The organism is Flavobacterium aestivum (assembly GCF_026870175.2).
GTDB classification, from domain to species: Bacteria; Bacteroidota; Bacteroidia; order Flavobacteriales; family Flavobacteriaceae; genus Flavobacterium; species Flavobacterium aestivum.
This window is the reverse complement of the sequence record NZ_CP113977.2, coordinates 3,113,770-3,171,440: the sequence shown is the minus strand read 5'-3', so window position 1 is coordinate 3,171,440 and position 57,671 is coordinate 3,113,770. Positions and strand designations below refer to the sequence as shown.

The 57,671-nt window shown below is 33.8% G+C and carries 58 protein-coding genes and 1 tRNA gene (1 of these 59 running past the window's edge); 39 read left to right on the top strand and 20 right to left on the bottom strand.

Annotation, left to right across the window (positions count from 1 at the left end; all coding sequences use genetic code 11):
• Positions 1-32 precede the first annotated feature (32 nt).
• From OZP08_RS13540 to OZP08_RS13525, 4 genes are all read right to left on the bottom strand, one after another.
• Entirely contained in the window at positions 33-443 is a 411-nt protein-coding gene (locus OZP08_RS13540; RefSeq protein ID WP_281322088.1) for a hypothetical protein, read from the bottom strand.
• Positions 444-458: 15 nt separating this feature from the next.
• The gene (locus tag OZP08_RS13535) at positions 459-4,652 is read right to left on the bottom strand and encodes a DUF6531 domain-containing protein (RefSeq protein ID WP_281322087.1); all 4,194 of its coding nucleotides are present in this window, start codon (positions 4,650-4,652) and stop codon (positions 459-461) included.
• 688 nt (positions 4,653-5,340) lie between these two features.
• Positions 5,341-5,697: a hypothetical protein gene (locus OZP08_RS13530; protein WP_268846616.1), complete on the bottom strand. Its 357-nt coding sequence runs from the start codon at positions 5,695-5,697 to the stop codon at positions 5,341-5,343.
• Positions 5,698-5,866: 169 nt separating this feature from the next.
• Complete coding sequence (locus OZP08_RS13525; RefSeq protein WP_281322086.1) at positions 5,867-6,223, bottom strand: hypothetical protein; 357 nt, start codon at positions 6,221-6,223, stop codon at positions 5,867-5,869.
• 154 nt (positions 6,224-6,377) lie between these two features.
• On the opposite strand from OZP08_RS13525, the gene OZP08_RS13520 reads away from it, so the two are divergent.
• Positions 6,378-6,980, top strand: a complete 603-nt coding sequence (locus OZP08_RS13520; RefSeq protein ID WP_268846614.1) for a DUF4291 domain-containing protein — start codon at positions 6,378-6,380, stop codon at positions 6,978-6,980.
• Here the strand turns inward: OZP08_RS13520 and OZP08_RS13515 are convergent.
• Both OZP08_RS13515 and OZP08_RS13510 read right to left on the bottom strand, forming a co-directional pair.
• Positions 6,973-7,503: a hypothetical protein gene (locus tag OZP08_RS13515; RefSeq protein ID WP_281322085.1), complete on the bottom strand. Its 531-nt coding sequence runs from the start codon at positions 7,501-7,503 to the stop codon at positions 6,973-6,975. The two genes, OZP08_RS13520 and OZP08_RS13515, sit on opposite strands and share 8 nt — an antisense overlap.
• 14 nt (positions 7,504-7,517) lie before the next feature.
• Entirely contained in the window at positions 7,518-11,720 is a 4,203-nt protein-coding gene (locus OZP08_RS13510; protein ID WP_281322084.1) for a DUF6531 domain-containing protein, read from the bottom strand.
• Between the two features lie 533 nt (positions 11,721-12,253).
• On the opposite strand from OZP08_RS13510, the gene OZP08_RS13505 reads away from it, so the two are divergent.
• A complete protein-coding gene (locus tag OZP08_RS13505; protein WP_268846608.1) occupies positions 12,254-12,658 on the top strand; it encodes a hypothetical protein in 405 nt (134 codons plus the stop codon).
• A 195-nt stretch (positions 12,659-12,853) separates the two neighbouring features.
• Here OZP08_RS13505 and OZP08_RS13500 read toward each other — a convergent pair whose 3' ends face one another.
• Positions 12,854-15,514 (bottom strand): Ig-like domain-containing protein, encoded by a 2,661-nt coding sequence (locus OZP08_RS13500; RefSeq protein ID WP_281322083.1) that lies wholly within the window; start codon positions 15,512-15,514, stop codon positions 12,854-12,856.
• 571 nt (positions 15,515-16,085) lie between these two features.
• On the opposite strand from OZP08_RS13500, the gene OZP08_RS13495 reads away from it, so the two are divergent.
• From OZP08_RS13495 to OZP08_RS13480, 4 genes are all read left to right on the top strand, one after another.
• Positions 16,086-16,478, top strand: coding sequence for an ester cyclase (locus tag OZP08_RS13495; RefSeq protein WP_268846606.1), 393 nt, complete (start codon positions 16,086-16,088; stop codon positions 16,476-16,478).
• A 183-nt stretch (positions 16,479-16,661) separates the two neighbouring features.
• Entirely contained in the window at positions 16,662-17,150 is a 489-nt protein-coding gene (locus OZP08_RS13490; RefSeq protein WP_268846605.1) for a hypothetical protein, read from the top strand.
• A gap of 61 nt (positions 17,151-17,211) precedes the next feature.
• Positions 17,212-18,024 carry a helix-turn-helix transcriptional regulator gene (locus OZP08_RS13485; protein WP_268846604.1) on the top strand — a complete coding sequence of 271 codons (813 nt, stop codon included), beginning with the start codon at positions 17,212-17,214 and terminating at the stop codon, positions 18,022-18,024.
• An 84-nt stretch (positions 18,025-18,108) separates the two neighbouring features.
• Positions 18,109-18,585, top strand: a complete 477-nt coding sequence (locus tag OZP08_RS13480; RefSeq protein WP_268846603.1) for a YybH family protein — start codon at positions 18,109-18,111, stop codon at positions 18,583-18,585.
• Between the two features lie 429 nt (positions 18,586-19,014).
• Here OZP08_RS13480 and OZP08_RS13475 read toward each other — a convergent pair whose 3' ends face one another.
• Complete coding sequence (locus OZP08_RS13475; protein WP_281322082.1) at positions 19,015-19,449, bottom strand: helix-turn-helix transcriptional regulator; 435 nt, start codon at positions 19,447-19,449, stop codon at positions 19,015-19,017.
• A gap of 232 nt (positions 19,450-19,681) precedes the next feature.
• Here OZP08_RS13475 and OZP08_RS13470 point away from each other — a divergent pair, with 232 nt between their 5' ends.
• From OZP08_RS13470 to OZP08_RS13455, 4 genes are all read left to right on the top strand, one after another.
• Positions 19,682-19,924: a hypothetical protein gene (locus tag OZP08_RS13470; RefSeq protein ID WP_268846601.1), complete on the top strand. Its 243-nt coding sequence runs from the start codon at positions 19,682-19,684 to the stop codon at positions 19,922-19,924.
• Between the two features lie 117 nt (positions 19,925-20,041).
• Entirely contained in the window at positions 20,042-21,790 is a 1,749-nt protein-coding gene (locus OZP08_RS13465; protein ID WP_268846600.1) for a hypothetical protein, read from the top strand.
• Positions 21,791-21,833: 43 nt separating this feature from the next.
• Positions 21,834-22,061, top strand: coding sequence for a hypothetical protein (locus tag OZP08_RS13460; RefSeq protein ID WP_268846599.1), 228 nt, complete (start codon positions 21,834-21,836; stop codon positions 22,059-22,061).
• Between the two features lie 56 nt (positions 22,062-22,117).
• Positions 22,118-22,438: a hypothetical protein gene (locus OZP08_RS13455; protein ID WP_268846598.1), complete on the top strand. Its 321-nt coding sequence runs from the start codon at positions 22,118-22,120 to the stop codon at positions 22,436-22,438.
• A 337-nt stretch (positions 22,439-22,775) separates the two neighbouring features.
• Here the strand turns inward: OZP08_RS13455 and OZP08_RS13450 are convergent, their stop codons facing one another.
• Both OZP08_RS13450 and OZP08_RS13445 read right to left on the bottom strand, forming a co-directional pair.
• Positions 22,776-23,159, bottom strand: coding sequence for a hypothetical protein (locus OZP08_RS13450; protein ID WP_268846597.1), 384 nt, complete (start codon positions 23,157-23,159; stop codon positions 22,776-22,778).
• 138 nt (positions 23,160-23,297) lie between these two features.
• Positions 23,298-23,654: a hypothetical protein gene (locus OZP08_RS13445; RefSeq protein ID WP_268846596.1), complete on the bottom strand. Its 357-nt coding sequence runs from the start codon at positions 23,652-23,654 to the stop codon at positions 23,298-23,300.
• 250 nt (positions 23,655-23,904) lie between these two features.
• Here OZP08_RS13445 and OZP08_RS13440 point away from each other — a divergent pair, with 250 nt between their 5' ends.
• Both OZP08_RS13440 and OZP08_RS13435 read left to right on the top strand, forming a co-directional pair.
• Positions 23,905-24,318 (top strand): hypothetical protein, encoded by a 414-nt coding sequence (locus OZP08_RS13440; protein ID WP_268846595.1) that lies wholly within the window; start codon positions 23,905-23,907, stop codon positions 24,316-24,318.
• A gap of 175 nt (positions 24,319-24,493) precedes the next feature.
• On the top strand, positions 24,494-25,798 hold the full coding sequence (locus tag OZP08_RS13435; RefSeq protein WP_281322081.1) for an MBL fold metallo-hydrolase: 1,305 nt from the start codon (positions 24,494-24,496) through the stop codon (positions 25,796-25,798).
• Positions 25,799-26,105: 307 nt separating this feature from the next.
• Here the strand turns inward: OZP08_RS13435 and OZP08_RS13430 are convergent, their stop codons facing one another.
• The 6 genes from OZP08_RS13430 to OZP08_RS13405 form a co-directional block, all read right to left on the bottom strand.
• The gene (locus tag OZP08_RS13430) at positions 26,106-26,729 is read right to left on the bottom strand and encodes a hypothetical protein (RefSeq protein ID WP_281322080.1); all 624 of its coding nucleotides are present in this window, start codon (positions 26,727-26,729) and stop codon (positions 26,106-26,108) included.
• A 216-nt stretch (positions 26,730-26,945) separates the two neighbouring features.
• Positions 26,946-27,620, bottom strand: a complete 675-nt coding sequence (locus OZP08_RS13425; RefSeq protein WP_268846591.1) for a hypothetical protein — start codon at positions 27,618-27,620, stop codon at positions 26,946-26,948.
• Positions 27,621-27,638: 18 nt separating this feature from the next.
• Positions 27,639-28,367: a hypothetical protein gene (locus OZP08_RS13420; RefSeq protein ID WP_281322079.1), complete on the bottom strand. Its 729-nt coding sequence runs from the start codon at positions 28,365-28,367 to the stop codon at positions 27,639-27,641.
• A gap of 19 nt (positions 28,368-28,386) precedes the next feature.
• Positions 28,387-29,484 (bottom strand): hypothetical protein, encoded by a 1,098-nt coding sequence (locus OZP08_RS13415; protein WP_281322078.1) that lies wholly within the window; start codon positions 29,482-29,484, stop codon positions 28,387-28,389.
• 6 nt (positions 29,485-29,490) lie between these two features.
• Positions 29,491-30,534 carry a hypothetical protein gene (locus tag OZP08_RS13410; protein WP_268846587.1) on the bottom strand — a complete coding sequence of 348 codons (1,044 nt, stop codon included), beginning with the start codon at positions 30,532-30,534 and terminating at the stop codon, positions 29,491-29,493.
• A 3-nt stretch (positions 30,535-30,537) separates the two neighbouring features.
• Positions 30,538-31,902, bottom strand: coding sequence for a hypothetical protein (locus OZP08_RS13405; RefSeq protein ID WP_281322077.1), 1,365 nt, complete (start codon positions 31,900-31,902; stop codon positions 30,538-30,540).
• A gap of 337 nt (positions 31,903-32,239) precedes the next feature.
• On the opposite strand from OZP08_RS13405, the gene OZP08_RS13400 reads away from it, so the two are divergent.
• The 20 genes from OZP08_RS13400 to OZP08_RS13305 all read left to right on the top strand — a co-directional run bounded on the left by OZP08_RS13400 (position 32,240) and on the right by OZP08_RS13305 (position 46,203).
• Complete coding sequence (locus OZP08_RS13400; protein WP_281322076.1) at positions 32,240-32,947, top strand: hypothetical protein; 708 nt, start codon at positions 32,240-32,242, stop codon at positions 32,945-32,947.
• 11 nt (positions 32,948-32,958) lie between these two features.
• A complete protein-coding gene (locus OZP08_RS13395) occupies positions 32,959-33,708 on the top strand; it encodes a hypothetical protein (RefSeq protein ID WP_281322075.1) in 750 nt (249 codons plus the stop codon).
• Positions 33,709-33,724: 16 nt separating this feature from the next.
• A complete protein-coding gene (locus OZP08_RS13390; RefSeq protein WP_268846583.1) occupies positions 33,725-34,333 on the top strand; it encodes a hypothetical protein in 609 nt (202 codons plus the stop codon).
• A gap of 50 nt (positions 34,334-34,383) precedes the next feature.
• Positions 34,384-34,932, top strand: a complete 549-nt coding sequence (locus OZP08_RS13385) for a hypothetical protein (protein WP_268846582.1) — start codon at positions 34,384-34,386, stop codon at positions 34,930-34,932.
• 74 nt (positions 34,933-35,006) lie between these two features.
• Positions 35,007-35,372, top strand: coding sequence for a hypothetical protein (locus tag OZP08_RS13380; protein ID WP_268846581.1), 366 nt, complete (start codon positions 35,007-35,009; stop codon positions 35,370-35,372).
• 22 nt (positions 35,373-35,394) lie between these two features.
• Positions 35,395-35,709 (top strand): hypothetical protein, encoded by a 315-nt coding sequence (locus OZP08_RS13375; RefSeq protein WP_281322074.1) that lies wholly within the window; start codon positions 35,395-35,397, stop codon positions 35,707-35,709.
• Positions 35,697-36,461, top strand: coding sequence for a hypothetical protein (locus OZP08_RS13370; RefSeq protein ID WP_268846579.1), 765 nt, complete (start codon positions 35,697-35,699; stop codon positions 36,459-36,461). Before OZP08_RS13375 ends, OZP08_RS13370 begins: the two co-directional genes overlap by 13 nt.
• Positions 36,449-36,652 (top strand): hypothetical protein, encoded by a 204-nt coding sequence (locus OZP08_RS13365; protein WP_268846578.1) that lies wholly within the window; start codon positions 36,449-36,451, stop codon positions 36,650-36,652. Before OZP08_RS13370 ends, OZP08_RS13365 begins: the two co-directional genes overlap by 13 nt.
• A gap of 22 nt (positions 36,653-36,674) precedes the next feature.
• Positions 36,675-37,109 (top strand): hypothetical protein, encoded by a 435-nt coding sequence (locus OZP08_RS13360; protein ID WP_268846577.1) that lies wholly within the window; start codon positions 36,675-36,677, stop codon positions 37,107-37,109.
• The gene (locus OZP08_RS13355; RefSeq protein WP_268846576.1) at positions 37,109-37,534 is read left to right on the top strand and encodes a hypothetical protein; all 426 of its coding nucleotides are present in this window, start codon (positions 37,109-37,111) and stop codon (positions 37,532-37,534) included. Before OZP08_RS13360 ends, OZP08_RS13355 begins: the two co-directional genes overlap by 1 nt.
• Positions 37,465-38,193: a peptidoglycan-binding domain-containing protein gene (locus OZP08_RS13350; protein WP_281322073.1), complete on the top strand. Its 729-nt coding sequence runs from the start codon at positions 37,465-37,467 to the stop codon at positions 38,191-38,193. Before OZP08_RS13355 ends, OZP08_RS13350 begins: the two co-directional genes overlap by 70 nt.
• 103 nt (positions 38,194-38,296) lie before the next feature.
• The gene (locus tag OZP08_RS13345; protein ID WP_281322072.1) at positions 38,297-38,896 is read left to right on the top strand and encodes a glycoside hydrolase family 19 protein; all 600 of its coding nucleotides are present in this window, start codon (positions 38,297-38,299) and stop codon (positions 38,894-38,896) included.
• 2 nt (positions 38,897-38,898) lie between these two features.
• Positions 38,899-39,237: a hypothetical protein gene (locus OZP08_RS13340; RefSeq protein WP_268846572.1), complete on the top strand. Its 339-nt coding sequence runs from the start codon at positions 38,899-38,901 to the stop codon at positions 39,235-39,237.
• Between the two features lie 2 nt (positions 39,238-39,239).
• Complete coding sequence (locus OZP08_RS13335; protein WP_268846571.1) at positions 39,240-39,794, top strand: hypothetical protein; 555 nt, start codon at positions 39,240-39,242, stop codon at positions 39,792-39,794.
• A 21-nt stretch (positions 39,795-39,815) separates the two neighbouring features.
• The gene (locus OZP08_RS13330) at positions 39,816-40,298 is read left to right on the top strand and encodes a hypothetical protein (RefSeq protein WP_268846570.1); all 483 of its coding nucleotides are present in this window, start codon (positions 39,816-39,818) and stop codon (positions 40,296-40,298) included.
• Between the two features lies 1 nt (position 40,299).
• Positions 40,300-43,437 carry a zincin-like metallopeptidase domain-containing protein gene (locus tag OZP08_RS13325; RefSeq protein ID WP_281322071.1) on the top strand — a complete coding sequence of 1,046 codons (3,138 nt, stop codon included), beginning with the start codon at positions 40,300-40,302 and terminating at the stop codon, positions 43,435-43,437.
• A 28-nt stretch (positions 43,438-43,465) separates the two neighbouring features.
• Complete coding sequence (locus OZP08_RS13320; protein WP_281322070.1) at positions 43,466-43,732, top strand: hypothetical protein; 267 nt, start codon at positions 43,466-43,468, stop codon at positions 43,730-43,732.
• A 4-nt stretch (positions 43,733-43,736) separates the two neighbouring features.
• Entirely contained in the window at positions 43,737-44,543 is an 807-nt protein-coding gene (locus tag OZP08_RS13315; protein ID WP_268846563.1) for a hypothetical protein, read from the top strand.
• Between the two features lie 251 nt (positions 44,544-44,794).
• Positions 44,795-45,601 carry a hypothetical protein gene (locus tag OZP08_RS13310; RefSeq protein WP_268846562.1) on the top strand — a complete coding sequence of 269 codons (807 nt, stop codon included), beginning with the start codon at positions 44,795-44,797 and terminating at the stop codon, positions 45,599-45,601.
• 11 nt (positions 45,602-45,612) lie between these two features.
• Positions 45,613-46,203, top strand: a complete 591-nt coding sequence (locus OZP08_RS13305) for a hypothetical protein (RefSeq protein WP_281322069.1) — start codon at positions 45,613-45,615, stop codon at positions 46,201-46,203.
• 673 nt (positions 46,204-46,876) lie between these two features.
• Here OZP08_RS13305 and OZP08_RS13300 read toward each other — a convergent pair.
• Positions 46,877-47,302: a helix-turn-helix domain-containing protein gene (locus tag OZP08_RS13300; RefSeq protein WP_268846559.1), complete on the bottom strand. Its 426-nt coding sequence runs from the start codon at positions 47,300-47,302 to the stop codon at positions 46,877-46,879.
• 291 nt (positions 47,303-47,593) lie between these two features.
• Here OZP08_RS13300 and OZP08_RS13295 point away from each other — a divergent pair, with 291 nt between their 5' ends.
• Complete coding sequence (locus tag OZP08_RS13295; RefSeq protein ID WP_268846558.1) at positions 47,594-47,950, top strand: hypothetical protein; 357 nt, start codon at positions 47,594-47,596, stop codon at positions 47,948-47,950.
• A 177-nt stretch (positions 47,951-48,127) separates the two neighbouring features.
• On the opposite strand, the gene OZP08_RS13290 is transcribed toward OZP08_RS13295, so the two are convergent.
• Together OZP08_RS13290 and OZP08_RS13285 are read right to left on the bottom strand one after the other, a co-directional pair.
• Complete coding sequence (locus OZP08_RS13290; protein ID WP_268846557.1) at positions 48,128-49,408, bottom strand: tyrosine-type recombinase/integrase; 1,281 nt, start codon at positions 49,406-49,408, stop codon at positions 48,128-48,130.
• Between the two features lie 53 nt (positions 49,409-49,461).
• A tRNA-Val gene (locus tag OZP08_RS13285) sits at positions 49,462-49,536 on the bottom strand.
• A gap of 217 nt (positions 49,537-49,753) precedes the next feature.
• Between OZP08_RS13285 and OZP08_RS13280 the strand changes: the two genes are divergently transcribed.
• The gene (locus tag OZP08_RS13280; protein ID WP_281322068.1) at positions 49,754-51,541 is read left to right on the top strand and encodes an ABC transporter ATP-binding protein; all 1,788 of its coding nucleotides are present in this window, start codon (positions 49,754-49,756) and stop codon (positions 51,539-51,541) included.
• Positions 51,542-51,678: 137 nt separating this feature from the next.
• Here the strand turns inward: OZP08_RS13280 and OZP08_RS13275 are convergent, their stop codons facing one another.
• Positions 51,679-52,848 carry a proline dehydrogenase family protein gene (locus OZP08_RS13275; protein ID WP_268846556.1) on the bottom strand — a complete coding sequence of 390 codons (1,170 nt, stop codon included), beginning with the start codon at positions 52,846-52,848 and terminating at the stop codon, positions 51,679-51,681.
• A 90-nt stretch (positions 52,849-52,938) separates the two neighbouring features.
• On the opposite strand from OZP08_RS13275, the gene aroB reads away from it, so the two are divergent.
• From aroB to recQ, 5 genes are all read left to right on the top strand, one after another.
• A complete protein-coding gene (gene aroB / locus OZP08_RS13270) occupies positions 52,939-54,006 on the top strand; it encodes a 3-dehydroquinate synthase (RefSeq protein WP_268849512.1) in 1,068 nt (355 codons plus the stop codon).
• Positions 54,007-54,296: 290 nt separating this feature from the next.
• The gene (locus OZP08_RS13265; RefSeq protein WP_281322067.1) at positions 54,297-55,694 is read left to right on the top strand and encodes a type III PLP-dependent enzyme domain-containing protein; all 1,398 of its coding nucleotides are present in this window, start codon (positions 54,297-54,299) and stop codon (positions 55,692-55,694) included.
• 112 nt (positions 55,695-55,806) lie between these two features.
• Positions 55,807-56,778, top strand: a complete 972-nt coding sequence (locus OZP08_RS13260; RefSeq protein WP_268846555.1) for a deoxyhypusine synthase family protein — start codon at positions 55,807-55,809, stop codon at positions 56,776-56,778.
• A 9-nt stretch (positions 56,779-56,787) separates the two neighbouring features.
• Positions 56,788-57,192: a DNA primase gene (locus tag OZP08_RS13255; protein ID WP_268846554.1), complete on the top strand. Its 405-nt coding sequence runs from the start codon at positions 56,788-56,790 to the stop codon at positions 57,190-57,192.
• A gap of 84 nt (positions 57,193-57,276) precedes the next feature.
• On the top strand, positions 57,277-57,671 hold the start of the coding sequence (gene recQ, locus OZP08_RS13250; protein WP_281322066.1) for a DNA helicase RecQ. Its footprint extends 1,717 nt past the window's final position; only the first 395 of its 2,112 coding nucleotides appear in the window; it begins with the start codon at positions 57,277-57,279; its stop codon lies off the right edge, out of view.

The following is a 57,671-nucleotide window of genomic DNA, read 5'->3' as shown; positions in this document are numbered from 1 at the left end:
ATTCATATACAAGCAAGATACTTGTGTTAAGGTTATTTTTCCAAACGATATGTATTCATTTCACCTAGTCTTTTAGATTTCCAAACTCTTTCTGCTTGATTTTTATTTAAGCCAGTAAATAAGCTTACGAACTTTAATGCTTCTTCTTTTTCATATCTTTGATTAGAAAAGCAAAACCAATCATCACCATTCATAAGTTCTAATTTGATGTAAAAGAAATTTTTCAAAACCTCTTTCTTGTTTGTATTTCCAATCCGTGCAGCAGGTATAAGTGAAGTTATAACGTAATCTAAAGAAATGCAATCTTCATATTTCATTATACAATGTACGCCTGATTTACTGATTGTATCTTCTTCTTTTTCTGTTATATCAAAATCAGAAAAAATCTCCCATGCTTCTCCTAATTCTTCTGTATCATAATTTCTCCAAATTTTTTTTATCATTTCTCCTTTGTTTAGTTAATAATATAAATGAATATTCTCTGTATAAGCTGTACCTGTAGACTGACTCCAGGCATTATAGTGAGGGCTTCTATCAAATGAGTGTCCTATATCATGGTCATGATATCCACTAATAGGTTTACCATTCTTATCTAAACGACTACTTTTTTTACCAATAGTTCGATTCGATTTCTTTTGTCCGTAAGTATTTGCAATATCTGAATACTCTTTTCTGGCGATTCTTGAAGGATCACTACCTAAATCACCTGCAATTTCTGAAGCAGCTTGTTTGGCTCTACGTTTAGCCCCTATGCCAGTAAATTTGTATCTATTATCTCCTGTTTTTTTTCCTCCGAATTTTTTTACTATATCGTCGACATTTCTAAGTTTGGTACAATCTAATCCGAAAACATCTATCCAACTATTAGAGTCAGATACATATGCATAAAAATTCGGATTATTTCCAGCGAGTCCAATAGGATCCTGCGACAAATAAATCCCAGTTTCAGGATTATAATACCTAAACCTATTATAATAAAGACCTGTTTCTTCATCTTCGTACTGACCAAGTTGTCTAAAAGCTATAAAATTTCTATCACCTCTTAAATCTTTTAAACCACCATAAATGTCATAATCGGTTTCCCAAACTAACTCACCAGTTTCATTGTAAGCCTGTACTGGTCTGCCAATGTAGTCATTTATAATTGAGAATTTTTGGTCATCAATTAGTTTAGCACTCGGTACAAAATTTCCTCCTTCATACACCCAAGTGATTAAATTCTCAATGGACTCAGCTTTATCATATACCAGATCATCGCCATAAATAATCAATTTTGGTCTATCCTTTAGGTCGTATTTCCATTCATGAATAAGAACGTTGCCATCCCAAACATAGCGATTTATTTCATTGTTTGCAATTTTGGCTGTACGTCTTCCAAGTGCATCGTACTCAAAACGCACGACTTTTCCATCAGGGTTTGTAGCATTTTTCAGCATTCCGTTGGCGAGCCATGTATAGGTAGTGTCTCCACTTTGCCACTGTTCGTGTTCTTGTTGTAAGCGTTTTTCTTTTTCTTTATTACCAATAAGTTTATCAAATATATTGGTTGGCTTTTCAAAAACTAGTGGCTTGTTAATATCACGAGGGCTTTTGTGTATCAGGTTGCCCAGCTCGTCGTATTTGTAATAATACTTTTCATCTTTTAGCAGTTTGCCTCCTTTGCCATATGTACGGTCGCTGCGGTCATGAGTTTTGTAGAGATTCCCCACCGCATCGGGGGTTTTGTATAGTTCTCCTTTGCCATCATAATCGGCTCTGGCAAGATTCCCAAAGTCATCATAATCAAAATAGGTCATGCTTTTGGTTAGCTGGTTAACAGCACTACGCAGCTGCTGGTTGGTGTCCCAATTGTAATAACGGGATCCTGTGCGTTTGCCATTGGCAAATACTTCCTGCTCCTTTTGCTTGCCACTGCTGTTGTAACTGGTTTTTATGAGCAGTCCTCCTGTGGCGTAACGTTCTATCTCACGACCCAATTCGTCTCTCTTTAATGTTGTTTCCCAAGCTTGGTGCTGCTCTTTGAGCTCATTGCTTTGGGCTTCTATGCGTTCAAGCTGCCCTTTTTGGTCATAATGAGTATTTATGTTGGCGCCCAATGTGGTGCTTATGTTGGTGCGCTGTCCTAGGTCGTTATAAGTTGCGATAAGGGTTATACCGTTTTCGTTGGTATCGAGAGCTTGTTTTTGGGTTTCCTGCACAACGCGCCCATTGGCATCCCGCTCTAAATAGATACTTACGTTTTGGTTAGTAGCTTCTATTAAGAGTCCGTTTTTGTTATAGGTGTAGGTTTCCCAAGTACCATCATGGTAATCGGCTCTGGTGATGCGTCCCAAAGCATCTTGCTCATATTCGGTATACTTCCCACCTCCGTGGTCTATTCTCGTTACCTCACCCGCTAGGTTGCGGCTATATTTTTTTACGATACCGTCAAAAGCGGTTTCTTTTATGATATGTCCGGCTTTGTTTCGGTCAAAATAATAGGTTTCGTTGTCTTCGTTTTTTATGCTGGTTAGCTGCTCCATCCTGTCGTAGTCAAAACGTACTTTTACGCCGTTTTGCTCTCTACTGGCAAGACTTCCCATTGGAGTATAGCTAAACTTAATATGGTTCTTGCTGTCTTTTAGGGCTATTACTTCATCATAATTGTTATAGCCAAATTCTATGACGTTACCATCTTTCTCCACGATTTGTTGCACCCTGTCCAGAACATCATAGGTAAAATAATCCGCCATTTGCATCGGGGTGTATATTGCCCATACACGCCCACGATGGTCATATTCCCAGGATTTTAGCTTTTGGTCGTTTTCTCTCCACTCAATAAGATTGTGTTGTTGGTCATAAACCAATTGTAACTTATTATTGTTTTTGGCAACTGTATTCAGTAGCCCATCACTATTATAAGTAAAATATGTAGTCGTTTTATCTGGCGCTATAATAGTTTTGAGCTGGTGCGCTTTTTGGTCGTTGTACAGATAGATTGTTTTTTGTCCTTCCGGATCTATGGCTATCGATGGGCGGTTTTCGTCATCATACAGCATCATTTCTTCGGTACCATCAGGATAAGTGGTGCTTACTTTATTCCCCATATCATCATAACTGAATCCCAAGATACGACCTTCTTGGTCGATCTCACGATACAGTTCCATAAACTCGGTATAGTCATAGAAAGTGCTGTTGCCCATTGGGTCTTTTACCTGAGTTACAAGCTGACTTGGTTCATAATAATAGGTGGTTACGGCACCGTTGGCATCTGTCACCAAGTTGTAACCATCCTCGGCATGATATTCTATCCAACCTTCCTGCCAGCCGCCATCGCCCCAAGTATGGACACAACGGTTTTGCGCATCATACTCCCAGTAAAAGGCTTGCCCGTTGCGGTCGGTTTTCTTAACCATCAAATGGTTTTCAAATTCTATGACTGTTGGATTCTTTAAAGCATCAAGAATGGCTACCATATTGTAGTGTTCATCATACTCATAAGCCACCAACAGTTCGTTTTGCTCCGGTCTCACAAGTTCAAGCTTTTGGATGAATCCATCCTTGGTGCTTACTTTTATTTCTCTGCCTGCGGCATCGATAATTTTACTTAGGCCATATCCTGTAAATTCAAAAACAATGGCTAGCCCATCGTGATTGATTATTTGTGTGAGTTGGTATTTTTTCCCGTCAAACAGGGTGAAATCATAAAAGAGTCTGTTGTCATGATCGTAGGCCTGATAACCGTTTGGAGTTCTTTTCAGGGTTATTTTTTCCTCACGCAGATAAAATTCTTCTTCTGGTAGCAAGGCAGGAAATCCCACGAGTCTACCATCCTCCATACGTAGTCCCAAAGCGTCATCTTCTGGATATAATTCTACCGCACGATCGTAATTGCAGTGTACGCCATGCCCTAGCCAGCCCACATAGCCTGAATCGGAATACCAACTACGTTCCCAACTGAGCGCAATAGGGCCTGCAATATCAAAATCACTACCTTCGTAAATCACCGCCCCGTTGATAAGGTTTATAGGCTCAAAACCAAACCTACATAGAATTTTTTTAAGCCCTTCCGGACATTTACCACTATGATTGAATTTTGTGATAAGCCCTCTTGCTTTTTTAAATAGCGTACTAAAGCCAATACTGGTTAATAAGCCTGTGAGCATTCCGCCCCAATCCGGAGAGTAAGGACCTCCCACCATTACGGGCTTTCCGGTAGGAATTGGTAATGAAAATGAAGTTGGAGCAAAAAGTGTTGGTGCAAAGGGCAACATTTTTTTGCGCACTTCGGTTTTACCAGCAGCCAATGATAACGGAATGCCTATATCATTGCAAGTCATCAACATATATCCCTTGGGACTAAGACGTGTGCCATCAGAATATACTTTTTCTGAAGCAAAAAAGTTCATACTCTCGTGCCCAATAATGGGTGCCAGAACCCAAGGAGAAAAAAGCATGATATGCTGTAAGGTAACCAGCATTCCTCCTGTATCTGAATTACCTCGTTTGAATCCGTTAACATGTACATTAGTTCCCAAAAACGGAATATAATCTGCCGGATCAATGACAATACCAACATAAGGATGAATACCTATAGGATTTGCTGGAAAAACGGTGACAAAATGGATATCTAGACCAACAACAATGGTCAAGTGATTATCAGTTAGTAACATAATTAATTAGGGGGGTCTTAATTAATACTTATTTGAATTGATTATTTAATTGTATTTAAAATTGATTATTTCAGTACTGCAATAGTTTAATTTAATTAATTATATATTTATTTAAAGAAAATACAGATTATATTATTAGGGTAAATATATTACAAAATAATTCACACCAAAATGTATTTAACAGATTTACTGTTAAAAAAAAGAGCATAAATGTTAATTTTAACAAAATAAATTAAGAAACAATAATTACTAACAATAAAACAGTCTTAATGCTTCAAAATAAAAAAATAAAATAGGATTCGTTAAATAAATTGCTGCCTTAAGTTAGTGCTCATAACAGTAAAACCACTTAAACATTCATGGCTGTGAGAAGTAAAAGTTTACAGAGAATAAAAACTCTACAGGTTATTGAAAAAAAGTGGCGAAGTACTACTATATGAGATTCAAATGTAAGGCGTCACACAACGGCGGATGTTAACTGTTATCTATTCTGTATTAAATAAAATAATTACAGTAACTCTAAAAACAAATTCGAGACCCCTACAATAATTACGCAATACTAATAGGATTGTTCTACCCTATCCAAAAAAGTCTTGTCATGGATAGGGTATAAATATTTACATCTTTTTGGGTTTTCTATAGTGATATGCCTCTTTGAAAGGTTATATTGACTCTGCTTGGCTGGAGACTAATCAACAAATTCAAAAGATTCCTCTTTTAATGAATTATCAATTCTATAATGTAATTCCCATTCCATATAATCAGAAGGTTCATCTGAACTAATTCCTCTTTGCCAATACCCATCTCCATAAGTGATTAGCATTGCCCAATGAAATTCAGTATCATGACTATAATAAATAACTTGCCCATAATTTTTTGGAATCGTAAAATTTCTTGCTTCTATTAAATGCTTTGCTTCTTTCTCTGATTTATTAGCATATTTTACTATAATTCCTTGTATTACAGAAATCCAAGTCTTAAAATTAAAAATTAATTGCTCTTCAGTTTCTAGATCAATAAATTTGATGCTGTCTTTATATTTCATTATTTTTTTAAATCATCTGTTTTATTTCATTAGAAAATAAGAAACTTAATTTTTAGATATTTTATATGTCCCTACGGATATTACTCCTTCTACTATATATCTGCATCTTTAGTAAGATAGCATAATGCTGGCATAGACTTCTATATCATGCGAATAATGCATAAAACTACTAAAGCTCTTCTAAAAAATATCTTATTTTATTTTTCAATAAAAATTGTTTACAAAATTCTAGTACTTTATTCTGCTTATCTTCATCAAACATTATTTCCTCATTAGGCTCTGGTGTATTTTGTATTATACTTAATGCCCAATGATAAGGCATCTCATGCATTAAAAAATAGACATCTCCTGCGTCTTCTAATGTTTCCAAAAAATTTACAAATCGTAAATGAGTTTCATTATAATCTAACTTATGATTAAAAAAATCTGTCACAAGATCTTTTATATAAGAATAAAATATATTTCTATAAAAAATTCTTTCCTTTCCATCTGTTTGATCATCAATAAAAATAAAATCTTTTTCCATAATTTAATTACATTTTATATGTTGTGTTGCTAGTTTAGTAGCTTTATGGCTATTAATTGTTACCTGCATTTATTGCAAACTGTTTTTTATATATTTGTCTCGTATTGAAATAGCGATACATAAAATTAAAAAAGTTTTATAAAAATAAAACAACATGATTGAAGTTGTTAAGGAAAGAGAAATTAGAGCATTATATGATAATGATACGATTACTATTTATCAGGCTTTTAGAAAAGAAATAGCTTTACCAGCAATAAAAGCTCAAACTTTTGTCAGCCCTTTTAAAATTGAAAGAATGACTTGGATCAAGCCATCTTTTTTATGGATGATGTATCGTTCGGGTTGGGCTGAAAAAGAAGGACAAGAACATATTTTAGCTATCAAAATTAAAAGAGAAGGTTTTGAATGGGCTTTACAGAATTCTTGTCTATCTACTTATAGAGAAGATACTTATAAAACGCAGGAAAACTGGAAAGAAAAATTAAATATTGCTCCTGTACGTATACAATGGGATCCTGAAAAAAATTTATTTTTAGACAAATTAAATTATAAGTCTATTCAAATTGGTTTAAAGGAAGAAGCAGTAAAAAAATATGTAAATGACTGGATTATGCAAATTGATGATATTACAGATTTATCTAAAGAAATACACGAACTTATATTAAATAATTGTATAGAAAAGGCAAAAGATAAACTTCCCAAAGAGAAAATTTATCCTTTACCCGATGATATTAAGCTTATTATTAACGCTACTTAGTCATTTTAGACTTAAGCTTATTAACTGTTTTATTTATATCTTCATATTGAGAACTTTTATATTCAAAGATAATTTTTCTTGTTTCGTCAGTATCTATTTTAGATAATGCCCAAAGACATTTATTCCATATAGGTACCATAAAAGTTTCAATATTTTCTTCTGATTGATTTTCTAAATAATTTTGATTTAGAACATGCTTGAAATAATTAATTGTGAAAGGTGTTTTTTCTAAAGAATCTACAAGCCTCTCAATCAAATGATAGGAACATTTTAATAGGATAGCTTTTTGGTACAATGACTGCAATTTAATTTCAGATAATTCATCATCATATAAATATTCAATTATATCAAAACATATTTCTATTTTTTCAGAATCATTTTTAGTTATAGAATCATTTAATTCATCCCAAAAATATTCTTTGTTTTTTTTTAAATCTATAGGATAAGACTTAAAAAAATGTTCTTCATCAAGTTTGTTTAAAATTAAATCATATATTAATTTTTCTTCTTCTTTTGTTATCATTATTTAGTTTAAAATTAGTGACATCCGATTTTTTTTACCTTTTCAAAAGATATGATATTATCATTAAATGTATCAAGACCTTTACCTTGTCCTAATCCAATATTGATTTGAGCTTTTTTACCTACTTTTTCTTGCTTAAAATAAGCTGAATCATGAACCCAACCTGATTTAACTTCAGGCATATCTGGATAAGTTGATTTAACTAATTTTGATTGGTCTTTAACTCCAATTTTAGCTAAAGAATCTGTAGTACCATCTTTCATTGTAAATTTATAAGTAACTCCATCATAATTATCTGAAAATGCTAATGTTGGAGAAGTAAATGTTTCTTTTGTAGCAGGTAATACCCCTGTTCTTTCTAAAATTTCAGAATGTTCTTTAGATATTGTTCTAAAAAAATATTCATCCAATCCAAAAGGATCAACCATCGCATTGGTGTCATGCACATACGCATAAAAATTCGGATTATTTCCTGCTAAACCAATAGGATCTTGGGATAAATATGTCCCAGTATCAGGATTATAATACCTAAATCTATTATAGTACAACTCAGTTTCTACATCTTCATACTGCCCAAGTTGTCTAAAGGGTATAAAATTTCTATCACCTTTTAGGTCTTTTAAATCACCATAAATGTCATAATCCGTTTCCCAAACTAACTCACCAGTTTCATTGTAAGCCTGTACTGGTCTGCCAATGTAATCATTTATAATTGAGAATTTCTCGTCACCAATTAGTTTAGCACTTGGTACAAAACTTCCTCTCTCATAGACCCAAGTGATTAGGTTTTCAACAGGTTCGGGTTTGTCATAAACCAAATCGTCACCATCAATGATGAGTTTTGGTCTGTCCTTTAGGTCGTATTTCCATTCATGAATAAGAACGTTGCCATCCCAAACATAGCGATTTATTTCTTTGTTTGCAATTTTGGCTGTACGTCTTCCAAGTGCATCGTACTCAAAACGCACGACTTTTCCATCAGGGTTTGTTACACTTTCCAGCATTCCGTTGGCGAGCCAAGTGTAGGTAGTATCGCCACTTTGCCACTGTTCGTGTTCTTGTTGTAAGCGTTTTTCTTCTTCTTTATTACCAATAAGTTTATCAAATATATTGGTTGGCTTTTCAAAAACTAGTGGCTTGTTAATATCACGAGGGCTTTTGTGTATCAGGTTGCCCAGCTCGTCGTATTTATAATAATATTTTTCATCTTTTAGCAGTTTACCTCCTTTGCCATACGTACGGTCGCTGCGGTCATGAGTTTTATAGAGATTCCCCACCGCATCAGGGGTTTTGTATAGTTCTCCTTTACCATCATAATCAGCTCTGGCAAGATTCCCAAAGTCATCATAATCAAAGTACGTCATACTTTTGGTCAGCTGGTTTACCGTACTGCGTAACTGTTGGTTGGTATCCCAATTGTAATAACGGGAACCCGTGCGTTTACCATTGGCAAATACCTCCTGCTCTTTTTGCTTGCCACTGCTGTTGTAATTGGTTTTTATGTGTAGCCCTCCTGTGGCATAACGTTCTATTTCGCGTCCCAATTCGTCTCGCTTTAGTGTGGTTTCCCAAGCTTGGTGCTGCTCTTTGAGCTCATTGCTTTGGGCTTCTATGCGCTCGAGTTGCCCTTTTTGATCATAATGAGTATTTATGTTGGCACCTAATGTGGTGCTTATGTTGGTACGCTGCCCTAGGTCGTTATAAGTTGCGGTAAGAGTTATACCGTTTTCGTTGGCATCGAGGACTTGTTTTTGGGTTTCCTGTACAATACGTCCGTTGGCATCTCGTTCTAAACGTATGCTTACGTTTTGGTTGGTGGCTTCTGTTAATAATCCGTTTTTGTTATAGGTGTAAGTTTCCCAAGTACCATCGTGGTAATCGGCTCTGGTGATGCGTCCCAAAGCATCTTGCTCGTACTCGGTAAATTTCCCGCCTCCGTGATCTATTCGAGTCACTTCACCCACCAAGTTGCGGCTGTATTTTTTTACGATGCCATCAAAAGCGGTTTCTTTTATGATATGTCCAGCCTTGTTACGGTCAAAATAATAGGTTTCGTTGTCTTCGTTTTTTATACTGGTTAACTGTTCCATCTTGTCGTAGTCAAAACGAACTTTTACGCCATTTTGCTCTCTGCTGGCAAGACTTCCCATTGGGGTGTAGCTAAACTTTATATGGTTCTTTTTGTCTTTTAGGGCTATTACTTCATCATAATTGTTATAGCTAAATTCTATGACGTTACCATCTTTCTCCACGATTTGTTGTACCCTGTCCAGTACATCGTAGGTAAAGTAATCTGCCATTTGCATCGGGGTGTAAATCGCCCATACACGCCCACGATAATCATATTCCCATGTTTTTAGCTTTTGGTCATTTTCTTTCCACTCAATAAGGTTGTGCTGTTGGTCGTAAATCAATTGTAACTTATTATTGGTTTTAGCAACCGTAGCCAGTAGTCCATCACTATTATAAGTAAAATGTGTAGTTGTTTTATCTGGCGCTATTATGGTTTTGAGTTGGTGTGCTTTTTCATCATTATACAAATAGATTGTTTTTTGTCCTTCGGGATCTATAGCTATCGATGGACGATTTTCGTCATCATACAGCATCATTTCTTCGGTACCATCAGGATAGGTAGTACCTGTTTTATTCCCCATATCATCGTAACTGAATCCAGTGATACGACCTTCCTGATCGATCTCACGATACAGTTCCATAAACTCGGTATAGTCATAAAAAGTACTGTTACCCATTGGGTTTTTTACCTGAGTTACAAGTTGGCTTGGTTCATAATAATAAGTAGTTACGGCTCCGTTGGCATCGGTTACTAAGTTGTAGCCATCCTCGGCATGATATTCAATCCAGCCTTCCTGCCAACCGCCATCGCCCCTGGTGTGAATACAACGGTTTTTTGCATCGTACTCCCAGTAAAAGGTTTGTCCGTTACGATCGGTTTTTTTAACCATCAAGTGGTTTTCAAATTTAATAACTGTTGGATTTTTTAAAGCATCGAGAATTGCTACCATGTTATAATGCTCGTCATATTCATAAGCCACCAATAGTTCCTCCTGTTCCGGTCTCACGAGTTCAAGCTTTTGGATGAGTCCGTCCTTGGTACTTACTTTTATTTCTCTGCCTGCGGCATCGATGATTTTGCTTAAACCATATCCTGTGAATTCAAAAACAATGGCTAATCCATCGTGATTGGTTATTTGTGTGAGTTGGTATTTTTTTCCGTCAAACAGGGTAAAATCATAAAAGAGCTTGCTGTTATGGTCGTAGGCCTGATAGCCGTTTGAGTTTCTTTTAAGGGTTATTTTTTCCTCACGCAGGTAAAATTCTTCTTCTGGCAGCAGAGTTGGAAATGCCACAAGTCTACCATCCTCCATACGTAGTCCCAAGGCATCATCTTCGGGATACAATTCTACCGCACGATCGTAATTACAGTGTACGCCATGCCCGAGCCAGCCCACATATTGAGAATCGGAATACCAACTGCGTTCCCAATTGAGCGCAATAGGACCTGCAATATCAAAATCGCTACCTTCGTAAATCACGGCTCCATTGATAAGGTTTATAGGCTCAAATCCAAATTTGCACAAAACTTTTTTAAGTCCTTTTGGGCATTTACCACTATGATTGAATTTCTTGATTAACCCCCTAGTTTTTTTTAATAGTGTACTAAAACCTATACTGGCTAATAATCCTGTAAGCATTCCTCCCCAATCCGGTGGATAGGGACCTCCCACCATTACGGGTTTTCCGGTAGGAATTGGTAATGAAAATGAGGTTGGTGCAAAAAGTGTTGGCGCAAAGGGCAACATTTTTTTGCCTACTTTGGTTTTTCCGATAGACATTGAGAGCGGAATACCAATATCATTACAGGTCATTAGCATATATCCCTTGGGACTCATTCGGGTACCATCTGAGAAAACGGTTTGCGAAGCAAAAAAGTTCATACTCTCATGCCCTATAATGGGCATCATAAGCCATGGCGGGGTAAATAGTGGAATATGTTGTAATGGAATTATAATTCCTCCTGTATCAGAGTTCCCGCGCTTAAAGCCATTTACATGCACATTGGTTCCTAAAAAAGGAATATAATCTGCTGGGTCAATAACAATACCTATATAAGGATGAAAAGGATTAAATGGAGGTAATGTGGTAAAATGGATATCTATACCCACCACGATGGTTAAATGATTATCGGTTAGTAACATAATTAATGGGGCCTTAATTAATATTCTTCTTTCATTTATTCTGAATGATCTTACGAATTTTCTTCAAAATGAATTATTACTACAGCACAATAGTCTAATGTTAATAGATGATTTATAGTTAATTCAAGAAAATATAGATTGCATCATTGAGGTAAATATATTACAAAATAATTCCCATCAAAATGTGTTTAACATATTTACTGTTAAAAAAAAGAGCATAAATGTTAATTTTAACAAACTAACTTTAAAAACAATAATTATTAACAACAAAACAGTCTTAATCCTTCAGAATAAAAAATAAAACAGCATTCTTTAAATACAACTAAAAAAAACACTTACACATCATGCTTGTGAGAAGTAAAAGTTTACAGAGAATAAAAACTCTACAAACTATTTGTAATAAAAATAATATTTTATATTTGTTCGATAACCGTTATAAAACAGCAACAAAATATCAAAAAAATGATGTGCTTGTTGATGCTTTCAAGTGAGTAAATACAACTTGTGAGAAACCTTTAAAAACTATCTTGAAAATGAAATATTTGCTTTCGACACTATTATTCTTTTGTCTTGTATCATGCGGAACAGAAACCAAAGAAACTTATGATCCTAAAGAAGCCTTTGAACTTTGGTCTTATGAAGATGTGCCAGACGATATAAAAGTAATTAATGGTCAGTTTTGGAAATCATCACATTGGACAGAGGAATACATCACCTATTTAAAATTTAAGGCTTCAGATGAATGGATAGATAATTTCATCGAAACCAATGATTTGGAAACTGCTACCGGAGATTTTAGTTTACCCAATGACGCACCAAATTGGTTTACACCAAAAGTGGGGCAAAAAGCTTATGTCGAAAAAGAGCATTCAGAAGGATCAATATACTTTGTAGATGAAAAAAGCGGTGAAGTATTACTATATGAGATTCAAATGTAAGGTATCTCACAACAGCGGTTCTGACGCAATTATTCACATCCATCTTATTATATAGCAAAAAAACTCCTTAATTTCTTAAGGAGTTTTGTGGTTATTACGAACCTGTTTCCGAATCATTTTTTATATGATTTAAAGAAACTGGGGGGTTAGATAAAATGCAGTCTATTGATTTTTATCTTTAATAAAAACAATGTTTTATTGCTTGATAATTTTAAATACGTTTTCAATTCCTTCAATGCTGATAAAATAAACACCTTGATTGAGTGTATGTAAATCCAGTATGATTGAATTATTTATAACATTGGCTTTTACAGATGCGACAATTTGACTTAAAGAGCTGATTACCTTTACTGAAACTGTAGATGGTAATTCGTTCTGTCCTAAAAGAACAGTTACTTTATCTGTTAATGGATTAGGATATATTACCAAGTTAGTTGGCGTAACCATTGGTCGATTTGCAGTAGTAGTTACAGCATTTTTGCTCGTTTTGCAGGTAAGGCAGCCACTAACATTTAATACCGAAGAAACAAATCTTCTATACTGTAAAGTAGTAATGTCTTTTTGTTCTATTGCATCACCGTATGGAGTATCGGCACCTTCGTCAGAGATAAGTTGCACTTGGAAAGTTCCGCTTTGTGAAGCAGGCACTATAATTCCTTCAGGTGCTAATCCGGCAAGGTTGGCAGTAAGTTGAGTTGGAGCACTACTTCCCTGTCCGTTCCATGAATACAAAGCAAAATTTACAGTTGTGTCAAATGCACCTGCAACAATCACATATTGATTGGATGCATTTTTGGCGATATCTCTAATCCCTCTTGTTCCAAGATTCAATTCAATTGGAGTCCCAAAAGTAGGATTACCAACAGGAGAACCATTATTGAACCAAGTTTCAAAATTATTAATTGGGCAAATCAATGCCTTATTGCGATTAGTAGTATTTACATAGGGAGCTCTGAAACAAATGTAAGCTGTAGTTCCGTCAGGTCCCATTACTGCCCCTTCTATATTATACCCGTCAATTCGTTTTGGTATCATGCCTGTTGCAGCTGAAGTAGAAAGTGCATATCCATTTGTATCACCCCAGGCAATAATTTTACTTCTAAGTCCTTGGTAAGATCCAACAAATGTAAGTGTAGCATTGGCGCCAGTACCTACTATATCGGTAACAAATACTCTGTCCCTGTCGGGTCTTGATTCGCCATTTTTATTGTTACTTTGAGAACCGAACCAGTAAATTCTGTTAGGATTTGTTGGGCTTACAAATGCAGCTTCAAGATCGCTTTCGCCAGTAGCTAAATTTAGGAAAGGTTTTGGGTCAAAAGTATAAATAGGAAGACCGGATGCATTTCTATTATATAAACTAATCAATGTAGTTTCATCATCTCCCACAAACATATAATTATTATCAATAGCTATAGCTGCAGAACCATCGGATGAACCCGTGTGGTAAAAATCATTTACAGAAGTTGTGATATATTTATTAGTTACTCCTAATGAAAAAGAAATTGATTTATTTAATCCGGCATTGTCAGTTACTTTTAAGGTAATCGTAGCGTAACCAACACCTGTAGGAGTTATTATAAATTTACGGGTATTACCAGTACCAACTATTGAGAAATTAGCATTAGGAACCACACTTGTTTTTGAGCTTGTCATTGTAAATGTAAGAGTACTCAAGCTTTCATCTGTTACATTGATATCCAAACCTGATACGCTTACAGGGTCTGTTGCATCACCTTTTACGCAAGCAATAGTACCAGAAGCTTCATCTACCAATTTAGAAGCAGCAGGTAGGAAACTAAGAGTTGGAGCTTGATTAACTGTTGATACCGTTACAGTAACTGCAGAGGAAGTTGTAACAGCATTTAGATCATCATAAGCTTTAGCAGTCAAAGTATAAGTACCAGCAGTTACACTATTCCATGCGAAGGAATAAGGACTTGTAGTTGCTGTTCCTAATAAAGTAGTTCCATTGTAAAATTCAACTTGGCTTACAGAACCATCTGCATCACTTGCATTGGCAGTAATAGTGATATTGGCAGGTGGTGTAAAGTTTGTATTGTTAGTAGGAGATGTAATAGAAACGGTTGGAAATTGGTTTCCTCCTGTGCCTGTTACAGTAATTGAACTTGTATTATAGGATGCGCTGGTTGATTTAGCCCAGGTGCGAGCCGTTGTCCATGTGTTGGTAGCAGCATCAAAAGTACCAGCAGTCGCTTTTATTAGGTCGCCAGAAGAAGGATCCGGAGCCTTAAAAGAATTTGTGGCTACTTTGCCTCCATTGTACTTGTCATTTACCGGTAATTGAAATCCTGAAGTACTGCTAAGATAAGCGCTACCAACCCCTGAACCCCAGAAAATAGCATCAACAGGAACAGTAGACGAAGTAATGCTTGCAGCAGCTACATTGAACACAGCAATACCATCCATATTACTTCCGCCATTGCCAAATACCCCAGAAATGTTTTTAGTACCAAAAACATCTCCGTTTACAGTTGATGTATTGATAGATCTTAGTGATACACCGCCATTGCTTAGAGGTGCCATTGAAGACCCGCCAACATATACCACTTGTCCCGCATTGACAGAACCTGTACTGATCTGGAAAGCGTAAGTGTTGTTACCGCCGTTTTTCCATCCGTTTGCAGTTGCTGCGCCATCACTCACAACAACAGTGTAAGGTGTAGTAGCAAAATTAATACTTTGAGTAGCGACTAACTCTACATATTCATAAGGTGATTCCGTTCCGCTTGGTTTTGGCGAAACTTCAGAAATAATCAAACCTTTTGTTTGACCAAATACCGAACCTGAAACTGCACATACTAATGCAACAATCGAAAGTAGATTTCTTTTCATAGATTAGGGAAAAAAGATTAGTTATTAATTAAATTTTAACTTTCTATTTTCACATAAAATTAAATCTATAAGAAATGTAGTATGTTATTTATTAGTTACTTATAAGTTATTAAATTGTATGGTATGTGTTAAGTGCTAAATATGTTAAGCTCATAAACCCTTTGTCTAATCCCTTAGACTAGTCACTGGAAATATTTTCAAAGATGAGTAGTAATGGTGTTTCAGAAAATTAAGATTGCTGGGAATAATTATTGTATTTATATATGCCATTAAAAAAGTCTCTTTTCTGTTTTAAATGCATTCTTTATAAAGATTAGTATATCTACAGCTGCAAAATCATCTAAATATAGATTTGCTTGAATATCAATAGTTTATATGGTAAATAAAAGCACTTTTGATTATTTGTAATAAAAAGAATATTTATATTTGTTAAATAAACGCTATAAAGTAGCGACAAATCATATAAAATAAGGGTGTGGTTGTCGCTACTTTGTAGCGGTATATACAAGTTACTCGCAAGCCTTAAAATCTTTTTGCTTCAACATTGTATTAACATTTTAAAATTTATACTATGAAAGACATTTCAAAAAGCTTTTCGAATAAGTGGTTCCAAGAAGTATGGAATCAAGGCAGAAAAGAATCTATTAGTGATCTATTGAGTCCTGAATATATTGCACATGGTTTGACTCCAGAACCTATGCGTGGAGTTAAAAATTTTGAAACGTATTATGATGAGTTTCGAAATAATTTTACCAATATTTTAGTTACTGTAAATCATGTCATTTCTGAAGACGATATGGAATCTGCTAATTGTAATGTTAAGGCAACACATATTGAAAGCGGAAAGGAAGTCAATTTTAATGGGCAATGTATTGTGCGAATTCGTAATGGAAAATTGATAGAAGCTTGGAATAACTTTGATTTTTTAGAAATGTATACTCAATTAGGTTACACTCTAACCTGATTTACTCAACGGCCAGCCGGTAACAGCGGTTTCACGCAATGGCTAGTTTGCTTTATTACCTTGAGGTTTTTTCTTCACGAAAACTCTATCTTTAACAGAAAGTAATTCGTTCGCTGGCATCGCCACTACGTAAAGCCGCGGCACGTTGACTGCAATTGCAAAACATTGTTTACAATTTATATTATGTTTACAAATACTGGAACAGTTAGTTTTTTTCTTTACGGATTATTCGTCACTATTACTGTTGTCGCAATGATAGTAGCAGTAAGAATAATTCTTAAAGGAAATATTGAAGCTCAAAAAATTGATAAAATAATTGACCTTTTTAAATATACTATTGTATCGATTGCGATAACAACTAGCACATTAATAATAACTGACTTATTTAAAGAAAGAGACCAAGATTTAAAAGAATTACAATATTTTGAAAATGCAAAAATGATTGAGGCTAACGGCATTGAAGCAAGATTAAACTTAGCAAAATATCTTTCAATTGTAGCTCCAGACGGCGAAATGAAAAAGGCTTGGAAAAATTATTATGATAGCGTTAAAATAGAACACAAAGAATACATTAAGACTAAAAAAGAATTGGACTCGCTTATTTCCTCAGAAAATTTTGAACTTTCCAAATCTCTTCTATTCAAAAAAATAAATGAAATCAGCCACCATTAGCCTTTATTGCTGGCAACGCAGGTAGGGAGAATTCAGATTAGTAACATTTACATATCAAGCTATGAACTATCAAGAATTTAAGCCGCAAGGTGTTTTAAAGGAATTCATTCAATGTTATTTTATCTGCGAAACTGAAACAGATGTGCTAACAGATGATAATGTTTTTGCTTCGGGCTCTCTTGAAATCATGTTCAACTTGGGAGCTACCAGAAAGGAATTTAGTATAAATGGCACACTTGTAGCTGAACCCGATATTCAGCTTTGGGGGCAAGTATTGAAGCCTATGCAAATAAAATCTTATGGTAAACATGCCATGTTTGGTGTTAGGTTTTATCCTCATACAGCTGTATGTTTTTTTAATGAAAATATACAACAGTTTAATGATGCTGTTTTTAATCTAGAAGATGTTATTGGTAATAAAATCAAAGAATTACATTCAAAATTACTAGAGGCTGACTCAATAATCAAAAAAATAACATTCACAGAGGCATTTTTAATGGAAAGACTCTTATGTTTTGATAAGAAACTTGATAAATTAGATTTGGTAAACAGTGTAACATATGAATTGTTACTAGATAATAACAAAGTAAATATGAATAGGATTGCCGCGAGTCATGGCATTTCATCACGGTATCTACAAACAATATTCCTGCAATATTCAGGGCTCACACCCAATTTGTTTCGCAAAATAAATCGCTTTCAAAAAAGCCTGCATCTACTGGTAAACAATAACGATTCCCTCACCTCCATTGCTCATCATTGTGGCTATTTCGACCAATCACATTTCATCAAAGATTTCAAAGAATTTACAGGCAGTACACCGTCCGGCTTTCACCTCGAAAGTTCTACGGAACTCATAGCTCTTTTAAAATAAATTATCTTGTTCCGTTTTTTACAATTTTAATTATAGAGGCAGCAATACTTTTGCTATTCATTAACTAAAAAATACTATTGAAATATGAAAACGAACAAGATTTTAAAATTTTCACTTTTGGCATTATCTACATTTTGTGTGAGTAGTTATGCACAGACTGACAAATCAAGTCAACTACAAGAGGCAAAGAAATCAATTGCCAAAATCAACCTAATTTATTTTGACCTTTACGCTAAAAATGATGGGTCAATCCTTAAGCTTTACACACAGGATGCCTGTCTAATGCCACCCAATGCACCTGCCTTATGTGGAATAGAAGCGCTTGCCAAAGATTTTAAAGATACTTTTGCGGCTGGCACGGTAAAAGGCGGAAAGTTTACAACCACCCAAGTTTACGGCGATGGACTTGAATATGTAACCGAAGAAGGCTCATTTCAAATTTTTAGTGCAAACGGGCAACAGATTGACAGCGGCAAATATTTAAAACTTTGGAAAAAAACAAAAGAAGGCTGGAAAATGTTTAGAGATTCTTTTAACAGTAATCATAGCCAACAGAATTAATAACAAAGGGTTAACAGCGGTTTCGCAAGATTTGGGTTTTAGGCTTAATTTAAAGTCGGTTTTTGTGTTGATCCGTGTTTAGCCGAAAAATTATGGGCAAAAAAAAACTTCTCAATCTCTTGAGAAGTTTTGTGGGCGATGAGGGGTTCGAACCCCCGACCCCCTCGGTGTAAACTAAATACCCTTGTTTTTGGAAGTTGGCAGGTATTGTATTTACTGAATCCTTTGATTTAAATTTTATAATAAACGTGTACGGATTTGTGTAAGGGTTTATAATTATATTTGTTACTATTTATTTTTCAAAAGTCTGAAATTCTAAGAATTATACCAAACTTTAAATTTATTTTTTTCTTCTTACGATTTGCTATTTCAGCGATATTTAAAAATCATTCTTAATTTAGATATTCTGCCTGCTACTATTATTTTGAATTAACTGTTTTTATTTTTTTTATACTCAGCTAATAATTCTCTCAATAGCACATTTTCACGTTCCAAAAATTCAAACTTTTGTTTCCATAATTCTAACTCACTATTACTTACTGTATTGTCAGAAAAGTCACTTTTGTTATGGTTTCCAACTGTGCGATTCCCGATATGATGAGCGTTTTTTTTTGAAGTAATATTTGTTTTATTTTTATTACTATGGTTATCATTCTGGGCTAAATCGATATTAATTAGTTCGTCAATAGTTATCTTAAAATATTCGCATATTTTTTGAATAGTCTCTATTTGGGGATTACTTCTTCCTGCCAAATATGTACTAATAGTACTTTGCTTAATGTCAAACAAATTCCCAAAATCTTTTTGAGATAAATTGTGTATTAAGCACAAAGTTTTGATATTCAGACCTATAAAATTATCCATAATAAAATTGTAATATATTTTTAACTAACATTGTAATAAATTCAAATATTGTAATAAATTTGCCTTGACAATATACGAAAATCAGAACGAAAATAATTGTGTATTTTTCTTAAAAATGTGATAAAACACAAAACAATGTTTTTGTTTTCTATCAAAAAGTTTAAGTATTGATAATTGTAGATATTAAAAATAACTATTCAAATTATTACAATTAATTGTATAGCCAGTAATTATGAATGCAGAAACAGTACATAGCGTAGCCAAAGCACTCTCTCGAGAGGAATTTGAACGTTTCTATTTATTGATTCTAAAAGATCTTGAAGGCGAAAAGAAAGAAGAAAAGAAAAAGGAAAAATTAGTTAAAAGAAATACTAGAACACCCATTATAACTGATGCCGAAAGCATGGAAGCGATTTTAAGAATTCTAAAACGAACCAAAGATGCAAAATTTAAGCACTTACGTGTTGCATGCTAAGTCCTAAACCAAGAACAATTAAATTTTACACAACCGAAAGAACCGACGAGCAATTGCTCAAATCCCTTAACGCATTCGGGCGCAAAGCCCGATGCTGAGAGGTTATAAAAATTGATTATGAAGAAACAAAATTTAGATAGCAACGTTTTTTCGTTAGCCTCCACCCTTTTTGGGTTTGGTGATACAGCCGAAAAGAAAGCTATTCAAGATTCAATAGCAACAACTCTTGTTACCACTTCGGATATTGAAACTCGCATTATGGCGGTTTATCCCGCTATTACCCAAGAGGCTTTTTCAGCTACAATGGACAACTACAGAAAATATATTGAAAGCTATAATTTTATGACTGTAGCCGAAAATGAACTAACCATTAAACACAATCTACAGGTAGAATCTTTTCTGGCTGAAAATTGTTTAAATGAGGTTCAAAATGAATTTTCCAAACTTTTTATGAAGAAAAACAAATCATTGTCCGCTAGAGCCTATAATAATTTGGTTGATGAATTTTGTAAAGAATACGGAATGATTATTTGCAGAAAGAAAATACAAGAAGTTAAGTACGCAACCGAGTTAATTTTTCAAAACTTGTTGCACTTGTATAATTCACAACTTATGAAACGCAACGAGCAATATATAAAACTGGGAGTTACAGCTATTAGACCCATTGAAGAATTTAAAGTTAATTCATTCTTGGTAACCCAATTAAAACGCAATGGAATAGCCAGTTTAGACCTTTGTAGAAAGACCGTGCGCAATCATAGAAAACGTTTAGAAGAATGCGGCGTCTTTGTAGATTACTGTTATAAAGGTCAAAAAAAGCCCGTTGAATTACATATAAATACTGAAATTCTTGTGGTTTTTGACCTCAAAACTTCAAAATTATCCACTATTGGGAATCAACCAGTTACATCTTATAATGGGAAAGATTTACTTGATAACAATGAGAGTACTAGAACATCTTTAAATGAATATAAAAAGAAAGAGAATGTGAAAAACATTCCTCTTTTTGATAAGGAGTTCCCTTTGGTCACGCCTTCTAATTTTTTTACTGGAACACCGACAAGCAAAGAGCAAAATCCAACTGAGGGGGCGGGCGCAAAAAAGGTTGAAATTCCAGAAACTTTATCCGAAAAACTTCAAAGTCTAATTCTCCACCCTCAAGAACTGGCAGAAAACCTTGCGGATAAGCTTTACAACAACTACAAGCCTATAGATTTACGTATTCTCGAAAAAGAAGCTTTTCACGGAACAATGCTAAAAGAAGAGTTTAGAGAGCTTTGCATTCAAGATTTTTTTAAGAGTATGTCTAAAATTTATAAGAACACTACCCCTTATTCAGGTTCTTGGAAAAAGGCAATTACCCTGTATATGAATTATAAATGGATTTCATTTACTGGTGATTCTTTTAATAAAACCAATATTTTGGAGGATATAACCCAAATGCGCTGGCGAGGTGAGTGGGCTAGAAAATGGTTTGTAAAAAATGAATTCCCTCCCCTATTCCCTTACGATTATTTTGACATGACCCGCAAAACATCTAAAGAAGTCGGTTTTGAGTATACAAAAGTAAAATATGCTGAACATTTACAGTCAAAAGTGAAGTATGAAGCACTTAAAAAGAAACAGCAAACCAATTCAGTACGCAGAAAAGAAAAAATAAACCATTCTAAAAAATGTGAAAATGAAATAAACCGATTCTTCAAAAACAAAATCACAATGCCTCAGTTGTTCGATTATGTAGAAAAGAATTTGCCAGCCGATTTTTTAGAAAAATTACCAAGCATAATTGAAAATAAATCATTAAAGATGAATCAAAAGGTGGCTTTCGACGATGATTTTTTGAAATACAATCTTTCTGAATTTTAATGCCTAATGAAAGCTATTAATAAACCAAACTTAATTATTTAGTATGGCTGTATTTACCCCCGAAAGTTCTAAAATTAAAATGGTAATACTTACCAAAAAAGATGAAAGTAATGCAGTTTGGTATTCCCCTATAAAACAAAACAAACGCAGTAACGAGTCAATAATTAGAAGCATGCTTAGGAGATTTGAAAAGCACAGATTAGCCAAAATAACGAATGTTGTCCAGTTCTACGAAAATGGAAATTTAATTGTTACAAAAAAGCTATTGTAACTAAGTCAAAACAAATAAACCACATTGATTAACTAACCAAATCCTATACATAATTTATGAATCTTAAAACTTTAAATTATATTAGAAATAAAGCCCAATTACAGGATTTATATTTAAATCAAATACCCGAACGAGTATTGGAAAGGGAAATAAACGACATTCTTAAAGAAACAAGAACAGGTGTTCCGATGGGTATGAGGCATCAAGCTAAAGCTTTATTAACTCACGAAATCATAATCTTTATTGATAGAAATGGAACGCCTGACGGTTATTTATTGTCGGAGGAATTGGAAATTAAATTAAATAAGTATCGAGACCGATTGACTAGAAATAAACTTTTGCAATGGGAATTTGAAAGGACAAATAAAACGGAATAAAAAATTATGTTAGCTCTCAAATTATAATAATTAATTTAAGTAAATGAAAAAGATCTTAAAACTGACGCTGAAGAAATTACATTTAGTAGACAAGTAAATGCGGATAGTATTGCAAACACTTAATTTAGTTAATTGAAGTAAGTAGGCGCTCATTGCAAACGAGCTTGAAGTGGCAAAAAATAAAAATCCAATTGGTAACTGTAAAGAAGCCTAAGCGTTAAAAAATAACGTTTGAATGGAAGATACAAATGTCCTGAATTAATCGCTACAGCAAGCGCAAAAGGTTTCTACAAAGAAGTAAAAGAACACCCATACTACGAAAAAATAAAAGAATGTCTTAAAAATGATTCTTCTTGTAATTCAACTCAAAAACCTGATAAAGATTAAAAACAGAAGGAATTAGTTTTGGAATTTCTGAATGTGTTGCATAGATATACCCCGCTTGTCTGCAAAAAGACTGATAGATAAGTTCGACAACAATATACTTTAAATCAAAATATTCTTCATCTGTTTTAGGTATAAAATAGTTAATTTCTCCTTTAGAGATGTAGTCAGTATTATTTTTTCTAAAAACTAGTTCTGTCTCTATTCTAACAATATGTCCATATTCGTCATTATGAATTTGAACATTATTTGAATAATCATAAGTTTCATTTGTTATTAGATAATCAACATAGCCTAATATATCGTGAACCGTGTACTTAAAATCTTGAAATGCCATAATAAAATAATTTAAAAAAGTTTAACGAAATGATTCAAAAAGAAAATTTCCAAGCAGTATTTACTTGGAAATTAAAAAAGCCAAAATTTGGAGTTGGTAAAAATACAGCGCCCAAAGAAAAATTAAAAGATGATGTACCTAACTGTTCTCAACAAAAGACAGAATCGCCTCAATAGAAGGAATTAGTATTTTATCTTCTGATAATCCTAAAGCATATCCGTGTTGTTTTATAGAAAATTGAATAAACTTTGCTAAAAAGTCATTGTCAAATTCTATATATGAAGTTTGTTCAAAGTGCAAAATTATCTGTTCTTGCCTTTCGTAATTGTTACGACTGTCATCTGTTAAAATAGATTGAATAGAAATCAAGCTTCCGTCAGGATTCGGCTCACTTCCAAAGTCAAAATGTGAAGTGTGCAATTGTTCTTTGTTTTTAGCTTCGCCTTGTGGAGAATCTACTCTTGAAACTAAAGTAAAGTTTATATTTTCTAGCATATTTAAAAATATTAAAGTGAAAACCAAACATACGAAAAATATTCTTAAATTCGGCGTAGAAACAAAACCGTATAAAAACAACTACCTACAACAGCTACTAAGCGTTATAGCGGTTTTGGGCTGAATTGAATAATGATTTTGTACTTGGAGAAATTAGGTAAACCTCCAAAAAATAGTGAATATTAATCCGCTACATCGCCTAGTAGCAAGACGTTATAGCTAATTGCCTAAGAACATTGCAAATCAGAACATGGAAATAAATCTAAAACTACTAATCCCTTTATTAATTACTGCTCTAGTTACCATATTTGGTTGGTATATTGTACATTTATTTAGTGCAAAACGTGACAGAAAAAATAAACAGAGAGAACTAAGAGTAAACTATTTAATTGAAGCATGGCGAAAACTGGAATATGCTTCAAATCGAAAAGGTGTTGACGCAAAAGAATATGTTGAAAAACCAATCGCCGATATTCAGTTGTTTGGAACTAAAAAACAAATTGAATTGACAATAAAAATTGCTAATGAATTAGCTGAAAAGAACGGAACAAATCTAATCGAATTGTTAACTGAATTAAGGCAAGATTTGAGAAAAGAATTAAACTTGCAACAAATAGAAATGCCAATAAAAGTTTTTCGAGATGGTTTGCCACCATTGAGTTAAATGCAACGAGCTATAGCAGCTACAACAATGGATTTGAGCAACTAGCTTAATAGGAAGTTGACTTTGTATTTGGGATGATTTGGCTAATCCGAATAATGGGCTTAATTTAGTCCCAATCACGTTGTAGTACTGGAACGTTAGATAAAAGTGTAAAATAAAACCCCGAATGAGACGAATGGAAGCAAAATTTTCTTTTTACAAAGCTGGACAAGGTTCGTTTTATGGTGGACGAATTTGGCATCACGAAATTAATAGAGTATTCACCGTTGTTTATGACTGCGGGACAAGTTCATTCATTGCTGAAAATAATCAATCACTGAATAACGAAATAACTTATTTTAAACATCAACCATATTTTTTTCCGCATAATGATGAAATTGAATTGCTATTCATTTCTCACTTAGACTACGACCATGTTTCTGGTTTGAAACGTCTATTGACAGAGTTTAAGGTAAAGAATATCATACTACCATACATTGAAAAACAATACAGACAATTCTTTTTAGTTTCCTTTTTTGAAAATGATGACCCTGACAACAACTTTTCCTTAGATGATTACATTTCGTTTATTGAAGACCCAACTCAATTTATCTTACAAAATAGCGAAAGTACTAAATTCTATTTTGTCAAACCTAACGATAAAACTGAAATAGTATATCTAGGCTATAACAACGATCAATCGGAATTCGCTTATGCATATGCACGAGGTACAATTAACGAGGACACAGAAGAATTAAAAGGTAAATCAAATGTTTCAGTATATGAGAACAATTTGCAATTTTTCATAAGAAAAAATTGGGAGTTTACAACTTATGCTAAAGATGTCAACGAAGAAGCAATCAAAAAACTACATGAATGCTTAAAAAAGAAGTTGAAGAAAAAAACGGATGAAGATTTATCTCTTGATAATCTAAAAGAGATTGTAACAACCAAAAGGAAAGAATCTCATAAATGTTACACTGACTGCATTGGTGACATCAATTCTCACGGTCTTGTGGTTTTACACGGGCCAATTCGCTTTGAACACTTGTGGGGTCGAATTTACTCTAATTGTGAATTGACTCGCTTTCACAATGATTATCATTACCATCGCCATCATTACGATGAGCATCATTTTAGTAATAACAATAGAGTTATGTTAGGAACTCTTTTATTGGGCGACACATCTATCAATCCAAACAACAACCCAATTGATTTTCCACAAGCGTTTAAAGATAAGTTAGTCAATGCTCATGTGGTTCAAGTCCCTCATCACGGCTCTTCAAAAAATTGGGACTTCACAACATTTGAAGCACTAAACATTGGAGCAAATATTAATCGTTGGGGAAATCGAGTAGTTGCTGTGTGTAATTTTGGTTTTGGAAACAAGTTTGGACACCCATCACACCAAATTTTATACGACTTACGTTCAAACATGTTTTTGAACACACAATTTTCAAGACTAAACATTCACTATGACATTATACACCATAGATCATAAAAACAAAGAAAAGACCTTTACTCCCCTAGCTCGTTTGCAACAAGTATTCTCTTAAATTAAAAGACAAATTGTAGCGTTTGTAACGCGGCTTATATAAATAGATTGCTATGAAACTTCTATAATTTCTAGTAATACAAAGGCTTATAATTTAGTTACCCGCGTTGCAAACACTTTATTTAGTTGATTGAAGAAGTTGACGCTCGTTTGTAAACGAGCACCAGATGGGGTAAAGTCAGGAAAACCATCATATTCTTCGTTAAATAAGTCAATTTTAAATTCTTCTATTAGCTCATCTTACTATTTTTTGTCAGCTAACGTCACTTTCACAATTCATAAAAAAAATATCTAACTCATTAAAAACTTGAAACGTGTCTCTTGCATTTTTTATGAAATTTGTCAAAGGTTCTATAACTTTTGGATATTCATCAATAAAATTTAAGTTTTTAATTTCATTTAAATGATTGATCTCCATAATTTGTCTAAATCTAATTTCGTCAATTCCCCAAAACTTTATATACTTGCAGTCACTGATAAAAATTTCTTGCAAACTATTTTCTACTTGATGGATAAGTCCAAATTCTATATTGCAATCCTTTGTTAACTCTGTTTCAAATTTATCAAGTTTTTTAAGAATTATCTTTTTATCTGAATAAATGCTATAATTTGGTTCAGAATCATACAAATTGTAAATACAGCTTAATTGTTCAGGCAAATCATTTGTGATGTTTTTGAATACCTTCCATAATCTAGAATTATTTACATTTATTTCTGCATAAAAGTTAAATGGTAAATCCTGAGTTGTATTTTGATGGATAACAAAACCTTCTACAATATTGGCATTTTCTCTTTCTTTTATGCCTTCTAAAACTTCTGAATTATTAGGAACTTCGTCTATTCTAGGTAGTCTTATTGCTGGCGATATTTCTAACATTTTTACTTTATCTTTTTAAGTATTATACTTTTGGTATACCTTTCAATTTCTTTATTAAGTGTGTATGTATTTGATCTAACGTATCATTTTTGTTTCCTAAATTTAAATAGGACAAAATTCTGCTTTTATTTTGATGCAAAATATAGAAACAATAATTAATCAACATCTTGTTTAGCTTTTTCGGTACTATATTAGCGCTATTTTAAGTTCCTATATTTAGTCGCTGTAATTATATTTAAATGTTTTGTATTCTCCTTTATAAACAAAATCTTTAAAATCGATTGTTGATTTTAAGTTCAATGCAAGTTTTATTTCATCGTTCTTATAGTTAAAATGTCTTTTATCCGAAAAAGATACAGTTCTCAATGTTGGATGTTTTAAAATTGGAGATAGATCACCATCAAGAACATCTGTATTAACAAATCTAAAATCAATAAGATTTGGGAAATCATTTAAAAAAATCAAATTCTCTAATGGACCACAATTATTTAAACACAAGACTTTTAGTTTTTTCAGTTGACTTAATTCCTTTGACAGTTTAATTTTTTTGGATTGATTAATGTGTAAAAATTCTAGTGTATTTTTTAGAGATGATAACCCTAAATCATTTTCCAGCTTAGTACAATAATGTAGTTCAAGTCTTTTTAAATTCCCATATTTCTTAACCCCAATAAAATCCTTGAAATTTGCCGAATTAATTTCCAAATATAATAGCTTTTCTGATTTTGGTAATAGGTCGAATGAGATTCCTTTATACTTAAAATACCAAATTATACCATATTCAATATCATCAAAATTAGAACTTGAAATTGATTTCTCTTTATAATCTAAAGTGCATACTTTATTTGAATTAATCTGCTCAAACCATATTGTATTATATCTCCAATCCATTTTTTTGCTTTCTATAAATCAGTCTTCGAATTTTTTATAAATCAATCCAACATCAGTTACTTCAAAAATGAATTTTTTGTCATAAACGTCAATTAAGTTAAAAATGAATTTAGGTCTATTTTGAAATTCAGTAATTATTAGCTGATTATTTATTATTTGTATATCTTTAAACAAAGGAGAGAAACATACTTCATCAGGTAAAGTTCGAATTAAAACATCATTTAATAATATATCTTTGGTACTCATGTCTGAGATTACTATGATTAATTTAAAATCCGATGCAGAAAATTTACATATTAACTCAACTTCAAGATTTTGTTCTTTAAACTTCTTTTTTTTATGTGTCCATTCATTTATAAAATTTTCAGACTTTAATTCATTATTAATATTGACAAAAAGTGATACATCAATATTTTTAAATTTTGAAATTATTTTATAACCTTCATTGAGAAGTTCTAAAGAATAATTATTCCTTTCAATTTCATTCATACCTAAATATAAATCTTTATTGAAGTTCACATTGGCATTGATAGCTTTTTCCCCTTTTATTTTACAATTTCCTATATTATTAACAGAAGGCTCAATGTTTATCATATTGAAAGTTCCGTCTGTTAAAATTTTTAAAGGTCTAATCTTTCTAGTTATGAAATTGTTAATAAATTTAGTATTAAGGTTAAAGTTGTCTCTGAAAGGGTCTTTATATCCAGAATCATAGCTCATAAAAAGCCCAATATTTCTTAAGTTCATAGTATTAAAAGTTTTAATGTTAAGGTCTGCTATGTTTTGTTGGATCTAATTGGCTTCTAACTTGATTAGATCTGTTTTTTTCATAATCAAGTGCTTTTTGTCTTGCTCCGTCACCAGCTGGTATTCTATTAGTTGTATTGGATTTGTATCTTCCTGGAGTTCCTTCGGATTTATTCCACTTATTTGCTTGTGAATTTCCTCTATATGATTCTCCTGATTTAGTTTCTTTGCCACTACTTGTTCCATTTTTAACAACTCTATTGTCATTATGTGTATCCTCTATATCGTAATTATGTTGTTCTTTAGTGCTAGATTTGGAATTGCCATGTGAAGAATCTGAAGAACTGCCATTCTTCAAATTACTCATGGCATTCATCGAAATGTTTCCACCTATCGCAGTTTGCAACATTCCTAATCCCATAGTAGTTGCGCTTATAGCGGCAGTAGGACCAGTAACTTCAATAGCTAAACCACCTGATGCTTCTGTAACGGCTAATGAACTAGCCAGACCTGATGCACCTGCTCCTGTATTCATTACACCATTTGCCGATAAGTATGTACCACCTGCAACAGAGAGAATATCAGCTGCTCTTGCACCATTATTAAAGTCTTGCCCGCCAAAATTGCTACGGTCATTCCTTCCTAAAAGATTATCAGACATGCCTATAAGAAATCCTTTTAATCCATCACAACATTCTTCGGGAGCCATTCCTGTTGGGTCGCTATATCTTATTGGGTTGTCATTTACAAACGCATAAGGTGACCATTCTGGAAATTCCTCACTCAATGGGTCTGGCGACATCCAACGACCTACCTTGTCCCCTGTAGGTTGTGCATCAGCATTTAATGTATCTTGAACAATATCACCAACAATTTTTTTGTAATCTACATGCCAACGGGTTGTACCAATTGTAACAATACTATCTAGGTCGTGAACCTCTAAATATTTTCCTTTACTTAATGTGGCTACAGGTGCTTTGCAGCCGTATTTTACGAATGGATTCCCTGCCTGAATGTTCTTTTCTCTTCTTGCCTGTTCTTCTTTTGAAAGTTTTTCTTGTGCCGAAACTGCACAAAAACTAAAAATTAAAAAAAATAAAAAATATAGTTTTTTCATAAAAAATTATTTTTTGTTAAAGGTATTCAAATTTTTGTTTTCGTATTTATTTCTTTCTGTTCTTAATGTAATCAACCAATTGGAGTACATATCCTCAGGCATATTTCTATATCCTATTTCATGGATATGTGCATATTCTTTTTCTAAATCAAGAAGTAGTTGATTTGCTTTTTCATTATTTTGTTCTTTTTTCATTTGTTTTTTATGGGTTTCAGCTTGTAGAATTAGAGCAGTTGCAAAATTTGGATATTGCTTTATGGCTGTTTCACAACACTTCAAAACAAAACTGCCATCATTTTTGGGAAATTTCGCATTATAATTCTCTGCTAAATCGACTAAAACTAATGCAATACTTTCTTTATTATTCAATGCTTTCATGTAAACCCCATTTGTAATAGCATCAATATGAATAAATCCTGATGCCATAATCCATGCATCAATCGGGAAAATTCCGCTTGTGAGTTCGGTGTTATACCAACCATCTTTAACACTTCTGTGTTTAATGTAAACGTGGTTTGGTGCAAGTGCTAAATTGGCATCTATTCCGATTTCTTCGGCAAGAATTTTATACAAATAGGGCAATGAATGACAGTTTCCTTTTCTTGTTTCTAATAATTTTGAAACGAAAAGACTCTCTCTTGTATTATGTCCAAAAACATCATTAAAATCATAACCAAAAGGTTCGTATTGATATATTTTATCGTTGAAATTGATAGGAATGGTATCGCAGATAATCGAAAAAATTGCGGCTCTTTTATTTACAATATCTTTATCCTTTTCGGTATAACATAAAAATCGTTCTTTGATTAATGATAAACTCAGATTTTTTAAAGTCTTGATTTTATTACTAAGAAAAAGTGTGTCTAATTTATTGTTCAAATACGTATTTTCAACTGCGAAAACAGCTTTTTTGAAACTATAATCGCTTTCATTAATAATCATATTATTGAGTAATTTATAGCTGTCCTCAAATAACTTTTCTTGTGTTTGAGCAGTTGCATAAAACTTTGAGACAAGAAATAGAAATATTAAAAATGTCCTTTTTTTCATTATTTAACCTTTTGTTTTTTTGATAACTAATCCCTTGAATTGTTTTTTGAAAGTCTCATTTTCTTGCTTGTTTTTGGCTTCTTTTAAAGAACCTAACCATTTTTCGTAGGCTTCTGCGGGCATTAACTGAAATCCTAAATCATCAATTTTTTGATATTGCCCGTTTGTTTCATTTAGTAAAACAATGGCTTGAGGATAGTTCTTTATTTGCTGTAATTCTTGTTTTTTTTCTGGATTTATTCCCAATTGTTTCATTACATATTTGAAGCGTACTGTGTTGTAATTGGCTTTTACCATATTTGCATTGATGTTTTTAGGATATAATTCCAGCGCTTTGTTTGCTACTTTTTCTACAAAATCGTCATACCCAAATCTATGTAAATAGCCCAATGCTAAATCGGTATAAAATTGTGATAACAATTCCTGTTTTGATAAATTTTGCATATAGATTTTGTTTTGCATTGCCTCGGCTCTAATAAATCCGTTGTTTAAAATGAAAGATGAAACCGTAAACATTCCGTTTGTGAGTTCGAGATTATACCATTTGCTCTTCTCATCTTGAAATTTGATATAACTATGATTTGGACTAAATGATAAATAAGCTTTTGCGCCAATTTCTTCGGCAAGTATTAGATAGAGGAATGGCATTGAATGGCATTGCCCTGTTCCTGTTCGCAAAAGTTTAGTTACAAACATTTTCGACCAATCTTTTCTGCCCCAGTTATCCTCAAAATCATATTTTAGTGGAAAATGTTTTTCTTTAAATCCTTTGAGTTGTAAGGTTTGAGAAAAGAATTCAAAGAGCATAAAGTTTTTAGCTGTATTGCTGTTTGTATCATAATTTAATTCTTTCATTTTTGCAATTATGAATTTCCCAGTCTGTTTTATGGTCTTATCAAATTCAGCTTTATCAAGTTTGTTTTCAAAATAGGCGTTTTCAATTTGAAAGTTTAAATCTTTTACGGAATAGTTTTCTATGTTCAGAGCAAGCATTTTGTCATAAACATCTCTATAATATTTTGTCCCTTTTTGATTTGATAGTGATGGAAGATTGTAATTTACAACACTTAATTCATTTATATCACTTTCTACTTGGCTTAAAATTTCTTTTCGTTGTTTTTCGTTTTGCTCAAATTCTCTTTTTATCTGTTCATCTTGGTTTTGCTGTCTTTGACTTTCTCTTTCTAGGTCGTTGATTTGATACTTTGGATTGGTGACTGGACTTCCTGCGTTTGAATATCCGTAATGCTGAACCTGTGGAATTTGGGGATTTCCTGTTGTTGGAAATACAGGTATTATTTGACTATGTGTAAAACATGAATATGACAATACTAATGTCACTAAAATGATTTTAATTGCATTTTTCATTTAATTGTATCCAAATTTAATATAGTAACGATTGCGTTATTTTATCTCTATAGTTGAAAAACCGTTATTTTTAATTTATAAGATTAATCTTTAAACAAATCTAAAGCTTTTTCTTAATATACGCCGTATTGTAAAAAAAGTTTTTTACAAGGTTTCAGAATTACAAGGGTTTGTAAAAAACTACACCTTTTTTTGCAAAGCCTTTGCAAAAGAAACTCAAACTCAAGTAAAGTCCGCAAAAGTCCGCATTACCCTTAATGGCTATAAATTCCTGTCTAATATTTGCACTCAACAATCAAACGATGAGCCTAATATTCTATACAAGACCGAAACGAAAATGAATGCAGATAGCTTGTTACACAGAACTTTATTAGGCGGTCAAGAGTACGAGCCGTTGTTCCCCAAGGTGAGCTCTCAAAGAAGATACCTAGGCAACGGCAATACTTTTGTAACAGTTCAATTAATGCAGAAATGGATAGCAAAGCACAACTATCAAACAAAGAAAATTGCAAAGCTTTTGCAAAGGGATACATTGAAAGAGACCTGTGATCGTATTTATTGGTTTTTATACAATCACATTCAGTATAAAGCCGATAAATTAAATCAAGATTTACAAAGTCCCTCCTATGCATTTGAACATCGTGCAATAGGGATGGATTGCAAATCGTATTCCGTTTTCGCGAGTTGCATACTGGTTAATTTAGGAATTAAACACTATATCCGTCAAATAAGGCAACCGAGTTGGAAACCTGAGCTATTTACCCATGTGTATGTGATAGTGCCTTTAAACCAAGCAACAGCAGACATAAAAGACGGCTATTTAGTCATAGATGCAACAACGAGTAATAACAGAGAACCAATATATGTAATGGCAGAAGATACTGAAGTTAATTTACCGCATTATGGGCTAAACGCCCCAAGACCCGCCCGCAAAGCCTTTGCAAAGAAAACCAAAACCTTTGCAAAGAAAGAATCAAACCTAGGGATTTATGCCATCATAGGCGGAATTATAGGAGGAGCGTTTGTTTTTGGGAAGAAAAATTAAAACAATGAAGTATGATACTAATTAATGCAGATGAAAACGGGTTAGGTAAGCCCAAGTGGATGCGAAACGTCAATTTAAAAAATACCGTAAAAGCGGCAGTTGCCCCACATGCTTTGATTTTGAAAAAACATTCAAAACCGCCACCGCCTCCGCCTCCGCCTCCGCCGCCAGTAACCTACGAGGATGCCGAACCCAGTTACAGTGAATCCGATTCCTTTGAAGACAACGAAGACCAAGGATTAGGAAGATCAAAAAAGCCAAAGAAAGGCATCAAAAAACTAGTTCGAAAAGTAAACTTAAAAAACACCATAAAGGTAGCCAAGTTTGCAGGTCCGCTAGTCGCGGGAATTATACCAGGAGGAGGCACGGCAATGAAGGTATTGGATTCCAAAGTGGGTAAGACGGTTATGAAAGTGGCTAAGTCCAAAATCGTAAAAAAAGGGGTCAAACTAGCGCAATCAAAAGTAGGCAGAGCAGTTGTAAACCAAGCAAGAGCTAAAATTGAAGGGGTAAGCGAAATAGAGCCTAGAGGTTTTTCTGAAACTACAGCTAAGGAAATTACAACTACTGATAGCAATACCAACGCATCAGAAGCTGTGAATGAGCCTGTAGGCGAATTAACTCCCGTAAAACAGGTAGAAGCCGTTACCGAAAAAATGACAGCTCCCGTTGCGGGAAAAAGCAACAACACTATGCTTTATGTCATTGGAGCGGTTGTAGTGGTAGGTGGAATTTACATGGCAACAAAAAAAAGTAAGTAATTAAATCAACAAAAAAATGAATAAAGAGGTAGTAATTATTGGAGGTGGTGTATGTGGCGGTCTAGTATCTAGTGGATTGACTGCATTACTCCCCTACTCAGAAAGTCCAATTATCAATTTGGCAGTTGCAGGGGCTTCCGCTTTTGGAGCCACTAGAGTAAAAGGAGCCAGTACAAAAGACAATTTGCTCAAAGGAGCATTGGTGGGTAGCACACTTACCCAAGTGGCTATAAGTATCAAAAAGATTGCCACAAAAAATCTAAGTGCCCGCCTTATAGGAGACGGTAAAGCCACCCAGTTTATGAAAGGGGCTGTTGGACTTGCCTGCCCTTATGAAGATGGTTTAAACGGTGCGTTTATGGGCGGTGACGGTCATGTTTACCAATACGATGAAAACGGATTGAACGGAACCTATATCGATGAAGCGGGAAACATTTTTCAAGAGAACGGGCTAAACGGCACCTTCACGGATGAATACGGAAACGTTTTCCAAGTGCAGGACGGACTTCACGGAGCATTGGAAGACGAATTGTATCAGAATGGACTTCAAGGAGCGGAAGAATACGTGTACGGTGAAGATGGACTTCATGGAGCCGAGGAAGATCTATACAACGAGATTTATTAACAGCAAAAAAAATCAAACAATCATCAATCAAAAAATAATCAATTAATCAAATGAGCAGAAGAACAGAATTAGCCTCAGCGGTAGCAACTATTAAGGCAAAAGGAAAAGGTGGAATCCCTAAAATTGGTCAGGTAGAATTGACAGACAAAACGTTATACTTGAATGTAGCAGTAAAAGGTCAGGCGGGTATTGTAAATCTTGTTGATGTAAACACCCGTAGAGAGGTGGGAATCACTAACATTGACGGAAATAAATTGAATGCAGGACGTGATTATGTTATAGACGGCATCCGTGTTTTATGGGGACAGGATGCCAACCTAAAAGCCCAAAACTGGGGTACCATAAAAAACCTTATGCCTGCTGAGTTTTTAGCGGCAGAATTTAGAATCAAACAAGCGGGTACCGTTTTGGTCGATATGCCGATTACGGATTTAATGATTGACCCGTTTGTAGCTTTTAGAAGCTTGTCTACTTCTCCCCTAATCCGAAGCAATTTAGAATTCGAGATTGAAATCGAATACCCAAAGAACGTATCGGTTCCAACTGACAAAGAGTATAACGTTCGTTTTGAATTCAGGTCTCACCAAGCCAAACGATAAGGAAAGAGTTTTAAAATAGGCACATGAAGAGCCGTAAACGTAAAGGCTTACGGCTTTTCTTAAAATTAAAAATTATGGCAGCAATACGAGAGAAAGTAATCAATTTAGTTATTCCCAAAAACGAGATGGAAATGTCGTTTAGCACCGCCTTAGACAATGGATTTATTCTAGGGGCTGAATTACACACCAACCACGACGATATAAATAATCTAGCGGTTTATGGTATCTATGACGATAGCGGCGTGGCATTTTCAAAACCATGCCACATCAACCATTGGAAACGCAGGGAAGGTTCGGGATTCGACGACAGTTACAAGCCTTTGCTTTTTGAAACCGAATCGAAAACCTTTAGTTTCAAGGTAAAGACGCAAACTGAAGTATCAAAAGACACCTATTTTCATTTGATTTTGATGTACAAAATCAGAGAAGGCTGCGCTTAAAATAAACCGTAAAAACAGACCTATGAATGATATTTCATTAATAGAGACAGGCTTAGTCTTTTTAAAAGTGAAATCCGACAGGGAAATTCCAATCGAAAACGTAACCACTTTACAAGTGAAAAACAATGGTTTGGTTAGTGTCTTTATCAATGAGCTTGAGCTTCATCCTAACGAACACTTTACCCTTGCCGTCCCAGACGGCACTATTACAAAAGTGATCTTGGACATTCAATTTAGCAAAACAGACGACGGAATCGAAGGAGTGTTTAAAAAATTCAGTTGGCACAAAAAAGAGTTGGACATTATTTATAGAAAATTAATCACATGCAAGAATTAGATACACTTATAGACAAACTCAACACCGACAGCTATTCCGCTATTTCTGTTTTGGATTTGGATACTGCTGCTTTTGTGTTTAGGAATAAACCCCATGCCGAAATCATAGCCGACTATGGTAGTGCTGAAGAATTTTTTGAAACTCTTTTCGCCGATGGACACAGAAGATTAACGTTGACTTTAAAGCGCAAAAATGGTAGTACCTATAAAATGGACGGTAAGAGTTTTGATGTGAATTTTTCGAAAGACACCCAATCGGTTGAACCCGTTAAGCAGCCTGTTACCGTTCATAAAGCTGAACTATTTCCCAACTCGTTTGGCTTGGGGTCACTCGACATGATTAACTTGTTTGTGGCTAAAGGCGATGCCCAACGATTGCATGCCGAAAACGAGATTTTAAAAGCATCTGAGAAAGAAAACAAAAAGCTAATAGAAGAACTCAAGGAAGAGCGTTTGGCAACGAAATATGATACGGCAAGAAGCAACGGGACACAAGAAATGTTGTTGGGAGCCATACAACATTTGCCCACCATCTTGGCAACCTTCAACGGAGCTCCACCAGTTACAGGATTAGCCTCACCTACTGAGAATTATTCAACCCCTGCAAAACAAAATCTTGCAAAAGCTTTGCAAAACCTTGATGATTCAACTGTAAACGTACTACAGAGCATCAACAGCGCAATGAATACCAACCCCGAATTTACTAACGAACTAGCAGAACTATTACAAAAACATCAATTATGGCAGGCATAAATAACAGCACACAAATTAAAGTAACAGGAACCAATCCATTTGAAACCAAATCGAAAGCAAATGCTTTAAGCCAATTATCAAAACTGGATGTAGAGGTACTTACCAAATTGGTTGAATTATCCAAAAGTCCAATGGCAATCACGCACATAAAAAACAATTTCCCTATGATAAAAGGTTTTTTGAGCGCGTAAAAAATCAGAAAACAGTAATCAGATGAATAAGAAAGGTTTAAGAAATCCTGCAATAACTAAAGCATTAACGAGTTCAGAGGGGCAAAAATTAGGCTTTACGGTTTTGAAGGTTGCCTTAATTGGCACTGCCTTTGGGATAGCTTATTACAAACTATTCATGGGTTTTAAGCCCGTTCCTACAGACACAAGATACGAGCCCAGTAATATTAGCGATACCCAAGCCAAAGCCAGAGCCGAAGCCATTTACACCGCTTTATTAGGGTTTGGTGCTAACTACCCTACCGTAGAAAACAATTTATCAGGTCTCAATCATAATGCCTTTATAAAAATCATTAATGCATTTGGTGAGCGCAGAAGTTCAACGCTTTCAAAACTGACTTTGGTAGAATGGCTTCAAGATCAATTTAATGAGGCGGAAATAGCCAAACTTCGATTTCTAATAAAAGGATTTTTCTAATGACAAACACAAAAAAAGCCATACTCGTAAGTGTTTCAGTATTGGTATTGGGAGCGGGAATTTATTTGGCGACCAAAACCAATAAAAACGGAAAAACACTTTTTGGAGGAAAGAAAAAATACATAGACGAAGGCGATACAAACCAAGCTCCTGTTTTTTCCCCAAGCCAAAAAGCAACCGCTTTGTATAATGCCATGAACATTTACAACGGCACAGATGAACAAAGGATAATTGAGGAATTGACAGGAGTTACACAAAAACAGTTTGGCTTAATCAGCAAATCGTTCGGTCTTCGAAACTACAATCGGTTATTGGGATACAATACCATAGGCGGTGCGAATCTCTCTTTAAAAACGTGGTTAAAAGAAGAACTGAGCGCAGCGGATTACAATTTATTGAGAAAGAAATTTCCAATGCATTTATAAAAACAAAGATGATGAAAGTGAGTGATGAAAATAAAGTATTAATTGGGGTTACCGTTATTGGTGTGGGAGCTTTGGGGTTTTTGTACTGGAAAAAAAAGCAGAATGAAGCTCTAAGCAGCACGACGGACAATGTACCGGAGTACGCAGAACCAAGCCCACTAACCACAAACCCTAATCCGCAAACCGGTGCTTCCCTAAACCGAAACCTGCTATTAACCAAAGGCAGCAAAGGTCTTGAAGTTAGAGAATTGCAGCGCTTGTTAGGCGTACCCATTGATGGTGATTTTGGAAGTGTAACCCTTGCAGCTTTACTGGCACAAAAAGGAGTTACGAAGATAAGTATCAATGCTTTTGCTAAAAAAGCAAACGTGAAAACAAAATCTAAAATCCTTGCAAAGCCCATTGTAAAAGCCGCTCGAAAGGTCTTACCCAAAGTAGGTCAAAAATTACAGGCTATAAAAGACACCTCTTTGTTTATTGCAAAAAAAGGAGCCAACGGAAAATATTTTGGTACTGGAGAGAAGTTCTTTAACGGTGGCGATTTAAAATACGGAGATTCGGCTGGAACTTTTGTAGATGTGAACGCTACGGGAAGTTATTTAGTCAAAATATTTGATGGCTTTGCTTTTGTAAAAGCTGATGCCGTAAAACCGTACTAACTATGACCACACAAACCAAAGTAGTTATTGGTGCAATTGCCGTAATGGGATTGTATCTATTATTTAAAAAACCAAAAGTTGAACCCCAAAAAGTAATCCTATAATGAGTTTTGTACTATCAAATAAAACCTTGTTTTATAATGCCTTTGTAAAATACGGTATCACTACTCCCTTAAGAATTGCCCATTTTCTTGGGCAATTGGCTCACGAAAGTCGAAATTTCACCGCTTCAGTAGAAGCAATATCGTACAACAACGCCCAAAAGAAATACCAAAACCATAAATACTTAGGGAATACCAAAGTCGGTGACGGCTATCGATTTAGAGGTCGTGGACTCATCCAATTAACGGGTCGAGGGAATTACCAACGATACAAAAACTATTCAGGAATTGATATTGTAAACAACCCCAGTTTGGCATCTGATTTAGCCATCTCAATAGATATAGCCTGTTGGTATTGGGTTTATGGCAGCTCTTGGGGAAATCTAAACAAATATGCCGATCTCGACAACGTTACCAGTATCACCAAAGGGATTAACGGAGGTACAAACGGACTGGAAGAGCGTATAAAACTCGTAGCCTATTATAAGGCACAAAATGTAACTCTCGAAGTATTAAAAAAAAAAGTTCAATTACCTAATTGGAAGTCTGCTAATGCTTACGCTTGGGATTGGCTCACATTTAATTCTAAAGTATTCAAATAAAAATGAAAAACCTTTTAATCAATAGTTTCAAATATCTTCAAGAGCACTTTTTGTTTATACTGCTGTTACTGGCGGGGATTTTTACCAAAATTTATATCGCTATCAGCAGAGGCAAGAAACCTACGCTAAGTTGGTTTCTTGCTGAAGCTATAGTCAGTGTTTTTGTCGCGTTTTCAGTTTATGTGATTTGTGACCAATACCTAAACCTAAACAAAGTCGTCACCTATGTCATCTGCGCTTGGGGTGGTTCCTTGTCCACTCTTATACATACTGAAGTTGAAGAACTAATAAGCAGCTTTTTTGATGTTCTAAAAGTGCTGCTAAAAACTAAATTTAAATAATCATGTCAAAAAACACTCCATATCAAGATACACTCAAAACCCTTTTGCAAATCCTTTACTTACTTTTAGCCCTTTTTGTTTTTGGGGTAGTATGCAATAGCTGTGCGACAAAGCCTATTGGGAACACGCACACCATTGAACGGGTTATTGAACACCACACGGACAGCGTAAAAAACACACAGGTAAACCAAGCGATTCTCGATAGTTTGATAATTCAAATTGCCAAAGTAAAAACAACAAAGCCCGAATGTGACAGCATAACCCAAGCCACCGTTGACCAGTTGTTAAAACAACTGAACAGCCGTAAAAAATCAGGCGATAATGAAGCAGGAATTCATTACAATGAATTAAAAAAAGAGCTTGTAATCTGGCAGAAAATAGCGCAAACCCAAAGTGAAAATGTAGCCACCAATAAAGAAAAAACAGTTGTCAAAGTAGACAAACAATTCGTAAAAGTACCCGTTAAATACATTCCCCTTTGGATTAAAATTTTAGCCTTTATTGGGTTTGGTTTTCTTGTTTATGTGGGGTATCGAATCGCTCGAATTTGGTTTTAACCCCTGTAAATAAGTAGCAAAATGAGTCTCAGAAATGTAGTTATCACAGTTGGTATAGTGGGTGTTTTTGGTTATTTCTTACTGGGCGATAAAATAAAAAAAATCGTTGAACAGCTTCAAAACGTAAAGGTGTTGCCCGTTGCTTTCAAGAATTTGAATGCCAAATGGAATGACGGAATGCCCTATGTTACTTTCAAACTCGATTTAAAAGTAATCAATCCAACGCCTGTAAATTTCAATGCCAATATTGTAGCGGTAACGCTCAAAAGAATCTTGTTTTATGATAAAAAGAACGTTCTTTTTGGCTCTTCCGAATTAAACATAAACGCCATCACTATTCCCGCCAATTCTAGTATAACCCTAAAAGACATTCCCATTGCATTGGATTTAAAAACTGCAATCAGTACCGCCCTTACCATACTCCATAACGATGGTTTAAAGGTGGATGATGTTAGGATTGTAGCAGTTATTAGTGTTTTAGGAATCGATTACAAACTCTCTTAATATGACCTTAGCACAAGAATTCAATAGTTTAAACGGAACTATAGTAGAAAGGAAATACCTTGAAAAACTACAGGAAATAGCCAAAAAAGAGCAGCATACTGTAATAGAGAAAAGAATAACTAAAGTACTTCATGCTTTTGCGGGTAATACTTTTGCTATTGAAATAAAAAGCCCTGTTGAGCCTTACGGACTAAACGGAGTCGAAGCCGATATGTTATTGCCTACTCTTGAGTATCATTCGGAGGATGATAGTGAGGGACTGGGTAAAGCCGTTTCACCTAATGAAATCTATGATTATATTACAAAAATGATAATCAACACCATCGATACCGTGGGGCATTTGCCTTGGCAAAAAGAGTGGAAAGGTTCGGGAGCTTTAGGAGGTGCCAAAAATTATGTTTCGGGGAAAGAGTATACGGGTGCCAATTACATTCTCAATTTTGACGTAAAATACGATGAAAACGGTGAGCCGTATTTAGTGCCTATACAATTCAAGCAGCCCTATTATCTAACTTTCAACCAAATAAAAAAAGCTAATACCATCCTAAACGAAGGTGCCAAACCCAGACGCGTTATTTATTACACTCTTATTTTTAGTTACGACAATCACAAGGGATTGGCTTTTAAAACGACTGACAGGGCAAAATGGACTGAATTCGTAAAGAGCGAGAATCTGGGCAAAACAGATTTGGACAAAAACAGTTACAAAATTCCAATCATCAAATACTACAACGTTTATCGTGCTGACGATTGTACAGGCTTGAAATTCAAAGAAGACCACACGCCAACCAAAGAGACTGACCCCATCGAGAGTGCGCAGGCTATTATTGACGGCTATCAAAACCCACCAAAATATACTTTTGTGGGTGATGCTGCGGCGTATTATCCGAAGGAAGACCGTTTAAATATGCCGAGTATTACAGCTTTCTCGAGTGAAGAATTTTATTATTCAGCTTATTTCCATGAAGCGGTTCATAGTACCGGACATTCCAAACGTTTAGACAGAGGGAATGACACCCGAAAAAGAGACGGGTCTAAGGAAGATAAAAAAGCGTATGCTTTTGAGGAATTGGTGGCAGAACTGGGTGCGGTTTTCCTTTGTGGGGAATCGGGTATTTTGTTTCACACCAAAGAAAATTCTGCGAAGTATTTGAAAAGTTGGAATGATAAACTAGTGGATGAATTGACCAATGATAACCGTTTCTTTCTCAAAGCTAGCGCTCAGGCACAAAAAGGAACCAACCATATTCTAGGACGTGAAAAGGCAAAAGAGGATGAAACTGAAGGCTCAGAACCTCATGTCCGAATACATAAAAAAGCATCCAATTATGGAAAAAAGAAAGCATTTGTGTCGAAAAAAAGCGTTTTTGTAAAACCGTTCTCCATTAAGGATATTCCATACAACACGGCGTATCATGCACACACGGGTACGAGTTTCAGTCCCGAAAAAAGGGCTGAATCCGAACAAAAAAGTTATGTCCAATTTATGGATGCTGTTTGGGAGCAACAAATGAAAATTGCTGAGAAAAACGACTTGCTTTCTGTTTTTGAAAAACGTTTTCTACGATTTAAAGAAGGGTATTTATCCCATACTCTCGCCTATTTAAAAAGCCGACACGGTCTTTTCTCTACCATGATTGCGGGTAGTTCGAATTTCCCCGTGGCTCGTATGCGCAAAAAAAATGCTATTGTAGACAGCCGATTAAACGCATTGGTTGAATATGGTAAAAAATACCAAAATTTATTCGCAAAAGAATTAAAGCCTGTAATCATAAAAACAGGTTCACAAACAGCTCTTTCACAACTCGAAATAAAATTAAAAAAAGAAGAAGAGCAGCATCAAAAAACGCTTGACTTTAATAAAATCATGCGTAAAAAAATAACGGACGACCAAAAAAAGGAAGAACTTATAAAAATGGGGTTTTCCGAAGATTTTATAAACCAAGCCCATAAAAGTGGATTTACGACTTTGGGAAGCTATGTGAGTACGAATGCATTGGCTCGTATCCGTAATTTAAAAGCTCAAATTGAACTGGAGAAAAAATTGAATGTCAAAAAAGAAGAGGGCAATAAGGAAAAAGATTTTGACGGCGGGAAAGCGGTTTGGAATTATGACATAAACCGTCTTCAGTTGTTTTTTGAGGACAAACCCAATGAAGAGATTAGAACGGCTCTAAAACGTAGCGGATTGGCTTTTAAATGGTCGCCGAAAGAAGGAGCTTGGCAAAGACAATTAAACACTTTTGGACAACACAATTGGAAGTTACTTGTTGCGGTTATACCGAGTTTAGAGAATAAAGGAACGCATCAAGAAAAGTCTGAACCTATTACTGAAGTAAAAGGATTAAACGCTCCAAAAGGTGCTACAAAAAACGAAGTAAATAAACAACTGGGGTATACCCCAAAGGGTACTCCAGAGAAAAATGTAAACAAAAATTCTCTTGCTTACAAGATGGCTAACAGACCTACTAATGTTGACTGTTTCAAAATTGAGAATCAAGATATAGCGGATTTTCTAGGACAAATAGAGCGTAAGCAAAAAGAAAGTATTGTGATTTCGCTTACAGGCGGTCAGGGTTCAATGAAAACGAGAATGTGCTTTCAGTTTATGAATGCGTTAGCTCAAAATTACAAAGTGGGACACGCCAGTATTGAAGAGCATCCCGAAAGCACCTTGTATTACGACAAAGCCAATGAATATTTGAATGCAAAAGCATTGCAGAATATTGTAGCTCCAGAAGTAAAAAGTATTTCAGACTTAGAGAAATTAATACAGGACAGCGAAATTGTAGTAATAGATAGTTTCTCAAAAATGCAGGAAATGCATAAAGGGTTTGAAGTCGATAAAGATTTACGTAAAAAATACAACGGTAAATTATTCATTGTCATTTTTCAACAAACCACAGATGGCAAAATGCGCGGAGGCAGTAAAAGTCAGTTTGATGCGGACATTGTTTTGTTTACCGAAAAAATGGCAGACTATAGAGATAATTATATCTATGCCGACAAAAACCGCTATCAAAACAAACCGCTCGACGGCTTGAAATTCAACATTTTTTATAAAAAGCTAATACAGGACAAAGCCGAAACGGTGTCAGAACCAAAGGCGAAAAAGAAATTATCATTCCTGGTAAATTAATCAAAAATCAAATTAATAAAAATCAATCATGGCAGTAAAAAAAACATCAGTAAGAGGATTAAAAACGGTATGTTCCAGAGTATTAAAAAGTACAGGGCTTAAAGCAGACGGCACTTTAAAAAAAGGATTTAAGTATCTTAAAGGAGGTAAAATTGTAAAAGTAACTGTAAAACCAACCGTAAAGAAGAAAAGTGTTAAGAAGAAAGTTGCCAAAAAGAAACCCGTTAAAAAAGCAACCAAAAAGAAAGTAGTTAAAAAGAAAGCGACCAAAAAGAAAAAAACGGTAAAAAAATAAGCAAATGAGTCCAATAGTAAAATTCATAAAAGAAGCAAGCGGCAACGTATCGCTTCGAAAAATAGCGGACAACACTATTATTACTTCTTTTAATCCTGCCCAAAATGTGGTTAAGGATTTATCAAACACCAATAAATTTAAAATACAAAATGAAACTTCGTTTAAAAAGAGTCCCTTTGTTTTAGATTATCGCGAAATTGACGGTTCCGTTTGTGAACCTATAATTTATTCGTCTAGCGTTGACGATTTTTTAAAGGAACTTTCGGAAAAATTTTTCTTTGAGAATAATGCAGACGGACAAGGACAAGCTCAAGAGGTACATGTGACTAATTTTCCGCCTACAACTCCTTTTTTTAAAATATACGAGAGTCCACAGTATAGAGGAAATGTTTACGGTTTTACATCTTACACACAATCCAAAAAATATATTGTCCAGTCAGTTTTTCAGCTTGCCAGTACTTCACAAATTAATTTTTGGGCTCCCAATCATTTTGACAATGAGAACGGTTTAAGTACTATGATGACTGATAGTGCCGAAAATAGATTAATCCCATCTATTGATACTTTCCAAATGAATGGCATGTACATAAAAATCACATCAACATTTAATTTTTGGGGTGGTAGGTATCATTTATTGCGTATCTACCAAGATACGAGAACAAATGAAGTGTACTTAATGGCAAATCAAAGTATTGCTATTGGTAATTATATTCCTTTTGACTTTTCGACTTTAAAAGCAGTTGATGGAGGATTCTTAATAGAATGCCTTAGTCTAAATCTTAAAATTGAAGTGAGGAATAAGTTTTTCTAAAATTAAGCCATTTTATTTATTGTGTGAATAGCGGTGCAATTGGTACCGCTTTTTTTTGTTGATAAACCTCTTATCAAATTAAAAATTAGTCTTACTTTTTAACAACAATAGAAGTCGATTGTAAAATACAATACAACAATTATTACTTTCAATTATTTTTTTAAATAAAAATATTCTTACTTTGTGAAAACTAAAACGTTCTCGAGAAACACTTTACGTTATAAATACTTTATTAACACTAAAAAGAAATAATGAAAAACAAATTACAAAGAATTGCAAAAGTAATGCTATACTGTTTTCTTCTCATTGCATTAAGTTGTGAGAAAGACGATGCATTGATGGAACAAGATGTTAAAATGGTTGAAGCCAAAACAGTTTCGATTAATAAAGTTACTGGCAAAGCACCGCCTGTCCTTCCCTGTCAAGATGGGGATTGCAATACAGATGGCGGCGGCGGAAATCCAATTCCATTAAGACCAGTTATTATAACGGTTTCAAGTACTGGAACTCCGGTGGTCTATACGCCTCGTGGTCCAGTAACTGGAGGAATAAGTACAGGAGGAAATACTTCAATTGGTGGTAACGGTGGTGATGGATCGACAACAAGTCCAGCAGATTCTCCTCCTCCTAGTTGTGAAAGTTTTAATTTTACAGCAAAAAAAGGTGCTAATTGGCAAGAAGCATTGATTAAAAATATTAGTTTTAAAGTTGTTTTATTAACTCCACCTAACCATATTCAGATAACACAAATTATCAACTACCCCCAGCCTATAAGTTTTGGTATGCCAATAAATTTTAACAAAGGCAATGGAGATGTAACTTCAGGTGTTGCGGCAACAGTTTCTGCAAGAGTTCTTCAGTTGGCTATGGATGAAACAATTGCTAAATTTGGTAAGACAGAAGTTTCTGAATTAACAGTTAAATTATATTTTCAAGAACAATTAATTAAGGAATATAGGGACTATACCAATGGAGGCATAGTAAATTTTAACTCAACTTCGAATCTTACTGCCACACAATATAAAACGAATCCACTAAGTTCAGGAAATTGTGATTAAATTATTTTTATATGATATATGAAGTTTTAGTAAATTTGGCTTATTTATTTTATCCTAAGAATGTATGTCCTTGGGATGAAAATGAAAAATATTTTCAAACCAAAGAGTATAGAAGATTGTCGTCAACTATAGATTTTTTTAATTCTGATGAAAACAAGAAATTACGAAGTAGTATTAAAGCAGAATTTGAAGAAGATTTAGTTTTAAAAGATTTTGAAGATTTCTCAAGACTAGATAATCAGGATAGATGCGTTAAGTTTTTTTTAAATGTTTTTGAAGATGGTAAGTTATTCTCTATCACATTATACTTAAGTATTTTAAGTCCTTATTATGTAATTGTATCGATGAAACATTCACCTAGTCCGTTTTTTTCACAATTAAAAATAAATGAACTTGAACGGGCAAATACAGACACTAGAAAGTTGAAAGATTTAATTTTAGATATAGAATCGATTGTAGAAAAGAAACTCCTATATCAAAAGTTCCCACAAGAATTAATTCATACTGTCATAGATAATATTAGTTTTCAAGGGATATATTTAGGACATTTCAAAATGTATAATGCTTTTTTTAATAATGAAATATATGAAAATACTAACTAGAAATTATTTGTTTTTTGTGACATTCTGCATTTTGTTGTTTGTCTATTTTTACTTTTATCAACATTTTTATACCATTAATTTGTATGACACTTACTATCTAATAAGTTATTTCTTTTTCGTGGTTGCTGCCTTTATTATTGGGACTGTTTTTTATTTGAGGGCAATTTTAATAAAAAAATTAGAAAAACGTGTAGAGGAATCCCAAGAGAGACATTATTCAAAATATTTGTTGATGTTCTTAACACCAATTTCATACCTGAAAATAAAGCCAATTACTAAATACTATTTAATTTTTGTGGTACTCTGTATTTTGTTATCTGCCTATCTTTACCTTGCTGATTATTTTTATTTAGCTAGCTATAATGGTACTTATCATTTTGTGAGTTATTATTATTTTGTTTTACCAATTCTAATTATTGGTACTATTTTTTATCTCCTAAAAAAAAGACAGATTAGAAATACTTTATAAGGTTTACTTATTCGCCAGTAGCAACAATTGTACTGTTATTTTCTTTAACACTTTATATTGTTAATCTTTTATATAAACAGATAAACAAGATAAAATAGTTTTATTGATGAAGGAAATACTGTCTATTTAATTCATAATTCCAATTAAAAGAAGAGGCAGTCTAAAAAATTAGACTGCCTCTTCTTATGTAAACTAAACTTTATATTATTTCTTATCAGCTAATTTTTCCAAATAAGAGATTTTTTCTTTTTCCGCTGCTAATAAACGTTCGTAAAGCTTTTCCTTTTCATCGTAAAGCTCTACAATTTTATCTAGTGGATTGAATGTGCAATTGTTGGAACTGTATGGAGCAAAAACTTGACTATTATTAAAATCGTTGTCATGTATATCACTAAAATAATTTATAACCCCTTCTTCAGAAAAATTTTTGATTGCTTCTGCGGTTACTCCAAGAGCTTTTGCAACTTCAATAAGTTTTTCTTCTTCAATTGTTTCATTTGCTTCCATATTAGAAACTGACTGTTGACTTACACCAATAGCCTTAGCCAATACTTCTTGCTTTATACCTTTTAGTTCTCTTATACGGCTAATATTTCTGCCTATATGTTTTGGTTTTGTTTCTGTGCTCATAGCTCAAAGATATTTAAAATCCTGTAAAAAAAATCAGTTTTAATAAAAAACAAGTATGTATTTGTAATATACAATTTCGAACAGTTCGCTATGTTGTAATCTATTACTTACTTGCGTATGCTAAACAAAAATACAAATTAAAAATAGTGTTTAACATCTAAAAAGCAAAATTATGAGTTGGCTTATACTATCAAAGCGATACAGGAAATTTCAAGACTGGGTAAATAAGCTTCGATGTAAAATATCAAAGTATCTTGAAAAATTAGTAATCCAATTGAAAAATGAGTAACTATGGAAACCAATAATATTAAAACCAAACATGAATTACATGAACTAGTCAGTGCACTTTTTACAACATTAACACCTGACAAACAGAAAAAGGATTTATATGCCGTATCATTTACCGTTTATGATTACAGTCACTTGATGCTTATTATCTCCGACCTTATAAGGCTTTGTGTGCGCTCCATAGAGGATGAATCTGAGCGTGGTTCTGATTCTGAGGAAAGTTCAAAAGTCAATATCGCACAAATATTGAATATTGCAATTGAATTATTACCCATTGATGAAGCTGAGTTTTTAGACAAGTCACGGGAAATACTTTTAAAAGAGATCAGCAATGATGTTCTTGAAAATCAAAATTCCTAATAGCTAATCATTCTATTTAATCGATTAAATAGAATACATGAAATGCCCTTAAAAAAAAGTCTCTTAATAAAGAGACTTTTTTAGTTATCAGAATGGCGTTTTTTAGTTTATAATCAGCTTTTCAATATGTTTTCTTTCAAAAGCAGATTTTTTTAAGAATCAGGAATAAAAAAAAATCTACAATTCAACTGGCCAATTTAATTTTAAATGTTCTGAATAATCCTCAGGAAGAGCAGCATCTATGTCTCGTAAATATTTCTCTAACGCACTCATTGTTGAATGTCCCGTAATAAGCATTAGCTTAGATTTAGCTTCGAAAGGGGTCATTGTTTGTACAAATTTTTGATATAGTCTTCCAATAAAATAATGGCGGAAACTATATAATCCATATTCAATTCCAAGTCCCAAAGGTTTTTTAACTACCCTATTAAATCGTTTAGTAAAATAGCCTCTTTTGTCGTCTTCGTTTTTAGTCACCCATTCTCCTATTCCATTGGGAGTAAAAAGAAAATGTTTTTTGTTTTTATTTTCTAAATTTGGTAGCTCCCGAAGCATAATTTCGGGAATAATTTTTGTTTTTACAGGCTTGTTTTTAGCTTTTATGTAAATACGTTTGCCAATAATGTCAATGTCTTCAACTCGCAATCTGCATACTTCTACTGGGCGCAGGAAATTGTATGAAATAAACAAAATAAAGAGCAACAATTGACTATCCTTTTCTTTGAGGTCTTTAAAAATTTGTTCTTGAACAGTCTGAGTATAGGTTTTATTTCTTTTTGGAGTTGATTTTAAAGTCGGAATTTTTAAAATAAAATTATCCGCTATAACATCATTATCCTGTAATACTTGAAATAAAGATGATAATATACCTCTAGCATCATTGTAATTACGGGCAGATGTTTTGGCAACAATTTCGTTTAAATAGGTCTGTGCGGCTTTTTTTGTGATTGCCGTAATAGGTTTTCCTATAAATTGCTTTTTATAGAGCCATTCTTTAAAATGATTTATCCTTAGTTTATAGGTAGCAAATGGTTTTTCGGCTAATACTTTCTCTTTTAGTTTTATTCCCATTGCAAAGGCTTCTTCAATGGTCAGAATAACATCTTCCTCTACGGTATCATCAGGAGTATATGGATTGTAGCCATTTTTTAAAACGATTGACAAACTAATGCGGTATTTTTCTAAAATCTCTAAACGTTCTTCTTTGGTCTTATACCAATTTACACCATCCTTTATGTTTGGTTGACGAGTTAGTAAATTTGTTTCGGGGTCACGAAATGAATAGTATAGATACCAATTCTTTTTTAAGGCTGCTTGTTTTTGGGCTTCTGAAAGTGTTTTCCATTTTTTTATATCAACACCTCCAGTATAGATTTTTGGGTCAGAATATTGTCGTTTCATTTCTAAACCGTGTACGTTTTTGTGTATGTTTTTTAAAAAGTCATTAATTTTTTGCATAAAAAAAAGCGATTTACTTCCGTAAATCGCTTATTCTAAATGCTTTAAATCTGTGGGCGATGAGGGGTTCGAACCCCCGACCCCCTCGGTGTAAACGAGGTGCTCTGAACCAGCTGAGCTAATCGCCCTATTTTTGAATCTTAACAAGTGTCGTTGTCGTGATTGCGTGTGCAAATATACAACTAGAACTCGTATTTGCAAGCAAAAAAATGAAAAATATTCATAAAAAAACGAACAAATTTCTTTACAAACTCAGTAACAGCGGGTTATCATAATATAAAATTGCATTATTTTTTTGCTACAGCTTGCTTATAGCATTACATTTGTATAATAAACTAAAAAATAATGGCCCGATTCAAAGAAAATGATTTACCAAAATCGAAAATTACAGCAAGTTCACTAAATAAAGCGCTATTAATATTTAAATATGCTGCACATCATAAATGGAAATTTTATCTTGGGTTACTATTTTTACTACTAACCAGTGTGACTGCCCTAGCCTTTCCTAAATTTATGGGAATGCTTGTAGACTGTGTAAACAAAAAAGATGCCCACTTGGCCAATGAAATTGCTTTAGGTTTAGGGGGTGTACTCTTGTTACAATCTGTATTCTCTTTTTTTAGACTTTCACTGTTCGTTAATTTTACAGAAAACACATTGGCAAATGTCCGACTAGCATTGTATACCAATTTAGTTAAATTACCAATGACCTTCTTTTCGCATAAGCGTGTAGGTGAATTAAATAGCCGAATCAGTAATGACATCACACAGATTCAAGACACTCTAACAACTACCATAGCTGAATTTTTAAGACAATTTATATTGATAATAGGTAGTTTTATCATGCTAGCCAGCATCAATATTAAACTGACTATTATGATGGTTTCTATAGTTCCGTTGGTTGGTGTTGCAGCAGTTATTTTTGGAAGGTTTATTAGAAAATATTCTAGAAGAGTGCAGGATCAAGTGGCCGAAAGTCAAGTGGTGGTCGAAGAAACCATGCAAGGTATTAGTATTGTTAAGGCTTTTGCCAATGAATGGTACGAAATAGGACGTTACAAAGACAGAATCAGAGAAGTGGTTAAAGTTGGTATAAAGGGTGGACAATTTAGAGGGTACTTTGCCTCTTTTATTATTATTTGTTTGTTCGGAACCATTGTAGGAGTTGTTTGGTATGGGGTACAACTGAGTATTGCCGGAGAAATCACGGTAGGTGAATTATTTACTTTTATCCTGTATTCAAGTTATGTAGGTGCATCATCAGGAGGTATTGCCGAGTTGTATGCACAAATGCAAAAAGCGATTGGTGCCACCGAAAGAGTTTTTGAATTGCTGGACGAAGTGCCGGAAGAAATTAATTCAAACGAACACGTTCCTGTCATAAATAAAATAAAAGGAGATGTAACTTTCAATAATGTGGCTTTTAGCTACCCTTCTAGAAAAGAAGTTCAGGTTTTAAAAGGAATTGATTTCACGGCCAGCTTCGGACAAAAAATAGCCATTGTTGGTCCTAGCGGAATGGGAAAATCTACTATTGCTTCTTTATTATTACGTTTTTATGATATAAATAGTGGAGAAATTCTAATTGACGGAAAAAACATTTATGATTACGATCTGGAAAATCTTCGTGGTAATATGAGTATTGTTCCTCAGGATGTAATCCTTTTTGGAGGAACTATTAAAGAGAATATTGCTTATGGTAAGCCTAATGCTACAGATGAAGAAATATATACAGCAGCCAAGCAAGCTAATGCTTATGACTTTATACAAGGTTTCCCTGAAAAGTTTGAAACAGTGGTTGGAGAAAGAGGTATTAAACTATCAGGAGGACAAAGACAGCGAATTGCTATTGCACGCGCCTTATTGAAAAACCCATCGATATTGATTTTAGACGAAGCAACATCTTCATTAGATAGCGAAAGCGAAAAACTGGTCCAAAAAGCTCTGGAAATCTTGATGGAAGGAAGAACAAGTATTATCATTGCGCACCGTCTTTCTACAATTCGTTCTGCTGATCAGATTTTAGTACTTGACAATGGTAGAATTAGTGAACAGGGAACACACCAGGAATTAATTAATTTAGAAAATGGATTGTATAAGAATTTGAGCAAATTGCAGTTTAGTAATTCTTAATTAAATTACTTCTAACAAATTTATTTTGACTATAAAATGCAATCAATTACGATTTACAAGTAGTTAACGTATTAGGATAAAAAAAAACCGGCAGATTGTATAATCACCGGTTTTTTATTTTAGAAAAGAAAAAGAAACTATTTTTCTTTTCTTCTGTTTCTCTCAGCTTTAATCATAGAAAGTTCACGACTGGTTTGTCCAGCAACAGAAGTGTTTTCTTCCGCACGACGGATCAAGTACGGCATAACATCTTTTACAGGTCCGAATGGCAAATATTTTGCAATATTATATCCTTTTTCGGCTAAGTTGTAACTGATGTTATCACTCATTCCGTATAATTGTCCAAACCAAATTCTGTCATCATTCGATGGAATTCCTTTAGTTTTCATTAATTCCATCAATTTATAAGTACTCAACTCATTATGAGTTCCAGCAAAAATGGCCATTTTGTCCAAATGTTCTACCATATATACAACAGCTGCATCATAATTTATATCTGATGCTTCTTTAGAAGCGCAAATTGGAGTTGGATACCCTTTTTCTGTAGCACGAACGTTTTCTTTTTCCATATAAGCACCACGAACCAATTTCATTCCTATAAAAAATCCTTCGGCTTTGGCTTGTTCGTGTAATTTTTTCAAATAATCCAAACGATCCCAACGGTACATTTGTAAAGTATTGAATACAATTACTTTTTCTTTGTTGTATCTGCGCATCATTTCAGTAACCAAATCATCAGCAGCATCTTGCATCCAGCTTTCCTCAGCATCAATCAATAAGGCAACATTTTTTTTGTGGGCCTCACTACAAACTAAATCAAAACGAGCTACTACTCTATCCCATTCTGCTTGCTCATCAGGAGTTAACGCTTGTTTTTCTCCTAATTTTTCATATAAATCCAAACGACCTAAACCTGTTGGTTTAAAAACTGCAAACGGAATTGCTTGACGTTCTTTTGCAAAATCTATAGTTTTCAATGTCATTTTAAGAGCAGCATCAAATTGATCTTCCTCTTCTTTACCTTCTACAGAATAATCCAAAACCGAAGAAACTCCTTTGGTGTACATTTTATCAACTACAGATAAGCAGTCTTCTTCGTTTACTCCACCACAAAAATGGTCAAAAACGGTAGCACGAATTAAACTTTCAACAGGAAGATTGGCTTTTATTGCAAAATTAGTAACCGCTGTTCCTATTCGAACTAAAGGTTGACTACTTATTAACTTAAAAAGAAAATAAGCTCTATCTAATTCTGTATCGCTTTTCAATGAAAAGGCAACTTGGGTATTATTAAATATTTGTTCCATTTATGTTATTTTTTTATGCAAATATAAAGAGACTATGAATATTATTCAGTAAAAAATGCCTTATTTTGCGCTTTCAATTAAATAACCATGATGCAATCTATACAAGCCAATAATTATCCTGTTCATTTTAATGAAACAGCATATAAAAAACTAAACCAACACTTACAAGAAAATAAATATTCTAACCTATTTATTATAGTAGACAGTAATACAAATGATCATTGTTTGCCAAAGTTTTTGCCTCTATTGGAGACAGATCTTGCTATAGAAATAATAGAGTTTGAAGCAGGTGAACCTAATAAGAATATAGAAACTTGTATTCAGATTTGGAACGTTCTTACTGAGCTTGGTGCTGATAGAAAAACATTGATTATTAATATTGGTGGTGGTGTTGTGACAGACTTGGGAGGTTTTGTGGCATCTACTTTCAAAAGAGGTGTAGATTTTATACATATCCCTACTACCCTATTATCAATGGTGGATGCATCCGTTGGTGGTAAAAATGGAGTGGATTTAGGTAATTTAAAAAATCAAATAGGTGTTATCAATACTCCAGAAATGGTTTTGATTGATACTAACTATCTGCAAACAGTTCCCCAAAATGAAATGCGTTCTGGTCTTGCCGAAATGCTGAAACATGGCTTAATCTATGATAAAGCATACTGGGAATTATTCCTGGATCTTGGATCGATTGATTTTGAAAAACTCGATACGCTTATTTATCGTTCTGTTGAAATCAAGAATGAAATTGTAATGCAAGATCCAACGGAGAAAAACATTAGAAAATCATTGAATTTTGGTCATACTTTAGGACATGCAATAGAAAGTTATTTTTTAGAAAATGAAAACAAGACTACTTTATTACATGGAGAGGCTATTGCAATTGGAATGATTTTAGAAAGTTATATTTCATTGCATAAAAATTTAATTACCAATGCTGAATACGATCAAATAAAAACAACTCTAAAATCAATTTACGATGATGTTGTTTTTGATGAAAGTGATATTGATCCTATACTGGAATTGCTTATTCATGACAAAAAAAATGAATACGGAACGATTCAATTTGCATTGATTGAAGGCATCGGAAAAATTAAAATTAATCAATCTGTTGAAAACGAATTAATTCTAAAGGCTTTCGAGGATTACAAATCTTAGTTTTTTTTTAATAAAAAGCATTGCATTACGTCTATATTATTTTTTACATTTGCCCCGATGAATAAGAATCAAAATAGCACTAATTTTTCTGCCAAAAAAAGCGGCAACAATAGATCTTTTTTAAGGCTATTGAAGCGTTTTTATGGGATAAAAGGAAATTTTAGTTTTGATGTTTTTCAATACTTCAAAGCCGATTACGAGAAGCTACAAATTATATACGCAAACATTAGGGTTTGATTTTTATGTTAATTCTATTTTAAAATAAAATTAATATAAAACTCATACTACAGATGAATACAAAATATTCTGATTTAATAAATCAAACTTACTACTTTCCACAAGAGGAATTTAAATTAAACAAAGACAATCTTCAGTTTCACAATATAGATTTGATGAAATTGGTAGAAACTTACGGAACACCTTTAAAATTTACCTATTTACCTCAAATTTCAAATAACATCAACAAAGCCAAAGGATGGTTTCGTAAATCGATGGAAAAGAATAAATATGAGGCTAAATACTACTACTGTTATTGCACAAAAAGCTCTCATTTTGAATACATTATGAATGAAGCTTTCAAGAATAACATTCATATTGAAACTTCTTCAGCTTTTGACATTAATATTGTTGAAAATTTATTAGAAAAAGGTAAAATTAATAAGAGTACCTATATTATCTGTAATGGTTTCAAAAGAGATCAATACATTGACAATATTGCGAGATTAATAAACAATGGCCATAAAAACACCATTCCTATTATTGATAATTATGAGGAATTGGATTTGTTGCAAGGGCAAATCAAAGGAAAATTCAAAATCGGGATTCGAATTGCTGCCGAAGAAGAACCTAAATTTGAATTTTATACTTCAAGATTAGGAATTGGATACAAAAACATTGTACCTTTTTATAAAAAAGAAATAAAAGAGAATAAAAAACTGGAACTGAAAATGTTGCACTTTTTTATTAATACCGGAATCAATGACAATGCTTATTACTGGAATGAGCTTGTAAAATGTATCAAGGTATATGTTGCTTTGAAAAAAGAGTGCCCTACCCTTGATGGATTGAATATTGGTGGAGGCTTCCCTATCAAGAATTCATTGGCATTTGAATACGATTACCAATACATGATTGATGAAATTATCAATCAGATTAAAATTGCCTGCGACGAAGCCGAAGTTGATGTGCCTAATATCTTTACAGAATTTGGTTCATTTACAGTTGGAGAAAGTGGAGGTGCGATCTATCAGGTGTTGTATCAAAAACAACAAAATGACAGAGAAAAATGGAATATGATCGATTCATCTTTCATAACCACATTGCCAGACACTTGGGCTATAAACAAGCGTTTCATCATGTTGGCAATCAATAGATGGAATGATACTTATGAAAGGGTTTTATTAGGCGGAATGACTTGTGATAGTGATGATTATTACAATTCAGAGCAAAATATGAATGCTATTTACCTGCCTAAATACAATAAAGAAAAGCCATTATATCTTGGTTTTTTCAATACAGGAGCTTATCAGGAAACTATAGGCGGATATGGAGGTTTACATCACTGTTTGATACCACAGCCCAAGCATATTTTAATTGACAGAGACGAAAATGGCATACTTGCCACCGAAGTATTCTCAGAACAACAAACCGCTGAGGATGTACTAAAAATATTAGGTTATAATAAATAATTAATAAAAAAAAATGTTATTTAAGAAAATTCGTATTTATAAATTTCTTTTATTTGTAAATACGAATCTCAAAAAACCTTTTAAACATTAAATAAAATAAACGTTAAAGAAAATGAGTAAAGGACCAATCAGTCAGTTTATTGAGAAGCATTATCTGCATTTCAATTCTGCATCTTTAGTTGACGCTGCAAAAGCATATGAACAGCAATTAGCCAATGGTGCAAAAATGATGGTAACTATGGCTGGTGCTATGAGTACCGCCGAAATTGGAAAGATTTTTGCCGAAATAATTCGCCAAGATAAAGTTCAGATTATTTCTTGTACAGGAGCCAATCTTGAAGAAGATATAATGAATTTAGTAGCACATTCACATTACGAAAGAGTTCCAAATTACAGAGATTTGACTCCACAAGACGAATGGGATTTGTTAGAAAGAGGTTTAAACAGAGTAACAGATACTTGTATACCGGAGCACGAAGCATTTCGTCGTCTTCAAAAACACATTTACAAAATTTGGAAAGATGCTGATGATAATGGAGAAAGATATTTCCCTCATGAGTTCATGTATAAAATGCTACTTTCAGGTGTGTTAGAAGAATATTATGAAATTGACTTAAAAGATAGCTGGATGTATGCTGCTGCTGAGAAAAATTTACCTATTATTGTACCAGGATGGGAAGATAGTACTATGGGTAATATTTTTGCATCTTATGTTATAAAAGGAGAATTGAAAGCTTCTACCATGAAATCAGGTATAGAATACATGACTTTCTTGTCTGATTGGTATACGAAAAATAGTTCTAATGGTGTTGGATTCTTCCAAATTGGTGGTGGTATTGCTGGAGATTTCCCAATATGCGTTGTACCAATGTTGTATCAAGATATGGAAATGCATGATGTTCCGTTCTGGAGTTATTTCTGCCAAATTTCAGATTCAACAACCAGTTATGGTTCATATTCAGGAGCTGTTCCTAATGAAAAAATTACTTGGGGTAAATTAGATATAAATACACCAAAGTTCATTATTGAGTCTGACGCTACAATTGTAGCTCCATTAATTTTCGCTTATTTGTTAGATTTATAATAATTATTTATGAAAAGAGTAATAGTTGATTACGCAAAACTGACCAACGAAATTTTAAATCTTTTGATCGAAAAATTTCCTGATGGTTATGATGATTCAGATATCATACGATTTAGAAATGCCAAAAACGAATTAATCGAAGCTGTTGAAGTTAGAACAGAAGACACCATATATTTAGTAAAAGTAAGTACAAAACTAGCTGATAGAATTGGAAATTACGATGATGATGATGAAATTGATGATGTAGTTGAACCAATAAGCGGTCTTGAACTAGATGTTGATGATGCTGACGACGATGACGACGATGACGATAATCTAGACAAACCAGATGTTGATGGTGACGATGATGACGATGATGATGATTCTGATAAAAGTGACATTGCTGATGACGATGACGAAGATGATGAAGACTAATCATCCTTCTTAATGATATAATTAAAGGAACTCAAATTTGGGTTCCTTTTTTTATTAGATTTATTAAATAAAATATACGCCAAAATGACCACCGAAATTCTACATGCCAAACTAAAAGAAAATTTTGGGTTTGAAAAATTTAGACCCAATCAGGAAGATATTATAAATTGTATACTTGCTGGGCAAGACACCTTGGCCATCATGCCAACTGGAGGAGGAAAATCAATATGTTTTCAGCTTCCGGCATTAGTCTTATCAGGAATAACAATTGTGATTTCGCCACTAATCGCTTTGATGAAAGATCAGGTTGATAGCTTAAAAGCCAACGGAATTCCCGCTTGTTATATCAATAGCTCCCAATCTGATGAGGAGCAACAATTGCACATTCAGAACTTAATAGAAAATAAAGTCAAACTTGTTTATGTAGCTCCGGAGAGTTTGTCCTATCTTGAAAATGCTTTTAGTCAAATAACTGTTAG

What these genes read in the sequence shown, in the direction of transcription:
- OZP08_RS13455 (WP_268846598.1), top strand. Translation starts at nt 22,118, where the DNA reads ATGAATCTTAAAACTTTAAATTATATTAGAAATAAAGCCCAATTACAG.
- OZP08_RS13255 (WP_268846554.1), top strand. Translation starts at nt 56,788, where the DNA reads ATGAAAAGAGTAATAGTTGATTACGCAAAACTGACCAACGAAATTTTA.
- OZP08_RS13410 (WP_268846587.1), bottom strand. Translation starts at nt 30,534, where the DNA reads ATGAAAAAAAGGACATTTTTAATATTTCTATTTCTTGTCTCAAAGTTT.
- OZP08_RS13340 (WP_268846572.1), top strand. Translation starts at nt 38,899, where the DNA reads ATGAAAAACCTTTTAATCAATAGTTTCAAATATCTTCAAGAGCACTTT.
- OZP08_RS13480 (WP_268846603.1), top strand. Translation starts at nt 18,109, where the DNA reads ATGAAAACGAACAAGATTTTAAAATTTTCACTTTTGGCATTATCTACA.
- OZP08_RS13485 (WP_268846604.1), top strand. Translation starts at nt 17,212, where the DNA reads ATGAACTATCAAGAATTTAAGCCGCAAGGTGTTTTAAAGGAATTCATT.
- OZP08_RS13335 (WP_268846571.1), top strand. Translation starts at nt 39,240, where the DNA reads ATGTCAAAAAACACTCCATATCAAGATACACTCAAAACCCTTTTGCAA.
- OZP08_RS13280 (WP_281322068.1), top strand. Translation starts at nt 49,754, where the DNA reads ATGGCCCGATTCAAAGAAAATGATTTACCAAAATCGAAAATTACAGCA.
- OZP08_RS13470 (WP_268846601.1), top strand. Translation starts at nt 19,682, where the DNA reads ATGAATGCAGAAACAGTACATAGCGTAGCCAAAGCACTCTCTCGAGAG.
- OZP08_RS13515 (WP_281322085.1), bottom strand. Translation starts at nt 7,503, where the DNA reads ATGATAACAAAAGAAGAAGAAAAATTAATATATGATTTAATTTTAAAC.
- OZP08_RS13430 (WP_281322080.1), bottom strand. Translation starts at nt 26,729, where the DNA reads ATGTTAGAAATATCGCCAGCAATAAGACTACCTAGAATAGACGAAGTT.
- OZP08_RS13530 (WP_268846616.1), bottom strand. Translation starts at nt 5,697, where the DNA reads ATGAAATATAAAGACAGCATCAAATTTATTGATCTAGAAACTGAAGAG.
- OZP08_RS13360 (WP_268846577.1), top strand. Translation starts at nt 36,675, where the DNA reads ATGAATAAGAAAGGTTTAAGAAATCCTGCAATAACTAAAGCATTAACG.
- OZP08_RS13495 (WP_268846606.1), top strand. Translation starts at nt 16,086, where the DNA reads ATGAAAGACATTTCAAAAAGCTTTTCGAATAAGTGGTTCCAAGAAGTA.
- OZP08_RS13275 (WP_268846556.1), bottom strand. Translation starts at nt 52,848, where the DNA reads ATGGAACAAATATTTAATAATACCCAAGTTGCCTTTTCATTGAAAAGC.
- OZP08_RS13475 (WP_281322082.1), bottom strand. Translation starts at nt 19,449, where the DNA reads ATGGATAATTTTATAGGTCTGAATATCAAAACTTTGTGCTTAATACAC.
- OZP08_RS13365 (WP_268846578.1), top strand. Translation starts at nt 36,449, where the DNA reads ATGGCAGGCATAAATAACAGCACACAAATTAAAGTAACAGGAACCAAT.
- OZP08_RS13490 (WP_268846605.1), top strand. Translation starts at nt 16,662, where the DNA reads ATGTTTACAAATACTGGAACAGTTAGTTTTTTTCTTTACGGATTATTC.
- OZP08_RS13520 (WP_268846614.1), top strand. Translation starts at nt 6,378, where the DNA reads ATGATTGAAGTTGTTAAGGAAAGAGAAATTAGAGCATTATATGATAAT.
- OZP08_RS13305 (WP_281322069.1), top strand. Translation starts at nt 45,613, where the DNA reads ATGATATATGAAGTTTTAGTAAATTTGGCTTATTTATTTTATCCTAAG.
- OZP08_RS13400 (WP_281322076.1), top strand. Translation starts at nt 32,240, where the DNA reads ATGAATGCAGATAGCTTGTTACACAGAACTTTATTAGGCGGTCAAGAG.
- OZP08_RS13525 (WP_281322086.1), bottom strand. Translation starts at nt 6,223, where the DNA reads ATGGAAAAAGATTTTATTTTTATTGATGATCAAACAGATGGAAAGGAA.
- OZP08_RS13450 (WP_268846597.1), bottom strand. Translation starts at nt 23,159, where the DNA reads ATGGCATTTCAAGATTTTAAGTACACGGTTCACGATATATTAGGCTAT.
- OZP08_RS13500 (WP_281322083.1), bottom strand. Translation starts at nt 15,514, where the DNA reads ATGAAAAGAAATCTACTTTCGATTGTTGCATTAGTATGTGCAGTTTCA.
- OZP08_RS13345 (WP_281322072.1), top strand. Translation starts at nt 38,297, where the DNA reads ATGAGTTTTGTACTATCAAATAAAACCTTGTTTTATAATGCCTTTGTA.
- OZP08_RS13370 (WP_268846579.1), top strand. Translation starts at nt 35,697, where the DNA reads ATGCAAGAATTAGATACACTTATAGACAAACTCAACACCGACAGCTAT.
- OZP08_RS13425 (WP_268846591.1), bottom strand. Translation starts at nt 27,620, where the DNA reads ATGGATTGGAGATATAATACAATATGGTTTGAGCAGATTAATTCAAAT.
- OZP08_RS13445 (WP_268846596.1), bottom strand. Translation starts at nt 23,654, where the DNA reads ATGCTAGAAAATATAAACTTTACTTTAGTTTCAAGAGTAGATTCTCCA.
- OZP08_RS13540 (WP_281322088.1), bottom strand. Translation starts at nt 443, where the DNA reads ATGATAAAAAAAATTTGGAGAAATTATGATACAGAAGAATTAGGAGAA.
- OZP08_RS13380 (WP_268846581.1), top strand. Translation starts at nt 35,007, where the DNA reads ATGGCAGCAATACGAGAGAAAGTAATCAATTTAGTTATTCCCAAAAAC.
- OZP08_RS13395 (WP_281322075.1), top strand. Translation starts at nt 32,959, where the DNA reads ATGATACTAATTAATGCAGATGAAAACGGGTTAGGTAAGCCCAAGTGG.
- OZP08_RS13330 (WP_268846570.1), top strand. Translation starts at nt 39,816, where the DNA reads ATGAGTCTCAGAAATGTAGTTATCACAGTTGGTATAGTGGGTGTTTTT.
- OZP08_RS13375 (WP_281322074.1), top strand. Translation starts at nt 35,395, where the DNA reads ATGAATGATATTTCATTAATAGAGACAGGCTTAGTCTTTTTAAAAGTG.
- OZP08_RS13510 (WP_281322084.1), bottom strand. Translation starts at nt 11,720, where the DNA reads ATGTTACTAACCGATAATCATTTAACCATCGTGGTGGGTATAGATATC.
- OZP08_RS13290 (WP_268846557.1), bottom strand. Translation starts at nt 49,408, where the DNA reads ATGCAAAAAATTAATGACTTTTTAAAAAACATACACAAAAACGTACAC.
- OZP08_RS13265 (WP_281322067.1), top strand. Translation starts at nt 54,297, where the DNA reads ATGAATACAAAATATTCTGATTTAATAAATCAAACTTACTACTTTCCA.
- OZP08_RS13390 (WP_268846583.1), top strand. Translation starts at nt 33,725, where the DNA reads ATGAATAAAGAGGTAGTAATTATTGGAGGTGGTGTATGTGGCGGTCTA.
- OZP08_RS13295 (WP_268846558.1), top strand. Translation starts at nt 47,594, where the DNA reads ATGGAAACCAATAATATTAAAACCAAACATGAATTACATGAACTAGTC.
- OZP08_RS13505 (WP_268846608.1), top strand. Translation starts at nt 12,254, where the DNA reads ATGAAATATTTGCTTTCGACACTATTATTCTTTTGTCTTGTATCATGC.
- aroB (WP_268849512.1), top strand. Translation starts at nt 52,939, where the DNA reads ATGCAATCTATACAAGCCAATAATTATCCTGTTCATTTTAATGAAACA.
- OZP08_RS13385 (WP_268846582.1), top strand. Translation starts at nt 34,384, where the DNA reads ATGAGCAGAAGAACAGAATTAGCCTCAGCGGTAGCAACTATTAAGGCA.
- OZP08_RS13440 (WP_268846595.1), top strand. Translation starts at nt 23,905, where the DNA reads ATGGAAATAAATCTAAAACTACTAATCCCTTTATTAATTACTGCTCTA.
- OZP08_RS13405 (WP_281322077.1), bottom strand. Translation starts at nt 31,902, where the DNA reads ATGAAAAATGCAATTAAAATCATTTTAGTGACATTAGTATTGTCATAT.
- OZP08_RS13465 (WP_268846600.1), top strand. Translation starts at nt 20,042, where the DNA reads ATGAAGAAACAAAATTTAGATAGCAACGTTTTTTCGTTAGCCTCCACC.
- OZP08_RS13310 (WP_268846562.1), top strand. Translation starts at nt 44,795, where the DNA reads ATGAAAAACAAATTACAAAGAATTGCAAAAGTAATGCTATACTGTTTT.
- OZP08_RS13420 (WP_281322079.1), bottom strand. Translation starts at nt 28,367, where the DNA reads ATGAACTTAAGAAATATTGGGCTTTTTATGAGCTATGATTCTGGATAT.
- OZP08_RS13325 (WP_281322071.1), top strand. Translation starts at nt 40,300, where the DNA reads ATGACCTTAGCACAAGAATTCAATAGTTTAAACGGAACTATAGTAGAA.
- OZP08_RS13355 (WP_268846576.1), top strand. Translation starts at nt 37,109, where the DNA reads ATGACAAACACAAAAAAAGCCATACTCGTAAGTGTTTCAGTATTGGTA.
- OZP08_RS13415 (WP_281322078.1), bottom strand. Translation starts at nt 29,484, where the DNA reads ATGAAAAAACTATATTTTTTATTTTTTTTAATTTTTAGTTTTTGTGCA.
- OZP08_RS13535 (WP_281322087.1), bottom strand. Translation starts at nt 4,652, where the DNA reads ATGTTACTAACTGATAATCACTTGACCATTGTTGTTGGTCTAGATATC.
- OZP08_RS13435 (WP_281322081.1), top strand. Translation starts at nt 24,494, where the DNA reads ATGGAAGCAAAATTTTCTTTTTACAAAGCTGGACAAGGTTCGTTTTAT.
- OZP08_RS13460 (WP_268846599.1), top strand. Translation starts at nt 21,834, where the DNA reads ATGGCTGTATTTACCCCCGAAAGTTCTAAAATTAAAATGGTAATACTT.
- OZP08_RS13260 (WP_268846555.1), top strand. Translation starts at nt 55,807, where the DNA reads ATGAGTAAAGGACCAATCAGTCAGTTTATTGAGAAGCATTATCTGCAT.
- OZP08_RS13300 (WP_268846559.1), bottom strand. Translation starts at nt 47,302, where the DNA reads ATGAGCACAGAAACAAAACCAAAACATATAGGCAGAAATATTAGCCGT.
- OZP08_RS13315 (WP_268846563.1), top strand. Translation starts at nt 43,737, where the DNA reads ATGAGTCCAATAGTAAAATTCATAAAAGAAGCAAGCGGCAACGTATCG.
- OZP08_RS13320 (WP_281322070.1), top strand. Translation starts at nt 43,466, where the DNA reads ATGGCAGTAAAAAAAACATCAGTAAGAGGATTAAAAACGGTATGTTCC.